The 57,671-nt window shown below is 34.1% G+C and carries 63 protein-coding genes and 1 tRNA gene (2 of these 64 cut by a window edge); 27 read left to right on the forward strand and 37 right to left on the reverse strand.

All coding sequences use genetic code 11. The annotated features are described in order from the left end of the window. From PRO_RS04285 to hisA, 4 genes are all read right to left on the reverse strand, one after another. Positions 1-1,010: the 5' portion of a hypothetical protein gene (locus PRO_RS04285; RefSeq protein ID WP_011125021.1), read on the reverse strand. 160 nt of this gene lie to the left of the window's left edge; only the first 1,010 of its 1,170 coding nucleotides appear in the window; it begins with the start codon at positions 1,008-1,010; the stop codon falls past the left edge of the window. Positions 1,011-1,112: 102 nt separating this feature from the next. Then, the gene (locus tag PRO_RS04290) at positions 1,113-1,670 is read right to left on the reverse strand and encodes a thylakoid membrane photosystem I accumulation factor (RefSeq protein ID WP_011125022.1); all 558 of its coding nucleotides are present in this window, start codon (positions 1,668-1,670) and stop codon (positions 1,113-1,115) included. A gap of 59 nt (positions 1,671-1,729) precedes the next feature. Continuing rightward, positions 1,730-3,346, reverse strand: a complete 1,617-nt coding sequence (locus PRO_RS04295) for a DUF3685 domain-containing protein (RefSeq protein WP_052039729.1) — start codon at positions 3,344-3,346, stop codon at positions 1,730-1,732. A gap of 109 nt (positions 3,347-3,455) precedes the next feature. Then, complete coding sequence (gene hisA / locus PRO_RS04300) at positions 3,456-4,223, reverse strand: 1-(5-phosphoribosyl)-5-[(5-phosphoribosylamino)methylideneamino]imidazole-4-carboxamide isomerase (RefSeq protein ID WP_036892343.1); 768 nt, start codon at positions 4,221-4,223, stop codon at positions 3,456-3,458. Positions 4,224-4,336: 113 nt separating this feature from the next. On the opposite strand from hisA, the gene PRO_RS04305 reads away from it, so the two are divergent. After that, positions 4,337-5,239 carry an NAD-dependent epimerase/dehydratase family protein gene (locus tag PRO_RS04305; RefSeq protein ID WP_011125025.1) on the forward strand — a complete coding sequence of 301 codons (903 nt, stop codon included), beginning with the start codon at positions 4,337-4,339 and terminating at the stop codon, positions 5,237-5,239. Here the strand turns inward: PRO_RS04305 and pgsA are convergent. Next, complete coding sequence (pgsA, locus tag PRO_RS04310; RefSeq protein ID WP_011125026.1) at positions 5,220-5,762, reverse strand: CDP-diacylglycerol--glycerol-3-phosphate 3-phosphatidyltransferase; 543 nt, start codon at positions 5,760-5,762, stop codon at positions 5,220-5,222. The genes PRO_RS04305 and pgsA overlap by 20 nt on opposite strands. Before the next feature lie 285 nt (positions 5,763-6,047). Here pgsA and PRO_RS04315 point away from each other — a divergent pair, with 285 nt between their 5' ends. Genes PRO_RS04315 through PRO_RS04320 form a run of 3 tightly spaced genes read left to right on the forward strand, consistent with a single transcriptional unit; the run spans position 6,048 to position 7,761 of the window. Further along, positions 6,048-6,632, forward strand: coding sequence for a PCC domain-containing protein (locus tag PRO_RS04315; protein ID WP_011125027.1), 585 nt, complete (start codon positions 6,048-6,050; stop codon positions 6,630-6,632). 3 nt (positions 6,633-6,635) lie between these two features. After that, positions 6,636-6,881 (forward strand): DUF6737 family protein, encoded by a 246-nt coding sequence (locus PRO_RS09645; RefSeq protein WP_011125028.1) that lies wholly within the window; start codon positions 6,636-6,638, stop codon positions 6,879-6,881. Then, the gene (locus PRO_RS04320) at positions 6,871-7,761 is read left to right on the forward strand and encodes a GNAT family N-acetyltransferase (protein ID WP_011125029.1); all 891 of its coding nucleotides are present in this window, start codon (positions 6,871-6,873) and stop codon (positions 7,759-7,761) included. The genes PRO_RS09645 and PRO_RS04320 overlap by 11 nt, the downstream gene beginning before the upstream one ends. 32 nt (positions 7,762-7,793) lie before the next feature. Here the strand turns inward: PRO_RS04320 and PRO_RS04325 are convergent, their stop codons facing one another. The 3 genes from PRO_RS04325 to PRO_RS04335 all read right to left on the reverse strand — a co-directional run bounded on the left by PRO_RS04325 (position 7,794) and on the right by PRO_RS04335 (position 9,416). After that, positions 7,794-7,982, reverse strand: coding sequence for a hypothetical protein (locus PRO_RS04325; RefSeq protein WP_011125030.1), 189 nt, complete (start codon positions 7,980-7,982; stop codon positions 7,794-7,796). A gap of 19 nt (positions 7,983-8,001) precedes the next feature. After that, positions 8,002-8,679, reverse strand: coding sequence for an SDR family oxidoreductase (locus PRO_RS04330; protein ID WP_011125031.1), 678 nt, complete (start codon positions 8,677-8,679; stop codon positions 8,002-8,004). An 83-nt stretch (positions 8,680-8,762) separates the two neighbouring features. After that, positions 8,763-9,416, reverse strand: a complete 654-nt coding sequence (locus PRO_RS04335) for an endonuclease III domain-containing protein (RefSeq protein WP_011125032.1) — start codon at positions 9,414-9,416, stop codon at positions 8,763-8,765. A 20-nt stretch (positions 9,417-9,436) separates the two neighbouring features. Here PRO_RS04335 and PRO_RS04340 point away from each other — a divergent pair, with 20 nt between their 5' ends. Further along, positions 9,437-10,501, forward strand: coding sequence for an ABC transporter ATP-binding protein (locus PRO_RS04340; RefSeq protein WP_011125033.1), 1,065 nt, complete (start codon positions 9,437-9,439; stop codon positions 10,499-10,501). A 318-nt stretch (positions 10,502-10,819) separates the two neighbouring features. Beyond that, positions 10,820-11,365 carry a ferritin gene (locus tag PRO_RS04345; protein ID WP_011125034.1) on the forward strand — a complete coding sequence of 182 codons (546 nt, stop codon included), beginning with the start codon at positions 10,820-10,822 and terminating at the stop codon, positions 11,363-11,365. 314 nt (positions 11,366-11,679) lie between these two features. Here the strand turns inward: PRO_RS04345 and PRO_RS04350 are convergent, their stop codons facing one another. Together PRO_RS04350 and PRO_RS04355 are read right to left on the reverse strand one after the other, a co-directional pair. Then, positions 11,680-12,273 carry a Crp/Fnr family transcriptional regulator gene (locus PRO_RS04350; protein WP_011125036.1) on the reverse strand — a complete coding sequence of 198 codons (594 nt, stop codon included), beginning with the start codon at positions 12,271-12,273 and terminating at the stop codon, positions 11,680-11,682. A 289-nt stretch (positions 12,274-12,562) separates the two neighbouring features. Further along, a complete protein-coding gene (locus PRO_RS04355) occupies positions 12,563-13,618 on the reverse strand; it encodes a chlorophyll a/b binding light-harvesting protein (protein ID WP_011125037.1) in 1,056 nt (351 codons plus the stop codon). A 218-nt stretch (positions 13,619-13,836) separates the two neighbouring features. On the opposite strand from PRO_RS04355, the gene PRO_RS04360 reads away from it, so the two are divergent. Next, entirely contained in the window at positions 13,837-14,568 is a 732-nt protein-coding gene (locus PRO_RS04360; protein WP_011125038.1) for an AhpC/TSA family protein, read from the forward strand. Between the two features lie 220 nt (positions 14,569-14,788). Here the strand turns inward: PRO_RS04360 and PRO_RS04365 are convergent, their stop codons facing one another. Both PRO_RS04365 and PRO_RS04370 read right to left on the reverse strand, forming a co-directional pair. Further along, positions 14,789-15,574: an ABC transporter ATP-binding protein gene (locus tag PRO_RS04365; RefSeq protein ID WP_164923228.1), complete on the reverse strand. Its 786-nt coding sequence runs from the start codon at positions 15,572-15,574 to the stop codon at positions 14,789-14,791. Between the two features lie 99 nt (positions 15,575-15,673). Further along, positions 15,674-17,011: a Rieske (2Fe-2S) protein gene (locus PRO_RS04370; protein ID WP_011125042.1), complete on the reverse strand. Its 1,338-nt coding sequence runs from the start codon at positions 17,009-17,011 to the stop codon at positions 15,674-15,676. 888 nt (positions 17,012-17,899) lie between these two features. Between PRO_RS04370 and PRO_RS04375 the strand changes: the two genes are divergently transcribed. After that, positions 17,900-18,961: a chlorophyll a/b binding light-harvesting protein gene (locus PRO_RS04375; RefSeq protein ID WP_011125044.1), complete on the forward strand. Its 1,062-nt coding sequence runs from the start codon at positions 17,900-17,902 to the stop codon at positions 18,959-18,961. A 469-nt stretch (positions 18,962-19,430) separates the two neighbouring features. Here the strand turns inward: PRO_RS04375 and PRO_RS04380 are convergent. From PRO_RS04380 to PRO_RS04400, 5 genes are all read right to left on the reverse strand, one after another. Next, a tRNA-Met gene (locus PRO_RS04380) sits at positions 19,431-19,507 on the reverse strand. 49 nt (positions 19,508-19,556) lie between these two features. Then, complete coding sequence (locus tag PRO_RS04385; RefSeq protein WP_011125045.1) at positions 19,557-20,534, reverse strand: asparaginase; 978 nt, start codon at positions 20,532-20,534, stop codon at positions 19,557-19,559. Next, on the reverse strand, positions 20,535-21,041 hold the full coding sequence (locus PRO_RS04390; RefSeq protein ID WP_011125046.1) for a CGLD27 family protein: 507 nt from the start codon (positions 21,039-21,041) through the stop codon (positions 20,535-20,537). It lies immediately after the preceding gene. 11 nt (positions 21,042-21,052) lie between these two features. After that, complete coding sequence (gene rsfS, locus PRO_RS04395) at positions 21,053-21,400, reverse strand: ribosome silencing factor (RefSeq protein WP_011125047.1); 348 nt, start codon at positions 21,398-21,400, stop codon at positions 21,053-21,055. Next, complete coding sequence (locus tag PRO_RS04400) at positions 21,393-22,028, reverse strand: DUF3318 domain-containing protein (protein ID WP_011125048.1); 636 nt, start codon at positions 22,026-22,028, stop codon at positions 21,393-21,395. The genes rsfS and PRO_RS04400 overlap by 8 nt, the downstream gene beginning before the upstream one ends. A gap of 122 nt (positions 22,029-22,150) precedes the next feature. Between PRO_RS04400 and carB the strand changes: the two genes are divergently transcribed. Next, on the forward strand, positions 22,151-25,477 hold the full coding sequence (gene carB / locus PRO_RS04405; RefSeq protein WP_011125049.1) for a carbamoyl-phosphate synthase large subunit: 3,327 nt from the start codon (positions 22,151-22,153) through the stop codon (positions 25,475-25,477). A 14-nt stretch (positions 25,478-25,491) separates the two neighbouring features. Here the strand turns inward: carB and PRO_RS04410 are convergent, their stop codons facing one another. Beyond that, a complete protein-coding gene (locus PRO_RS04410; protein WP_011125050.1) occupies positions 25,492-25,719 on the reverse strand; it encodes a DUF6447 family protein in 228 nt (75 codons plus the stop codon). 74 nt (positions 25,720-25,793) lie between these two features. Then, positions 25,794-27,536 carry an ABC transporter ATP-binding protein gene (locus PRO_RS04415; RefSeq protein WP_011125051.1) on the reverse strand — a complete coding sequence of 581 codons (1,743 nt, stop codon included), beginning with the start codon at positions 27,534-27,536 and terminating at the stop codon, positions 25,794-25,796. 18 nt (positions 27,537-27,554) lie between these two features. Between PRO_RS04415 and PRO_RS04420 the strand changes: the two genes are divergently transcribed. The 3 genes from PRO_RS04420 to folP are packed head-to-tail and all read left to right on the forward strand — an operon-like array spanning position 27,555 to position 29,343. Beyond that, positions 27,555-27,770: an RNA-binding S4 domain-containing protein gene (locus PRO_RS04420; protein WP_011125052.1), complete on the forward strand. Its 216-nt coding sequence runs from the start codon at positions 27,555-27,557 to the stop codon at positions 27,768-27,770. 15 nt (positions 27,771-27,785) lie between these two features. Further along, positions 27,786-28,517, forward strand: coding sequence for a triose-phosphate isomerase (gene tpiA / locus PRO_RS04425; RefSeq protein ID WP_011125053.1), 732 nt, complete (start codon positions 27,786-27,788; stop codon positions 28,515-28,517). Continuing rightward, positions 28,486-29,343, forward strand: coding sequence for a dihydropteroate synthase (gene folP, locus PRO_RS04430; protein ID WP_225866407.1), 858 nt, complete (start codon positions 28,486-28,488; stop codon positions 29,341-29,343). The genes tpiA and folP overlap by 32 nt, the downstream gene beginning before the upstream one ends. Positions 29,344-29,363: 20 nt before the next feature. On the opposite strand, the gene PRO_RS04435 is transcribed toward folP, so the two are convergent. Then, entirely contained in the window at positions 29,364-33,377 is a 4,014-nt protein-coding gene (locus PRO_RS04435) for a magnesium chelatase subunit H (RefSeq protein ID WP_011125055.1), read from the reverse strand. Positions 33,378-33,514: 137 nt separating this feature from the next. Between PRO_RS04435 and dapB the strand changes: the two genes are divergently transcribed. From dapB to PRO_RS04475, 8 genes are all read left to right on the forward strand, one after another. Next, positions 33,515-34,345, forward strand: coding sequence for a 4-hydroxy-tetrahydrodipicolinate reductase (gene dapB, locus PRO_RS04440; RefSeq protein ID WP_011125056.1), 831 nt, complete (start codon positions 33,515-33,517; stop codon positions 34,343-34,345). 16 nt (positions 34,346-34,361) lie between these two features. Then, positions 34,362-35,009: a hypothetical protein gene (locus PRO_RS04445; RefSeq protein ID WP_011125057.1), complete on the forward strand. Its 648-nt coding sequence runs from the start codon at positions 34,362-34,364 to the stop codon at positions 35,007-35,009. 61 nt (positions 35,010-35,070) lie between these two features. Continuing rightward, on the forward strand, positions 35,071-36,186 hold the full coding sequence (locus PRO_RS04450; RefSeq protein ID WP_011125058.1) for an FAD-dependent monooxygenase: 1,116 nt from the start codon (positions 35,071-35,073) through the stop codon (positions 36,184-36,186). 62 nt (positions 36,187-36,248) lie between these two features. Continuing rightward, positions 36,249-36,437, forward strand: a complete 189-nt coding sequence (locus tag PRO_RS04455) for a DUF2949 domain-containing protein (protein ID WP_225866408.1) — start codon at positions 36,249-36,251, stop codon at positions 36,435-36,437. A 164-nt stretch (positions 36,438-36,601) separates the two neighbouring features. Then, positions 36,602-37,207 carry a DUF3038 domain-containing protein gene (locus PRO_RS04460; protein WP_011125060.1) on the forward strand — a complete coding sequence of 202 codons (606 nt, stop codon included), beginning with the start codon at positions 36,602-36,604 and terminating at the stop codon, positions 37,205-37,207. Positions 37,208-37,209: 2 nt separating this feature from the next. Continuing rightward, on the forward strand, positions 37,210-37,803 hold the full coding sequence (locus tag PRO_RS04465; RefSeq protein ID WP_011125061.1) for a DUF4335 domain-containing protein: 594 nt from the start codon (positions 37,210-37,212) through the stop codon (positions 37,801-37,803). A 79-nt stretch (positions 37,804-37,882) separates the two neighbouring features. Continuing rightward, a complete protein-coding gene (locus PRO_RS04470) occupies positions 37,883-38,233 on the forward strand; it encodes a hypothetical protein (RefSeq protein WP_011125062.1) in 351 nt (116 codons plus the stop codon). 619 nt (positions 38,234-38,852) lie between these two features. Continuing rightward, positions 38,853-39,167, forward strand: a complete 315-nt coding sequence (locus tag PRO_RS04475) for a thioredoxin family protein (RefSeq protein WP_011125063.1) — start codon at positions 38,853-38,855, stop codon at positions 39,165-39,167. A 359-nt stretch (positions 39,168-39,526) separates the two neighbouring features. Here PRO_RS04475 and PRO_RS04480 read toward each other — a convergent pair whose 3' ends face one another. From PRO_RS04480 to PRO_RS04490, 3 genes are all read right to left on the reverse strand, one after another. Beyond that, positions 39,527-39,907 (reverse strand): hypothetical protein, encoded by a 381-nt coding sequence (locus PRO_RS04480; protein WP_011125064.1) that lies wholly within the window; start codon positions 39,905-39,907, stop codon positions 39,527-39,529. Positions 39,908-40,007: 100 nt separating this feature from the next. After that, positions 40,008-40,202, reverse strand: a complete 195-nt coding sequence (locus PRO_RS04485; RefSeq protein WP_011125065.1) for a hypothetical protein — start codon at positions 40,200-40,202, stop codon at positions 40,008-40,010. A gap of 269 nt (positions 40,203-40,471) precedes the next feature. Then, on the reverse strand, positions 40,472-40,855 hold the full coding sequence (locus PRO_RS04490) for a hypothetical protein (RefSeq protein ID WP_011125066.1): 384 nt from the start codon (positions 40,853-40,855) through the stop codon (positions 40,472-40,474). 187 nt (positions 40,856-41,042) lie between these two features. Here PRO_RS04490 and PRO_RS04495 point away from each other — a divergent pair, with 187 nt between their 5' ends. The 3 genes from PRO_RS04495 to PRO_RS09600 all read left to right on the forward strand — a co-directional run bounded on the left by PRO_RS04495 (position 41,043) and on the right by PRO_RS09600 (position 42,156). Continuing rightward, entirely contained in the window at positions 41,043-41,312 is a 270-nt protein-coding gene (locus PRO_RS04495; protein ID WP_011125067.1) for a hypothetical protein, read from the forward strand. Then, the gene (locus tag PRO_RS04500) at positions 41,302-41,673 is read left to right on the forward strand and encodes a hypothetical protein (RefSeq protein ID WP_164923229.1); all 372 of its coding nucleotides are present in this window, start codon (positions 41,302-41,304) and stop codon (positions 41,671-41,673) included. The genes PRO_RS04495 and PRO_RS04500 overlap by 11 nt, the downstream gene beginning before the upstream one ends. A gap of 357 nt (positions 41,674-42,030) precedes the next feature. Then, a complete protein-coding gene (locus tag PRO_RS09600; protein WP_268741281.1) occupies positions 42,031-42,156 on the forward strand; it encodes a hypothetical protein in 126 nt (41 codons plus the stop codon). Here PRO_RS09600 and PRO_RS04505 read toward each other — a convergent pair. Next, entirely contained in the window at positions 42,149-42,424 is a 276-nt protein-coding gene (locus PRO_RS04505; protein ID WP_011125069.1) for a DUF2103 domain-containing protein, read from the reverse strand. The two genes, PRO_RS09600 and PRO_RS04505, sit on opposite strands and share 8 nt — an antisense overlap. A gap of 96 nt (positions 42,425-42,520) precedes the next feature. On the opposite strand from PRO_RS04505, the gene petN reads away from it, so the two are divergent. Continuing rightward, on the forward strand, positions 42,521-42,622 hold the full coding sequence (petN, locus tag PRO_RS04510; protein ID WP_011125070.1) for a cytochrome b6-f complex subunit PetN: 102 nt from the start codon (positions 42,521-42,523) through the stop codon (positions 42,620-42,622). A gap of 152 nt (positions 42,623-42,774) precedes the next feature. On the opposite strand, the gene psb29 is transcribed toward petN, so the two are convergent. Then, on the reverse strand, positions 42,775-43,419 hold the full coding sequence (gene psb29 / locus PRO_RS04515; RefSeq protein WP_011125071.1) for a photosystem II biogenesis protein Psp29: 645 nt from the start codon (positions 43,417-43,419) through the stop codon (positions 42,775-42,777). A gap of 77 nt (positions 43,420-43,496) precedes the next feature. On the opposite strand from psb29, the gene clpP reads away from it, so the two are divergent. Continuing rightward, positions 43,497-44,087 carry an ATP-dependent Clp endopeptidase proteolytic subunit ClpP gene (gene clpP / locus PRO_RS04520; RefSeq protein WP_011125072.1) on the forward strand — a complete coding sequence of 197 codons (591 nt, stop codon included), beginning with the start codon at positions 43,497-43,499 and terminating at the stop codon, positions 44,085-44,087. Between the two features lie 11 nt (positions 44,088-44,098). Here the strand turns inward: clpP and ftsH are convergent, their stop codons facing one another. The 3 genes from ftsH to pyk form a co-directional block, all read right to left on the reverse strand. Continuing rightward, positions 44,099-46,015 carry an ATP-dependent zinc metalloprotease FtsH gene (gene ftsH, locus PRO_RS04525; protein WP_011125073.1) on the reverse strand — a complete coding sequence of 639 codons (1,917 nt, stop codon included), beginning with the start codon at positions 46,013-46,015 and terminating at the stop codon, positions 44,099-44,101. Between the two features lie 116 nt (positions 46,016-46,131). Next, complete coding sequence (locus tag PRO_RS04530) at positions 46,132-47,361, reverse strand: ABC transporter permease (protein ID WP_011125074.1); 1,230 nt, start codon at positions 47,359-47,361, stop codon at positions 46,132-46,134. A 5-nt stretch (positions 47,362-47,366) separates the two neighbouring features. Then, positions 47,367-49,151: a pyruvate kinase gene (gene pyk, locus PRO_RS04535; RefSeq protein WP_011125075.1), complete on the reverse strand. Its 1,785-nt coding sequence runs from the start codon at positions 49,149-49,151 to the stop codon at positions 47,367-47,369. A 77-nt stretch (positions 49,152-49,228) separates the two neighbouring features. On the opposite strand from pyk, the gene PRO_RS04540 reads away from it, so the two are divergent. Then, positions 49,229-49,558, forward strand: a complete 330-nt coding sequence (locus tag PRO_RS04540; RefSeq protein WP_011125076.1) for a nucleoside triphosphate pyrophosphohydrolase family protein — start codon at positions 49,229-49,231, stop codon at positions 49,556-49,558. A 19-nt stretch (positions 49,559-49,577) separates the two neighbouring features. Here PRO_RS04540 and PRO_RS04545 read toward each other — a convergent pair whose 3' ends face one another. From PRO_RS04545 to ilvA, 3 genes are all read right to left on the reverse strand, one after another. Then, positions 49,578-49,883: a YggT family protein gene (locus PRO_RS04545; protein ID WP_011125077.1), complete on the reverse strand. Its 306-nt coding sequence runs from the start codon at positions 49,881-49,883 to the stop codon at positions 49,578-49,580. A gap of 23 nt (positions 49,884-49,906) precedes the next feature. Then, positions 49,907-50,389 carry an SMC-Scp complex subunit ScpB gene (scpB, locus tag PRO_RS04550; RefSeq protein WP_011125078.1) on the reverse strand — a complete coding sequence of 161 codons (483 nt, stop codon included), beginning with the start codon at positions 50,387-50,389 and terminating at the stop codon, positions 49,907-49,909. A gap of 88 nt (positions 50,390-50,477) precedes the next feature. Next, complete coding sequence (gene ilvA / locus PRO_RS04555) at positions 50,478-52,019, reverse strand: threonine ammonia-lyase, biosynthetic (RefSeq protein ID WP_011125079.1); 1,542 nt, start codon at positions 52,017-52,019, stop codon at positions 50,478-50,480. A gap of 116 nt (positions 52,020-52,135) precedes the next feature. Here ilvA and dxs point away from each other — a divergent pair, with 116 nt between their 5' ends. Further along, positions 52,136-54,067, forward strand: coding sequence for a 1-deoxy-D-xylulose-5-phosphate synthase (gene dxs / locus PRO_RS04560; RefSeq protein WP_011125080.1), 1,932 nt, complete (start codon positions 52,136-52,138; stop codon positions 54,065-54,067). Between the two features lie 170 nt (positions 54,068-54,237). Here dxs and psaK read toward each other — a convergent pair whose 3' ends face one another. The 6 genes from psaK to htpG form a co-directional block, all read right to left on the reverse strand. Continuing rightward, a complete protein-coding gene (gene psaK / locus PRO_RS04565) occupies positions 54,238-54,495 on the reverse strand; it encodes a photosystem I reaction center subunit PsaK (protein WP_011125081.1) in 258 nt (85 codons plus the stop codon). Positions 54,496-54,571: 76 nt separating this feature from the next. Next, complete coding sequence (locus PRO_RS04570) at positions 54,572-54,886, reverse strand: DUF3593 domain-containing protein (RefSeq protein ID WP_011125082.1); 315 nt, start codon at positions 54,884-54,886, stop codon at positions 54,572-54,574. Then, positions 54,883-55,197: a DUF2499 domain-containing protein gene (locus PRO_RS04575; RefSeq protein ID WP_011125083.1), complete on the reverse strand. Its 315-nt coding sequence runs from the start codon at positions 55,195-55,197 to the stop codon at positions 54,883-54,885. Before PRO_RS04575 ends, PRO_RS04570 begins: the two co-directional genes overlap by 4 nt. Continuing rightward, positions 55,197-55,748 carry a peroxiredoxin gene (locus tag PRO_RS04580; protein ID WP_011125084.1) on the reverse strand — a complete coding sequence of 184 codons (552 nt, stop codon included), beginning with the start codon at positions 55,746-55,748 and terminating at the stop codon, positions 55,197-55,199. Before PRO_RS04580 ends, PRO_RS04575 begins: the two co-directional genes overlap by 1 nt. Positions 55,749-55,770: 22 nt before the next feature. Continuing rightward, positions 55,771-56,007 carry a 50S ribosomal protein L28 gene (gene rpmB, locus PRO_RS04585; RefSeq protein WP_011125085.1) on the reverse strand — a complete coding sequence of 79 codons (237 nt, stop codon included), beginning with the start codon at positions 56,005-56,007 and terminating at the stop codon, positions 55,771-55,773. A gap of 44 nt (positions 56,008-56,051) precedes the next feature. Next, positions 56,052-57,671: the 3' portion of a molecular chaperone HtpG gene (htpG, locus tag PRO_RS04590; RefSeq protein WP_011125086.1), read on the reverse strand. 282 nt of this gene lie beyond the right edge of the window; 1,620 of the gene's 1,902 nt are visible here — the last part of the coding sequence; its start codon lies beyond the right edge, outside the window; the stop codon is at positions 56,052-56,054.

The raw sequence follows: 57,671 nt of genomic DNA on the forward strand, positions 1-57,671 counted from the left end.
CCAAGGCTTCTAGAGACACTTTCACAATAATCTTTTGAGTGAAGTGGACCAAGCACTATCATTTGATCATAGGGAGGAGTAGTGCCTGTTATGTCATCTATTAACCTTGCTTGCTTTCCAGCTAATCGATAAAACACCCCTTTAACTTTTAAAATCTTAAATATAGATCCAATAAATAAAGCAAAAATAACTCTTAAAACTCCTACTTCATTAATAAGTGTTTGCATCCCACAAGCTGTTGCTAAACTGCTTGTGGGATGAAAGAAAATGCATAATAGCTTTGAAAAATAGGTTAGTTTTAGTGAACTAGGGTGATGGTATCTACCTTGCATTATTGCCAAAGGTGTCTCTCCTATAGTTACAATATCACCAGGTAATATTAGTTCAGAGGTGTAATTATAGATCAGTTTCATTGGGTCATCTAGGATACCTAGTTTGTGTGTCTTGATAGCTAAAGTTGTAATTTTACTAGAATCTTCAAGATCTAAATATTTCTTATTGGGAGAAGAATCCAATGGTAAAGTTAAAGGTATTACAAAACCATCAAGTCTTTTCTCTCTTCCAAATGGTCCATAGTTAATCCATACAATCTCTACCCATATACTATCTAATTGTTTTAGTAAGTTTGAATCCTTTTTGTGCTCAATATTTAGCCTAATGTTAATATTTGTATGTGATTTAGATTTAACTATATAAGCCTGCCAGTAGTCATCTTCTCTAGGAGACATGTCAGGATGATTTGGTGTGATTTTTGTTTTTAACTTAAATTTACTTAATCTTCTATTTCCTAGTAACTTTGCTTCTACTTTAAATTCAGGAATCATTACTTCGATTCTCTTATCAGGATTACTGATTTTTATTGTGCCTATAATTTCTATTGATGATTTCTTTTTATTCGTAAACCATTTCTCTGGTTTAAGTATAAGCGGAGAAGATTTAGTTGTTATCTTATATGAATAAATGAATATAATGATTATTACTATTGAAATTAGTATTATTATATTTGTCATGTTTATATGATTATAGCTTATATATAATTAAAATAATATTCTAATTATATTAGATTTAAAGGAATCATTCATTTAAAGATTAATTATTTAATATTATCTTAACTAACGTGGATCTGTATATCCATCTTTAGAAGCATCACTATTGTATTCGTTAAAGCTCTTGATAGATATATTGAAATCTGGTGCTTCTAATCCAGAAGCCAAGCTTATTGCAGAATTGATCTTTTCGATTGGTATTTGTCCTTCTTCATCTAGCAAAATATTACCTTCTCCATCTAGAACTACTAATTGTGGTATTTTTCCATGCCAATAATAAGCAGGGTTGGTAATATCATCTGTCATTCCTCTTGATAATTCATCTGTTGTTAAAGGAATAATATCTATTGAAGATGTCCAAAGTAATTTTAGTCCAGATACAACTGGAGCAAATTGTTTACTGTTGGCGTCGTCATCAAGATAAAAAACAATAACACTAGTCCTTTTATTATTTAGCGAACTTTCTATTGTTGATTGAGGTGGTACTAATGATCCATTTCCGGCATATATTGGGAATATATTTCCGTCAAAACTATTGGTATCTCTTGCTGCAAATGCAGGAGATACTAGTAGAAAGACTAGAGATAGAATAAGAGTTAAAGCAAAAGAGGTGACTCTATACATTATGTTTAGATGGATAATTTAAATCTATGCTGTAGAGATCTAGAAGTTGAATAAGCGATTTATCTTGAAATAGTTCTACCCATACCTTGCGCAATACCTCTACCTACTAAACCAATAGCTCGACCTAATACATTTGTTAGCAATACAACCATCAAATCGCCTATATATTTCAATAATGATTGAAGTTGCGGCGCCAGAGCATCCCTTGTTTCTATCAAAAGAGTTACTTGCTTTTGCCACCAGCCTAATCTTCGTAAATCATTATCCCTCGGCTCATTTATAAGGACAGATTCAATATTTCCTTCATTAAACTTAAATAGTTGACGTTTACTTTCATATAGCTGAATGGGATGATCAATAAGATATTGCCACCTGCGTTGATAATTTAATTGATTACGAAGTTTTTCAAGTTCTCTTGTTGAAATAAGGGATGGCTTTAGGAGATACTCTCTAAGTTCAGGCCATTCTGAACATGCACTAATTAGTTCTGAACTAATTATTTCAGCTGTACGTATTAACCAATTCATGATCAACATCTCTAATTTTATTAAAGCTCTTGGATCATCTGGAGGGAGTAGGTTGCCTTCTAATAGTAAAGGCTTATTAAGTATTAAAGAGTCCAGCATTAGAGAGGGGAAAGGTAATTCTTCATCAACTTCATTTAAATCAATTATCTTTAAAAGTTCTTCTGAAATACTTACAGACTCACCATTTAGAAATAGTCTCGAGTAATTTCCAGTAAAGTCTCTTAATGATTGTTTCCTAAGTTCAGGTTCTAAGGAGAACCAAGAATCAATATAAGCTTGTTCTTTAGTACTCACATCTTGGAGTTTGATTAACAAATAATCAAGTTGTTGTAAAAGGGTTGAGAAAAGAAGTACTTGCTTTTCTTGTCTGAGCCCTTGTATAGCAAAGATATTCTTACTTTTATTAGTTATTTTATGCTCAATAGATTCTTTTATATGTTGATGAATTTCATTCCATATGGCCTTTGTATTCTTTTCTGGTATTGTTATACTAGTAGAATATGATTTTTTAATATTATATTTATGACTGTTATTTATTGTTAGCGATGAATTGATAGGAGACCAGAACCAAAGTAATAATGAACGAGCACTTTTAACCTCTCGTCTTCTTGCTCTTATTGCCAATAAAAGCAAGAAATTTTTATGAGAGGAATGTTCTAGCAAGTCTAATTTGCTAAGTTCCATGTTTGTGTTTTCAAGACTATTTATTAGTAGTTTTTTTCTAAGGTCAAAGACTGGTGCTTTTTTTATCTGGCTTCCATCAATGGATTCATTGAGTCTTATAACTCTACCTCCACCTAATAGAGTTGATATTGTTTCCTTTACTAATTCAATGTCTGGATCTTGAAGGATTCCATCGCATTCAAAATTAAGTATTTGCGATGATCTAATAGTTAGTTTTGTAGGTAATAGCAAAAGTATAGGAGCTTGATTCCATCTCTTTCTTAGACGTTTCAACTCAAGTATTGTTGTATTTGCATTTTGAACATTTTCTATTGACCAAATGATAAGTGATGGGTGTTTATTTAGGTCTTCCTTTTTAAGGCAAAATTTTAAATTTAAATCATCAGAACCTAATTGAAGTGATAGTGATTCCCCAAGTAAGTCCGGTGCTAAAAGCAGTACTTGTTTAGGAGCGCCTTCAATCAATTGATTTGCCAAATAGCCTTCAACCTAAAACTTAACTAACTTTCTCCTTCTCTTCCAGTCCTTTTTAGGCTTAATGACTTTTTCTAGATTTAATCATTTCGGGAGATTATCAAGCTTGATCCTTATTAGCATTCACTATATCTTGGAGATCTTGGTTTTTAACTACTTTTAAGGCTTCTGCTAAATCAAACGCCCCATCGTAAAGTGCTCTACCAATAATCAAACCATTAATACCATTTTGTTCTAACGGTAGTATAGAAAGTATATCTGAGATGGAGCCTATCCCTCCCGATGCAATGAGGGGGACAGTAGATATTAAAGCTAGTTCTCTAAGAAAATCTAAATTTGGACCCATCAATGTCCCATCAGTAGAAATATCTGTGCAAATAATTGCCGCGATATTTGTTTGAGAAAATCGTTTTACTAGTTCAGTAGCATCCATTTCGCAATTATTTGTCCATCCTCTAGTTGCAACTTTGCCTTCTTTTGCATCTATACCTACAACTATCTTATTGGGATGTTTTTCTGAAAGCTTTTCTATGATATTTGGATTTTCAATCGCAATTGTTCCTAGGATCACTCTATCGACTCCGAGTTCAATTAAATCCTCAGCTCTTTGGATAGTCCTTATTCCCCCTCCAATTTGAATCGGTATAGATAACTTTTCTTTTATTTTTCTTATTGCCGAGTCATTAAGTGGTTCTCCTGTTTTAGCACCATCTAAATCCACTAGATGTAGTCGCTTTGCTCCTAATGTTTGCCATAAAAGTGCTTGCTGGGAAGGATTGTCGTTAAATTCAGTAACTTCGTTGTAGTCACCTTGGACTAATCGAACGCAGCTGCCTTTTAGTAGATCAATGGCTGGAATAATTTCAATCACAAACAATTTTTCTTCTTTATATATCCTGCATTGCAAAGGTTTTGTTTGCCAAGCACTTAACGCGCTTCAATAGAAAAGTAATTCGCTTTAACATTTTGAAGATCCTTATTATGGGAGGCACTCGCTTTGTAGGTAAGGCCTTGTTGGGTAAATTACAAGAACAAGGGCATGACCTAACAATTTTTACTAGAGGAGTGAATTCCCTCCCTTCCAACGTTAGACATATTCAAGGTGATCGAAATGGAGATGAAATTGAGAAATTAAATGGTCTTAAATTCGATGTAATCATTGATAGTTCCGGGAGGACAAAAGATCAAACTAAAAAAGTTTTAGATATTACGGGTCCTCCTGCGAATAGATTTCTCTATGTCAGTTCTGCTGGAATCTATGCAGATAGCGAGACGTTACCATTAACGGAGGATTCTAAAGTTGACTTAGAGAGTAGGCATATTGGAAAGGCAGAAACAGAGAATTGGCTGAGGTTATCAAAGGTTCCCTTTACTAGTTTTCGACCAACATATATTTATGGAGCTGGAAATTACAACCCAATAGAGAAATGGTTCTTTGAACGTATTTTAAATGACCGACCCATACCAATACCTAATGAAGGTAATACAATTACTCAACTAGGTCATGTTAATGACCTTGCTGAAGCAATGTCATTATCTTTAGAAAAAGAAGTTTCTAATAATCGTATTTATAATTGCTCGGGCAAAAAAGCAATTACTTTCAGAGGATTAATTTACTCTTCTGCTTTAGCATGTGGTAAAGACCCTAATGATATTAAACTTTTCTCATTTGATCCTTCTAAAATTGATAAAAAAGCACGTAAGATATTCCCTTTAAGACTTAATCATTTTTTTACAGATATTAGTTTGATAGAAAACCATTTAAATTGGTCTCCAAGAATAGAGTTAAACGAAGGCTTACGTGAAAGCTTTCAGAATGATTATTTAATCAATAAAAATGAAAAGCCAGATTTCAGTTTAGACATTAACTTAATTGGTTATTAACATAGTTATAGGAAGAAAGGATTGCAATAAATAAAGACACCCAGAAAAATATTATGCCAATAACATGAAGGCTTGTTGATAGGTTATAATTAACAAAAGATATAGGAGTTAATAATATTACGCTTGAAAAAAGAAGAGATGTTTTAATCTTTCCTAAAATTGAAGCAGGACCACCCCTTCTATCATTGCTCCTCCAGGCTGTAACAACTAGCTCTCTACTAATTAACAACCAAACTGACCATAATGGAATTACATTGTTCTTGGCCAACCAAATAATTGGTGCCAAAAGCATTATCTTGTCTGCTAGCGGATCAAGTTGAGCCCCTAGCTTGGATCCTCCGCCTGCTTTTCTTGCTAACCATCCATCCATCCAGTCACTAAAAGCTCCTAACAAAAGTAATATCCATGCGACTAATATTTGATCTATAGAAAGTGCTATAAGTATTGGAACCCCTATAAACATTCTGGAAATTGTTATTAAATCAGCTAATTTTCTGTAAAGGCTAGGTTTTAATACACTCATTTATTTATTAGAACTTTTTGATTAAGCATTTAGTTAAATATCTCTATTAATTTGTAGCATTTCAGTTCTTATATTAGCTTTCTTTTACATTATAGTTAAAAAAAAGCGTAAATGGTAGTTTTTATGTAATTATTATAATAAAAATAAAATCAAATGACATCTTTCCTTCTGTTTGTTTTAGCAGCGTCCTTGGTAGCTATGCTTTACATTGTTCGTCGCCTTGAAGGGAATTAATTTTATGTAGTTAGGAATTCTTATCTTTTATACATAGTTTACCTTCTAAATATGAATAGACTAAAATTAAACCCTGGCGTTGATCTTAAACTTTCTATTGCAGAATTTGCTCGTAAAAATAATATAAATGGTTTTATAGTTGGTGTTGTTGGTGACCTTTCTAAGGCAGTAGTTCAATGCCCTAAAAATAAAACAAAGACTTCTTTTGATGGAACACTTGAAATAATAAGTTTAAATGGAACTATCTCACCAGAAAGTGTCCATTTGCATTTAGCTATTTCAGATGGAGACTGTCGTGTATGGGGAGGGCACTTGGAGCAAGGAGCAATCGTACTTAAGGGAGCAGATATTCTAATAAACTCTCAGGAGAGCAAACTTACAACTACCAATTTGACTTCATTTGTCCTTGAAGTAGCAACTCTACCTAATTGTCCATGGTCTAATAATATAAAAAAAATTCTTTCTACTAATAAAATACCTCACAAAATTATTAATATAAATAGTGACGCAAATTTCGAATCTATTAAAAAGAGAAGTGGTAGTTCTACCTTTCCACAAATATTTCTAGATGGTGTTTTCCGAGGAGGATATGATGATTTCTTGGAACTATATCAAAAAGGTGATCTCTATAAATAATAAATGAATTTACATTTATCAAGTTTTACTAAGAATCATTATTGGGATTCAAAACCTAAATGGTGTCAGCCATGGTCAATTATAATTACAGGAGTTTTATCTATAATAATTATATTTGTAACCTTTAAAAATTTCTGGCTTACTATTATTGCTTCTTTTTTAATTACTTTGTGGTGGATTTTATTTTTATTTATAGCACCTATGATTTATAACATCGAGCTTGTTCAGAGCGAAAAAGATGAAGAATAAAGACTTTAATATAAGAAAATTATTAGTAGATGACATAGATACTGTTACAAACTGGGCTAGAAATGAGGGTTTTGCTCCTGGTCTAGGTGATGTTGACATATATAGAAATACTGATAACCAAGGCCTATGGATTGGGTCCATAAATGACAAGCCTATAGGATGTATTGCTGGTATAAAATATAATCAACTTTATGGTTTCTTGGGTTTATTCATTATAGATAAGATATATAGAGGTAATGGATATGGGGTTCAATTATGGAGGCACGTTTTAAATAAGCTAGACACAATAGATTGTATTGGTATAGAAGCAGCACTTGATCGAATAAATGATTATGAGAAATGGGGGTTTAAATCATCTTCTATAACTACTCGATGGCAAATATCTTGCTTTAATCAAAGTCTTAATATAACTAACTATGATTTTTATTCTAAGAAATACATTCTCCTGGAAGGTTCTGAGATTCCTCAAGATATGATACAGGAATACGATAAAAATAAAGAATATACTCCTAGACCTCATTTTCTTTCTGATTGGCTTTCACACCAATCTGGAACAGTCCTAGCTCTAGTGAATAAAAAAGGTCTATGCGTAGGCTTTAGCAGAATTAGACCTTGTTTACTTAGAAATGGTTCAGGATATCGTATCGGACCTTTAATAGCAGATACACCCGATCTTGCGTCTTATCTTTTAAGCAATCTAACAAGTCACTATTCAGGTGTGATTCTAATAGATTCTCCTGGACGAAATACAGAATCAAACAAATTATTTAGGTCGCTCAATTTCGAGCCTATTTCGCATACTGTGAGGATGTATAGAGGCAATCAGCCTTCAATTTCAATGAGGGAAATATATGGCTTGGCTTGTCTTGAGTTGGGTTAGTATTTATATAAAGTAAATCACATATTAGTTTTTTAGTTATTACGTAAGCCTTTTTTTTCTTGGCTAAGTTCATTCTCTAATTGTTTAATTAACCTAGATACAAGCGATTGGAATTCCGGCTGACAGCCTTTAAATGCAGCTTTGTGGCGAATAGATTCATTTCTTGTTCTTAGGTCCGTAAGCATTAGCTGCAATGAATCGATCTTAGGATTTGTTTCCATCTTTATTTTTATGGTGTAATTAATTTCCTACGATATTAAAGCCTTTAATAGCTTCTTTCATAGAGATTCTTTTATTTTCTTCATTACTAGTTATTTCTATAATATTACCTATTGAAGAAGTTGTTTTCAGTGCTTCTATGCATGATTTTGCAACTAATCGTCTTGGTATGGAACCTTCTTCTTGTCTTTTACTACTTGTATATTTTATAGATTGTTTATTCAGATTATCTTCTGTTTCGTTAAGCCCACCAGGTCTAATGATAGTCCAATCTATTCCACTGTTTATTAACTTCTGTTCTCCTACTTTTTTCCAAAGTAATATAAGTCCAAATAGATTTAATGGATGAAATAGCTTACCTACGCATAGTGAACTGACTAAAATAATTCGCTTTACTCCCACTCGCTGACAACTTTCTACTTGCTGAGCAACACCGCAGGCATCAATTTTAGCTGGTCCAGTAAGGTCAATACTAGGCCTGGCACCTGTAGCTATAAAAAGAGTGTCTATTGCATTTAAAGCTTGATCTAGCTCTTCTTTATTGAAACCAGATAATCTATTGATTTGACATGATTCCAAAGTAGAGGGAATAGTGGAATTTTTTCTTGTTATTAAACTAACTGTGTAGTTACTTTTGAGAGCTTCTTCGGCTATTCTAAAACCGGTTTTGCCAGAGGCACCACTTACAGCAATCTTCACTTTTTATCAAATAGCTAAACATTATTAGACATATTAACTTTATTTTGTTTCTACTGTGATTAAATATTTTGTAAATGTCATTATTAGGCTTTTTTACATAATATACCTTTTTTACGACTTGGGAATAGTTCCTTACATAACTCACACTTTGTTCCATTACACCCTCTTGCACTACAGTATTCGCGCCCATAAAAAATTATCTGTAGATGTAACTTATTCCATTGATCTTTGGGGAATATTCTTTTGAGGTCTACCTCAGTTTGTTTCACACTTTTACCAGAGGTTAGTCCCCATCTTTGAGCTAACCTATGAATATGAGTATCAACAGGAAAAGAAGGTTCTCCAAATGCTTGCGCCATGACAACACTAGCTGTTTTATGGCCAACCCCTGGAAATGACTCGAGTATTTCAAAACCCTTTGGCACAATATTATTGAACTCTCTAGCGATACTTTTTGATAGGTTATATATATTTTTAGATTTTGTTTTAGCGAGTCCAAGCTGTTTTATACATTCATAAATACCTTTTTGTCCTAAATTGTATAAATCTTTAGCATTATCACCCCTCTTAAATAATTCTGGAGTTATTTCGTTGACTTTTTTATCTGTAGATTGTGCACTTAGCAGAACTGCTACAAGTAAGGTATAAGTATTAGTATGATATAAGGGAATAGGTGGATTAGGATATTTCTCATCTAGCCTTGTCATTATCAATTTTGCTCTTTGCAGTTGGTTCATGTTATTTGCTCCCTTAAACCGTGAATAATGTTCATCTAGAGGTTACTAACCTAAGCCATGGCTATGGAGATATTTCAGATAACGGACTAACTCTTAGTGGAATAAATTTATCTCTAGATCAAGGAGAACTACTAGGCCTATTAGGTCCCTCTGGTTGTGGTAAAACTACTTTATTAAGGATAATCGCTGGATTTGAGAAGCCTTGTGAGGGTTCAGTTGTCTATCAAAATAAAAATATATCTTCACCGTCATATGTTTTACCGCCTGAGAGGCGAGGGATTGGAATGGTTTTCCAGGATTATGCTCTTTTTCCGCATTTGAATGTATGGAAAAATATTTGTTTTGGATTAACAAAAAAACATGACATGAGTAGAGCTAATTGGCTTTTAGAGTTATTAGGTCTTCGTGAATTTAGAAAGCGATTTCCCCATGAACTTTCTGGCGGACAACGACAGAGACTTGGTTTAGCCAGAGCATTGGCTCCAAGCCCTTCTTTAGTGTTATTAGACGAACCATTTAGTAGCTTAGATGTTGAAGTCAGATATAGACTCCGCAATGAACTATCTCGTGTGCTTAATTCATGTTCAGCCTCGGGTATTTTAGTTACTCATGATCCCCAAGAAGCTCTTGGTATATGTGACCGTGTCGCTGTAATGAGAAAGGGATCTATTGAGCAATGTGCTTCGGCTATAGATCTTCTTACAAAACCAAAAACACCCTTTGTAGGTAACTTTGTTTCACAAAATAATTTAATTAACATTGTACATAAAAAAGATGATTTTTCAACACCCTTTGGCTCAGTCATTGTTAAACCTTATCTACTTAAGGCAGAACCTAATATTTTAATGGTAGACCAAGATTCAATTGAAATTAGTTACTCTGAAAATGGTAAAGGTTTAATTAAAAGTAGAGAATTTAATAACAATTCTTGGATATTTAGAGTCCAATATGGAGAAAAAATACTAAGAGTATCAATGCCTATAGATTCAGATTTGTGCATTGGCAATAATTGCGATATTAAATTTATCTCAGGCAAATATGGTTACCTTTTCCCTGGATGTATATCATGTGTTCTCAAGTCTTAAGTAATTTGATAAAGTTCAAACAACTATTTACAGCATTTACATTTTCCACCTTTCCAATTTGAACATTTTTGACGCTTACATTTTTTCTTCTTATTATGATATATACCGTATTTTTCTCTAAGGGATATAGGCATAGATATAGATTCAAAATACATTTAAAACAATTTCCCTATAGCAACTGATATTCATTATCATCTCATGATTAAGTAAAAAGTAGCTTGACCTTTAATTTTTATATTTATCTTGTATCATTTGTTGTAACAAGTTAATTGACATTTAGAGTTTATTACTTGTATCTGATGATTTCCCTTTTTCTTTATGGCTGATACAACTCTGAAGAGGCTGAATATGACTTCTAGTTCAGCGGGTCGTGCAATTGCACAACCCATGGATCCTGCGTTGGTTGAAATGCTTTATCACCATTTAACTATGGAGAGAAATGCTAGCGCACAATACTTTGCAATTTCAATATGGTTCTTAGAGAGAGATCTAAGAGGTTTCTCAGATTACTTTAAAAAAGAATCACTTTCTGAACATGAGCACTCATCAAAATTTGCTAACTATCTTGTAGCAAGGGGACAAACTGTTGTCCTTCATGATCTAGCAGCCCCAAAGCAAGAGTGGGAATCGATCGAAGAAGTTATATCAGATTCATTTCAGTTGGAGAGTGACGTAACTACTTCTGTTCAACAGATATATTCAACAGCTGAAAGGTCAAGTGATACAAGGACTAATGTTTTTCTAGATCCAATTATTGATAATCAGACTAAATCAGAAGATGATTTTGCTTATTTATTGTCTAGAGTTAAACTCGCTAATAACGAAGCTTCAGCAATTTTAATAATAGATGGAGAACTTTCTTAATTAAATAAATAGCTATCAATAGTTAAATTATTTCTTATAAATATAATCAAGGGGCCTTTGGCATAGTTCGTATAGAAATTGTTTAGAGATGCTTAGTTCTGCATTATTTATAAATTCATTTGAAATATGTTGTAATTCACTTTGCCTGTGCTTTAATTCTGTAATCTCTTTGTCTAAGCGAACTTTTAAAAGTTGATTTTTACAATTTTGAAGTGAGTTTGTAACCTGTTTATACCTTTCTCTTATGTAATCAATCTCTCTGCATAAACTACCAATTAAGGAGTCGGAAATAGTTAAGGAATTATACATTTTTATTATGCAGATAATGGTGATTCTTCTATAAATTCAGGAGCCAAACTTAAAGTACTTTCTCCAGAAGGCACCATTAATAAATCTGCTGATCTAAGTCTGCTGATTAATCTTGTGGAAGTTACTCGTGTTGAGCCAATTAATTCACCAATTCTTTCGTGTGTAAGCCTGAAAGGCAATTGACACCAGTCACCACAGCGCCTGCCAAGTCTATTAACAAGGAGAGCAAATAAGGCCTGAAGTCTTTGCTCAGCATTTCCTAAATGCCTAATTCTTAAAAGCTGTAATGTCCATTCATTGACAGCATCAAATCCATTTAATTCAGATGCTTCAGTATCACTTCTAAAGCAAAGTGTAGTTAGAGCTTCTACACAAATTCCTTCACTACATAATCTGTCAGTCCTTAGTTGATCGCCAGATTGTAGAAAGGCCAGAGTCATTCCTTCTGTTTCCTCGCAAGGACAATAAACTCTTGCTATACCGTCAAGAACCTCTAAACATGAACCACCTGTACGAGCAGATGGATCTATAAGAACTGTTTGGCCAACAGCAAGCCTTACCTTTGGCACGGGCCCGTCTGGAAGGAATCTGTAATTCATATATTTAATGGTTACTTCTGCTAATGAGAATAAATATCAAAATACACTAAAAGAGCGCGCTTTTGCAACCGATTCTCAATAGCAACATGCCTGTTGAGAGATTCGTTCTTTTGATAACCTGGATAGTGACGAATGATACGAACTTTGTCGTGAGTTGCTCATGAAAAAGGAATGTAAGATAAGAAAAGAATTTTGTTTAAAGCAATAAAAAAAGAGCCTCTTTAATAAAAAAGAGACTCTTTTGATTTTGAGGATTAAGTAAATCTATGCAAAAGCACGGATGATTTAATTAACCAGCTGTGATTTTGGCGCTTTCCATATTGTCAAACGCTTTACCAACTCGTTTGAAGTCGAAGCCCATTCCTCTTAGTGCATGCCATAGATGACCTTGCAAGAAGAAGAAACCTAGATAGAAGTGAACGTTTGAAAGCCATGCTCTGGCTGTATGCGCATCGGCTGGTAGATCTGCAGTATCAACAAAATAAGGCGCGAACTCAAACTTAAGACTCAGTACCTCACCATAAAGATCTGTTGGGTAAATTGTGGTATTTGTTGCACACCAGAAAGCTGCAACGAATGCACAGTAAGCTACTCCAGCTAAAGAGTACGAGAGCACTGATTCCGCTGATAAGAGTCCTTTGCCTTTGAATTCTGTGTATTGACCATATTGTTTTGTAGCAATATGGAATGCTCCTCCAATTATTAGGAAAAAAGCTAGAAATGCATGACCACCCATAACATCTTCCAAACTATTTATGGTTAAGAAGTCTGCTTGGTGATTCCAAATCATTCCAAGGTCTAGATTGTAATTAACTGTTCTAGTTATACCTTGAGCAGAATCGTAGATTCCATGAATTCTTGCCCATTCAACGAATTGAATGTTTCCTAGACCCAAGAAGATTAAATGATGTCCAAGAATAAAAGTAAGCCTGTCTGGGTCGTCCCATTCAAAGTCAAACTTTTTAGCTCTGGAACCTTCTGGATAATTTCCGAGATCTCCTTCATATCTCATGGAATGTAAAAGGCCACCAGCGCCAAGTACACCAGAAAAAATTAGGTGAAGAACTGCTATAACAGTACAACCATATGGTTCTGTAATAACACCATTTGAGACACCTCCAATGCCAAGACCAGCTAGATGTGGAAGGCAAATAAGGTTTTGATTACCCATCGGAATCGATGAGTCATAACGAGCGAGTTCAAAGAGAGTAAAAGCTCCTGCCCAGAACATCATCAAACCAGCATGTGCTGCATGAGCTGCGATGAATTTTCCTGAACGGTTCGTCGTCCCTGAGTTGCCCGCATACCAAGCGTAGGTAACGTTTGGGTTCCCGTAGGTCTGCACGAGAGTAATTTGTTAAAAGGCTCTATTAAAGTATTTGAGCTTCAAACGGCTGCGTATTAGCATTTCACATTGCTTATTACTATTGTAGTTTTTATACATCCAATTGTATTTATCTGCTGCTTTCCGTGTCTAATATTTGATAGATTTATGTTAATTGTATAATTTATAGCAATCTACTGATATCTATCTTTTGATAGTAAAATTGATTTTTTATCGAAGTGACAAATTTAAATGGCTCAGAGATAATTAGAATATTTGAGGACGAGCTTAAAAAAAAGATTATACGAAAAAAAAGTCTCTACGTAGTCTTAGGACTATTAGGTGACTTTGATAGCTTTGAGTACATTCAAGCTTTGAGACCTTACTTGTCTAACATAGATAAGTCTCGCATTAAATTAAATATTATTGGTATAGGAAATGAGGATTCTAGAAAATACTTTTGTAAATATACTAAACTTCCGGAAAAATATATAAGAACTGTTGATCAAAATAATTTACACAAAAAACTTTTGCTAAATGATGGCTTGTCATTACCTATAAACCCTTTGATAAATCTTATGCTTATGTGCATGGGGTTTAAATCTCCTGGAACAATACCTGAGGTCCTACGTGGATATTTAGGTAATAAGAATTCACGACAAATTTTTAATGATAATGAAGATATAGCTTTCTCTAATATTATAAGATTTAGGGCCGCATCATTTAACCTTATTGGTGAGAAAGGATCACTAAGACCATTCGAATTAGCATCCTTGCGTTTGATGAACTTAATTGAAGTAGCTTCTAATTGGAATATTTATATGAAAAATCAAACTTTTCTTACTCAAAGAGGAGGTACATTTTTAATTGATTCGGATGAAAAACTGTTATATTCATATAGGTGTCAAAGTTTATTAGGCTTCTCTGAAACGATGGAAGAGCCTGTAAAATTCTTAAAAGCTTGGCTTTAGTATTATGGGAGAAAAAATATGTCTGAGATGTGGCTCTCGAAAATTAATTGCAGATAGATCGTTAGGAGGAAGAATAGTATGTTCTGCTTGTGGTGCTACGGCTTTTAAATCACAAAACTTCAGCATTAACTTGTTATCGAAAAAAGGAAGTAATAGAATATTATGGAGTTGCTTAGCAATATTAGTTTTAATTATTATAATAACCTAATTTAAATACTTTTTAGGCTGGCGATGTTCTCCAGTACCCCCCTATATTCCTTACAGCTATATTGAAATCATATAAATTACTTATATTTTCAGATGTTATAACTTTTTCAGGTGTTCCATCTAAAATTATCTCTCCTTCTTTTAAGAATATCACCCTATTCGTTTCTTTTATTATATTTTCAATATTATTAGTTGTATACAATAATGTGATCCCATTTTTGCTTAAATTGCTTAAGTTATTAAGTAATTCATAGTTCGATCTTAAATCAAGCATATTGGTTGGCTCATCTAAGGCTAAAACTAATGGGTTGTTAATTATAGACCTCGCAATTAGTACTCTTCGTTTTTGCCCATCTGAAAGTTGTGAATAATACTTACTAACTTTAATTAAGTTTAAGCTATTCATTAATTCTTCCAAATTCTGTTTTTCTTTTGTTCCTATTAAATTTCTATTTATCACACCGAATGTCCCCTGATAGCCTGAAAGAATAATATCCTTTGTTAGCATATTACCTTTAATTCTGGTATCTATTTCACTAAAAAGAAATCCAATCTTAGTACGAAGCTCCCAAATATTTATGTGGTTTTTACCAAAGATTTTAATAAAAGATTCCTTATCTACTATAGGATATTTAATTCTAGCAATTGTTTTTATAAGAGTTGATTTACCTGAACCATTAGTACCAATAAGAACAGTATTTTCTCCTAGTCTAAGTTTTAGGTTTATGTTATTCAGAACTCTTTTATGCTCGTACCATATATTTAAATTCTTAAACTCTGCCCAAGTACCATCAATCAAAATCTTTGACTCCACATTATGTATAATTCATAGCTTGAGAATATAAAAATCAATAAATATAGCCAATTCAACCAGGCAGGTCTTCTAATGTTGCTCATCTTATATTAAGACTACTAGGAAGCCTATTGGTATCAGTATTCTAATCAAGATATTGATGAATAAGCTTCTAGAGTTTTCTTTAACGCGAGTATTATTCGCTGGGGGGTAAAGCATAGCAATATCTTGATGAACAGTATTAGTATCAGTATTAGTTGGGAATAATTCCCATGGGTTATCTTTTATATTTGAACTTTTAAACCAATCCCAATAATATTGAACCATTTTATCTTCACCAAGTAACTTTATATTATCTTTTTCAACAAATCCCATTTGGTTATTATAGGTTTGAGTCCTTAATATCATATAGTCCTCTGCAAAAACCTTGTAAAATACTCTATGCTGTAATTTTTTAAATAATAATAGTTCTGTGATAAATTTATTTTTCATAAATTTTCTATAATGTCTAACTATTACTCTTGCTTGATTATTTGAAAGTGGTATATGATCAAGAATCTGAATATATCTAGAATCACTTGGGTCTCCTTTATAAATTACTACCCTTCCAGGTGGTAAAAATTTAATTCTAATAAATTCTTTATTACCTTTATCCTTGTATTTATATTTACTCTCAATTTGATTCTTTTCTCTTGTGATTTCCTGATTGAAACTTGTTATTACCTTACGATTAACATCATTGTCAGGAATTGTCTCACCGTGAACCCAAAATAAATGAAGTATGTCTATGTGGTTTTCGACAATCCTTGCCCAGTCACATTTAAAATCTACTATTACCTCTTCATACGCATAGTCCGATATATCAAATCCATATGATTCAACAAATCTTGTTTCTAACTGGTCCGTAACTTCAAAATCCTTTAGGCTTGTCTTCGCATTTCCTGTGTAGTAGATATATATATAGTCACCTATCTCTTTGCATATGTATTGGTATAAATGTATTTTAGAAGCATAATTATTATAATTATCATCAACTATATGGTTGCAGGTTATTCTATTTAAGTTTGTACATTCCCCATTAGAACTGAATCTTGCTCCATGATATGGACATACCAACTCTCCGTCTATGACCTCACCACCTATAAATGATGCTCCCCTATGCGGGCATAGGTCTTTAACGCAACGCAAATTGGATTCTTTATCTCTATAAATTACAAGCGGCTCATTGAACATAGTAAGACAATATGGAGTGTCTTCTTTAAGCTCTCTTTTACTGCAGACCGCATACCATCCTAATAATCCATTCTTAAGTTGATTTGATGGTTCCTTAGCTTTAGCATGACTTTCCTTTTTCCTACTGTTTTCGTTATGACTATTACTAGTTATAGAGGTGTCCTTGCCAATCTTTAAATCATTCAATTGTGCAAGAACTTCATCTTTCATAGCTTATTTCCTTTTTAAGCAAGGAATTTTGCTCTAGCGTATGTCTGATATTACAGTACTCGATTCATAAGCCACCAAATAAAAGTTAAATTTATGAGGATCTGTTGCGTGAATACACACTTTATTAGTGCTAAAACAAATATTCATTTCAAAGTGTATTTGTTTTTCACTTTTTAAGATCAATTTGGCAAAAAGGAATTACTCGCCTCAATAATTCGTCGTTTCCGTGTTTTCTAAGTAAACGGTGGCTTCCTCTAGGTCATTACAGAATTTGCAACTTCCGAGATAGCATCCTAGGTAACGTAGGAACGAACTCTTTCCACCTGTTAACTCGTACTTGTGGATTGTTCCTCCTTGAGGTGTTGTGTATACAAGCTCTGGTAAAGAAGCCATTTGGATTTCATGTTTCCTAGAAATTGCATTTATTTGCTAGCTTTAGCAATAGGTATTTCTTCTTATCGATCTTAGATTATATTTAATTTATAGCTTTAATTAATCTTTTCTATTTTAATGATTAATTCCTTTAATTTCTGAAATTAATTTAATTCGGGAAATATTTTGAGGTAATTTTCAAAACTTCTGAGCATGAGTAATCAAAATCAAATGTTATTACATTGATATCAAATATCAAATTGTTTGGCTTCGCCCAGTTTTGCTTTAAACGGGAATCCATTCATTTTTCTCTTAATATTTTCCTTATATTTCATCAAAACGCCAGTTCTAAGAAGACGAAACCAGATTTTATAGATATTGACTTCATTAGATTGAGTCACCTTTTTTACAGCAGATAGTAGCGATCGATAACAGTTTCAATAAGCCATGTAAATTTTCTAGCTTTATTTTGCAACTTTTGTATATCTTAGATCCGTATTTTATTACATATCACTCGTGCAGACCTACGGAGACCCCAACGTTTCCTATGCATGGTATGCGGCTAATGCTGGAGCTGTTACAAACAAATCCGGCAGGTTCATTTCTTCGCATATTGCGCATACGGGCCTCATTTGCTTCGGAGCTGGTGCAAACACCCTTTTTGAATTAGCTCGTTACAACCCTGATTTGCCCATGGGCTCTCAAGGGCTTGTTGTACTCCCTCACCTAGCTGGACTTGGTTTAGGTGGTATTTCTAACGGCGTATTTACTGATACTTATCAGTTACTTGTTGTAGCCATCCTTCACTTGATCCTTTCAGGTGTATATGGCGGTGGCGGCATGCTTCACGCCTTTAGATACGAGGAGAAACTCGAAAGCTATCCTGCTACTTCAAGAGCCAATAAGTTTAAGTTTGATTGGAACGATCCAGACAGACTTACATTTATTCTTGGACATCATTTACTTTTCCTTGCTGCTGGAAACATTCAATTTGTTGAATGGGCCAGAGTTCATGGAATTTATGATCCAGTCGCAGGAGCTGTTCGCCAAGTTGAGTATAACCTTGATCTTGGAATGATTTGGAACCATCAGTTTGACTTCCTTTCTATTAGTAGCTTGGAAGACATTATGGGTGGCCATGCTTTCTTAGCATTCTTTATGGCTGCTGGTGGAGTTTTCCATATCCTCACCAAGAATTACGGCGAATACAATTCATTTAAAGGAGCAGACCTTCTTTCAGCTGAATTTGTACTATCAACATCATTAGCAGGAGCAGCTTATACAGCGTTCGTTGCTGCTTTATGGTGTGCAAGTAATACCACAATCTACCCAGTAGATCTTTATGGTGATGTTCTTCAATTCAAGTTGGGAATAGCTCCTTACTGGATTGACACAGATTCATCCCTAGCTGCAGATGCCCACACTGGGCGTGCATGGTTGACCAATGTTCACTTCTTCATTGGATTCTTCTATCTTCAGGGACATTTCTTCCATGGTTTAAGAGCCCTTGGATTTGATTTCAAGAGTATTGGCAAATTGTTTGACAATCTTGAAACTTCAGAAACTACATTGAACTGATCAATTAATCCTTTTAGATTTAATTCTTAGTTCTTTAGTTCTAATCTACAAAGCCCTGCTTCGGCAGGGCTTTTTATTTGAATTGTTATTAAAAAAGTATAGATTGGCCGTTCTTTGGTATTTTTGGCTCCGTCTCCACTAAAAGATATCTAGGAGGATTTTAAATATTAAGAAGACTCATTTTAATAACCTCAGTAATTATTTATGGCTAAAAAAGCTTAAATGCCTGCCTACATTTGTGTGTTTTACAAAGTCAGAAGTCTGTCCTGCTTTTGGACATGCGCCCTAGGGGGTTAATAATAGTTCTATAGTTTCTTGAAGTGGATATTTACTTGAATGGGTTCTTTTGAGGATGTCTCTAAAAAAATAATTAGGTTATATCTGAGATTTGACCATTTCTAATACTTCTCTTGATTTTGCTAAACATAGTTAAAAGGCATTAAAAAGGCTGTTAGCACTTGGATTTAATTGGTGGCGGGGGGGAGATTTGAACTCCCGACCTTCGGGTTATGAGCCCGACGAGCTACCAGACTGCTCTACCCCGCGATGATTTACCAAGCATACATCCGAATGCGCCAGGGACTTATTGGATTATTTACTTTTCCTGAAATCTTAGTTCCCCTTCAACTTCTAATTTCACCCCAGGATTAATCTTTAAAACGATATCTTCTAGCTCTTCAAGGCTTACAGGGGTGATCCAATCAAGCTGTTTTAGCAAATGAAGGGCAACCGCTTGCTTTGCTCTTCTAGAGCCATCTTCAACTTTTATGGCAATGCCCATCCCTTCTCCAATTTTGCTGAGGCATTGAATTCCTTCTGAACCGCCTTTGCTAATTAGTTGGCCGTGTGATCTTTTAATTACTTCTGTATCAAATCTCCCTTCTCCTGCAATAAGTTCTGGTTCTCTTATCATTGCCCTACTTATTTGCTCCAATTCGTTATGACTTGAACCACTTAATTGTGCATAAAGAAATGCAATTTGAAAAAGTCCTAGCCTTAATGTAGGTGCCCCACAATCATCTCTTGCGGTTACTAGTTCTTTCGTTGATATACCTAGCATTTCAGATACTCTCCTATTGATTTCTATTTGAAGTGGATGGTTAACTTGCAAATAACTATTTATTGGCCAGTTCATTTTCTTACATGTTGCTAGAAATGCAGCATGTTTCCCTGAGCAATTATGTTCTAGGCTGCTTTTTTTGCTCTTGGGAACTGGACATTGCAGTTGTTCAGCATTTAATTCAGAATTCCAAAGGAGTTTAAATGACTCCCTTGCATGTTTTTTTGTACCAGAATGTGAGCCACATGCAATTGCTAAAACTTTTTCGTCGTACATAACTTTTTCATACGCACCACTACTTATAAAAGGTATGGCTTGAAATGGTTTTAATGCTGATCGTATGAATGTTTGATAATTTGAGTCGCCAGCCTTCATTAATACTCTGCCTTTCCTATCACAAATAACAGCATGAACATTATGAATAGATTCAACATATGAACCACGCTTAAGATAAACTTTTAATGTTGGAGTTCTTTTATTATTAGAAGTATCCAATGCTTGTATTATGTCCATTTAATTAATTCTTATATAAAAAAAATAAGATGTTAGCAAAAATATAAACAATATTAATAGATATTTAGTTGTAGTTTTTATTTTTGAAATTATTGGTAAAACTTCTTGTGAAGCTATAAGTTTATCTCTTAGTAGCCATGATGAAGGCTTTTCCCAGTCTTTGCCATCATGCCAATCGCTTTCTTCATAAGTAATAGTTTTGGATAATAATCTTTTGTATACATAATCCCAACCCCATAATTGTCTAAGAAGAATTAATATAGGTATGATTATACTTGAAAGAAATGATAAAGATATGAGATTAAATATATTTAACCTCAAAGTATAACTACCAGTACTTATTATTATGAAAAATGGGAATGAAATAATCCATGTTAGGAATAATTTTTTAATAAAGTTGTTAATACTTTTAGTAGGCCATGAAAAAAATAATGAATTTGTTAGTTGAGTAAATTCATCTGAAGGTCTTTGCTCTATTGGAACAGGAGAGTTTAAATAGCTTTCCATGATTAATATATCTAGTTTGAGTATTTATATAGAGTTCCATTGCTCCAAAATGACTCTAATTCATAAAATTTTCTTTCATTAGGTTGGAAAACATTGATGATAATATCTCCGTAATCTAAAAGAGCCCATTTACCTTCATTTACTCCTTCCTTCCTAAGTGGAATAATATTGGCTTTTTTGTTTAGCCTATCTTCTATTGAATTTATAATTGACCTTACTTGAACATCAGAAAGACCTTCTGTAATTAGGATCCAATCTGCAATACTTGATACTTTATCTATTTGAATTATTTGTATATCTATTGCTTTAAGATCATCTGCAGCTTTTGCAGCTAGTTCTATGACTTTTTGACTATCCATATACATTTTCACTTGTTATTGATTGTTTTGAACCTTGTTGCTCAGCCATTTCTGCTCTTGCTCTTTCGGCACTTTTTCTAAGTGCTTCTAAGCGATTTTCATAAAAGCTTCTTCTTTTCTTTTTTCTAGTATTTTCTATAAGCTCTTTTAAGGCGCCACCAAGGCTTTTATATGCATTTGGTACGCTGTAACCAAATCTACATGCTAGGTCAATAGCCCTTTCATCTGCTGATATTGCATCTTGAAGTCTTTTTTCGGAATTATTTTTCAAATACAGCCTGTACCCAGCAAAGCCAGATAGACCTAATGCTAAAAGAAGTAATAGTCCATCTTGTACCCATAGTTCTCCGATAGCTCCTCCAAGTCCTATTGCAAGAGCTGCCATCTCCCATCCATCTCTAGGGATGGTATCGTTTTGAATTCTGCCTACTTCATGCCAGAAAAGTAGGTTCCTATGGTCAAGAGCCAAGTTGTCCCATTGTTCAATATCTATCTGAATTTCAACTTCGTCACTTCCAATTTCCTCAAGATCTATAAGCGGAGGGTCTATTGCAGCAGCAGTTTCAATGAAAACCCAGCTTTGGTTTTCTGGAGGTAATAGCCCTTTTAGGCGCTGAAGCTCACTCATAGTTTCTGCTTTTCAATTTAAACAACTTAGCTAGTATTTGAATGTTAGTAGCTACTTGGTTAGCTGACTCTTATCAGCATCTATAGAAGCGAACTGAAACTCAGAACAAATTATTAAAACCAATGCCACGACGTAACGATATACGTCGCATATTAATTCTAGGCTCTGGACCTATTGTCATAGGCCAAGCTTGTGAATTTGATTATTCAGGGACACAGGCCTGCAAGGCACTTAAAAAAGAAGGGTTTGAAGTTGTTTTAATCAACTCTAATCCTGCTTCTATAATGACTGATCCTGAAATGGCAGACAGGACTTACATTGAACCTTTAACTACAGAAGTTATTACGAAAATAATTGAATTGGAGAAACCAGATGCTCTGTTGCCAACAATGGGAGGTCAAACAGCCCTTAATGCAGCAGTTGATCTTGCAGAAAAAGGCATACTCCGTAAATTCAAGATTGAACTTATTGGTGCTGATTTAGAGTCAATTAATAAAGCTGAGGATAGACAACTATTCAAAAATTCGATGGAGAAGATAGGTGTGAATGTATGTCCTTCTGGCATAGCTTGTAATATTGAAGAGGCAATAAATGTTGGTTCAAATATAGAAAGTTTCCCAAGAATTATTAGACCTGCCTTTACCCTAGGTGGAAGTGGTGGTGGGATTGCTTATAATCAAGAAGAATTTATATCGATATGTAAGTCTGGCTTAGAGGCAAGTCCAGCCTCTCAAATACTAATAGAAAAATCCCTCTTAGGTTGGAAAGAATTTGAGTTAGAAGTAATGCGGGATAATGTAGATAATGTTGTGATTATTTGCAGCATAGAAAACATAGATCCAATGGGAATACATACAGGAGATTCGATTACAATTGCGCCTGCTCAAACCTTAACTGACCGTGAGTATCAGAGATTAAGAGATCAATCTATAAAGATTATTAGAGAAATAGGAGTAGAAACAGGAGGTAGTAATGTTCAATTTGCGGTTAATCCAGTTGATGGAGAGGTTGTTGTTATAGAGATGAATCCAAGAGTTAGTAGGTCTTCAGCGCTAGCAAGTAAAGCTACTGGGTTTCCCATAGCAAAGATTGCAGCACTTTTGGCAATTGGTTATAGACTTGATGAAATTTTGAATGATATTACTGGTAAAACCCCTTGTTGTTTTGAGCCAACTATTGATTACATTGTTACCAAAATACCCAGGTTTGCCTTTGAAAAGTTTAGTGGAAGTCCTCCTATCTTAACTACTTCTATGAAATCAGTTGGAGAAGTTATGGCAATAGGTAGGAGTTTCGAGGAGTCTTTTCAAAAAGCACTAAGATCTTTAGAAATAGGTTTATCAGGATGGTCTTATGATTGTGAAAATATAAACATTAGCCTTAAAGATATAGATAGGTTATTGCGAGTACCATCGCCAGATAGATTAATGGCGATAAAGATGGCTATGTATCATGGTAAGAGTGATCAATATATTAACTCCCTTTCTAATATTGATATATGGTTTTTATCAAAGCTTCGAAATATAATGGAAGCAGAAAATAACAAACTACTAGGTAAAACCATTCTAGATTTAGATTATGACTCTATGTTTGAATTAAAGAAATTAGGATTCTCTGATTCACAAATAGGATTTTTAGTTGGTGAAGATGAATTACGAGTACGTTCTTTCAGGAAGGATCTAAATATAAAACCAGTTTATAAAACAGTAGATACATGTTCATCAGAGTTTGAATCAAATACACCTTACCATTATTCTACTTATGAAAGAACTTTTAAAGAAATTATTAAAGATGGTAGTTTAATAAATAAGTCTTCTGCTAATGAAGTTATTCAAAATCAATACAGGAAAATTCTAATACTTGGAGGAGGACCTAATCGTATAGGTCAAGGAATAGAATTTGACTACTGTTGTTGTCATTCTTCTTTCCAGCTTCAGAAAGAAGGTTTTCAGACAATTATGTTGAATAGTAACCCTGAAACGGTTTCTACTGATTATGATACAAGTGACAGCCTTTATTTTGAGCCACTTACTTTTGAAGATGTTTTAAATGTAATTGAACTTGAGAATCCTGAAGGTATAATTGTACAATTTGGAGGTCAGACTCCCTTGAAACTAGCAATGCCAATTCTTAATTGGTTAGATACTAAAGAAGGTAAAATGTCTGGTTCTAAAATATTTGGTACATCACCTAAATCAATAGATCAGGCTGAGGATAGAGAACAATTTGAACATATTTTAAGAGAATTAAGAGTTCGTCAACCTTCGAATGGAATAGCAAGATCTATTTCTGAAGCAGAAAAAATAGCCAATAGAATTTCATACCCTTTAGTGGTTCGACCTTCATACGTTTTAGGTGGACGAGCCATGGAAATTGTTTATGACTCTCAGGAATTGAAGACTTACATGAATAAAGCTGTAAAAGTAGAGCCTGACCACCCTGTTTTGATTGATGAGTATTTGGAAAATGCTATAGAAGTTGATGTTGATGCCTTATCAGATTCATTTGGTAATGTTGTTATAGCAGGGCTTATGGAGCATATAGAACCAGCGGGCATACATTCGGGAGATTCAGCATGTTGCCTTCCATCCATTTCACTTTCTGACTCTTCAATTAAAACAATTAAGGAATGGACTAATTCTTTAGCGAAGTCACTGAATGTAATAGGTCTTATTAATCTTCAATTTGCAGTACAAAGAGATGACAATGGCGAAGAGAAAGTATTCATAATCGAAGCTAATCCGAGAGCCTCCCGAACTATTCCTTTTGTTTCAAAAGCTATTGGATGGCCTTTGGCTCGTTTGGCTACCAGTCTTCTGATAGGGAAAACTCTTCATCAAATTGGGATATTGAATGAGCCAGTACCTCCCCTACAAACTATAAAAGAGGCTGTAATGCCCTTTCGTAGATTTCCTGGATCAGATAGCGTTCTAGGTCCAGAAATGCGCTCAACTGGGGAAGTGATGTCATCGGCTAAAAATTTTGGTATGGCCTACGCAAAATCAGAACTTGCAGCTGGAGAAGCTTTGCCTACAAAAGGAATAGTTTTTCTTTCAACTCACAATCGAGACAAGCCAGCATTAATTCCAATTGCACGTCGCCTTGTGGATTTAGGGTTTGGTTTGATTGCAACTTCTGGAACTGCAGAAGTTATCTCAAATGCGGGAATTGATGTCAGCTCAGTTCTTAAAGTTCACGAAGGCAGACCTAACATTGAGGACGTTATTCGTTCAGGCCAAATTCAATTAATTATAAATACTCCTATAGGAAGACAAGCAATATATGATGATAAATATCTTAGAAGAGCAGCTTTAGATTATTCAGTACCAACTCTTACTACTTTAGCTGGAGCAAGAGCAGCAGTAGAAGGAATTTGCGCCTTACAAAATGAGCCTATATCTGTTACCGCACTACAAGATATTCATTCATTGGTTACTTTTCATGGATAGACTCTATATTTATTTTAGGGGATTGGATCTATATCTTTAAGCTTTTCATTAAGTTGTTTTGCTAATGATTGTCTGCCGATTGCAAGTACTTTTAAAGTATCTTCATAAAGACGTAATTGATTATCAGATATTTGTAAACCTTTGACGATTTCTTTTAATTCATTAGGCAAATTATTTATATTGTATCTTTTCCCATCGAAAGTAAGAATAGGTTCTGGCTGTTCATTTGAGTAATTAGACATAAAATAAAATCTTGATATCTAATTTTAACTTTGATATTACTTTTCGCAATCCTTTTTGGAATAAATGATATTATTTATTCCTTTATATTCCTAATAAATTGCTTTTCGCATAACTCTCTATATTTTCCATTTTTGTTCATTAGTTCATCATGGCTGCCTATTTCTTTAACTCTACCTTGTTCCAATAGAATAATATTATCTGCTTCTTGAGTTGTAGATAAGCGGTGAGCTATTATTAATACTGTTCTATTTTTCATGGCTTGGTTTAGGGCCATTTGAACAGATCTTTCAGCATCCGCATCTAGTGCACTTGTAGCTTCGTCCAATAATAATATTGATGGGTTATCAAGTAATGCTCTAGCTATGGATATTCTTTGTAGCTGACCACCAGACAAGTTGGTGCCACTTTCTTCTATATAGGTATCGTATTGTTCAGGCATATTCATTATGAAATCATGCGCATTTGCTATTTTTGCTGCATTTATTACCTGATCCTTTGTTGATTCTCTACCAAAACGTATGCTTTCTAATATAGTTCCTGACAATATATTGACCTTTTGAGGGACAATAGCCATTAAACTTCTAACATCACGAGAATTTGTTAAGGCTATATTATTCCCATCTATGAATATTGCTCCTCTCTGAGGAACTAGAAATTTGAGAAGAAGAGAAAATATTGTACTTTTACCAGCACCTGATGGTCCTACAAGTGCTACTTTATTGCCGGGCTCAATCTTTAAATTTAAATTGCTAATTACTGTATTTCCATCTTTATAAGAAAAGGACAAGTTATCTATGATGATCTCACCTTTGTTTGTTGTAGTTTTAATGGGAGTAAGGTCTGACGATTTTTCTCTTGGTGCCCTTTCTATATCTTTCAATCTTCTTAGTGATGCTTTACCTTGTTGAAGTTCATTGAAATTTGTAGTTAAATGACTTATTGGATCGATTAACATTAATAATGCAGCAAAGAAACTACTAAAACCTTGACCATCTATTGCTCCTGCTTGAATTCTAAGAGCGCCAATCGCTAAAACAACTAGAATGCCAAATGCTTCAATAAAACCTATTACTGGATGTTGAAGAGCCAGTTGCTTTAATGCTTTGTATTTAGCATTTCGATGCAAATCAACTTCTTCGTTAAACCTTTTTTGTATCCAATGTTCTGCTCCATAAGCTCTAATTAGTGGTATTATTTGAATAGTTTCTGCTAATAAACTTGCAAGATTACTAATTCTTTCTTGGCTCCTTTCCTCTGTCTGCAATACCTTCTCTCCAAACTTACCAACTAAAAATGATATCATTGGAGCTAGAAATAATGTTGCTAATGCAAGATTAATATCTAAATACACCATATAACCTATTACAGCTATCAACTGAAAAATGCAAGGAACAGTATCTTGAACTGTCTTGTAAATGACTTCTCCAACTCGATCTGCATCTTCAGTTAGCCGATATGTAATATCTCCTGAAGATAGTTTTTGAAGTGATTCAATCTCTATTCCTTGTAATTTACTAAACAGATCTTCTCTAATATCTTGACTAATCTTAAGTGCTGGTTTAGCTAGGACAGTATCTTGAATATATTGAGATAACTTTTGGACTAAAAATACAATTAAAGCTTCCCCAATTATTTTTAATACGACATCAAGATTACCTTCACCTATTGCTGGAATTAATCGACCAGCAAGCCATGCGAGTATTGGCCAGCAGACTACATATATAAGCATAAATATTGCACCAGTTGCTAATTCTTTCAAATAGGGAACTAAATTAGGGATTAGTTTCCTGAAGCTAGATTTAGAGCTTGGAATCATTTGCTTAGAAGTATTTTTATGAAATTGGATCAATTCTTAAAATGGCTTGGTTTGGTTGAGTCTGGAGGTCAAGCTAAGCACCTGATAATTTCAGGACTAGTAAGTGTAAATGGCATCACCGAGACAAAACGAGGCAGGAAGCTTGTTGTGGGAGACATTGTCTGCTTAGCAAAGAAAGAGTACATCTTTTCAAAGAATGAACCATCAGGCCGTAAGTTAGAGAATAGCGATTAGTTAATGAGGTAACGAGTGAGGAAAACTGTTATTGCTGGTAACTGGAAGATGCATATGACATGCTCTTCTGCAAAGGAATATATCGACAAATTTATTCCCTTTTCTAAGGAGTTCCCATCAGATCGTCATGTTGTTATTGCTCCCCCTTTTACTGCTATCTCAACTTTAGCTTCACTTTTGCAGGGTACAAATATTCAACTTTCCAGTCAGAATGTTCATTGGGAGGATACAGGTGCTTTTACGGCAGAAATTTCTCCATCTATGCTTTTAGAACATGATGTACGTTATGCAATTGTTGGGCATAGCGAACCACGAAAATATTTCAGTGAGAGTGACGAACAAATAAATCTTAGAGCTAGATCAGCTCAATCAAATGGCTTAATACCAATTGTTTGCGTAGGTGAAAGTATTGAACAAAGAGAGAGGGGAGAAGCAGAAAGAGTTATCAGAAGACAAGTAGAGCAAGGATTAGAACAAACAGATTTAACGAAACTCGTAATTGCCTATGAACCTATTTGGGCTATTGGAACAGGTAAAACTTGTGAATCAAATGAAGCTAATCGTATATGTGGCTTGATTCGTGAATGGGCAGGATTCTCTGATTTAATTATCCAATACGGAGGCTCTGTAAAACCGGCCAACATTGATGAAATCATGTCAATGAGTGATATCGATGGTGTTTTGGTTGGAGGAGCTTCTCTTGACCCTGAAAATTTTGCTCGAATTGCAAATTACCAATCAATTTAATAGACCTTGGCCTAAAGGTTGGAGAGGCAATACCAAAATTATGGGAGTAATTAACGTTACTCCCGATTCATTTAGTGATGGAGGTGAATACCTTGAGCCATTAGAAGCATATAAAAAAGCTTCTGAATGTATAGCTGCTGGTGTTGATGTAATAGATGTTGGAGGACAAAGTACTAGGCCAGGAGCAAAGACTATTTCACCAGAGAAAGAGCTTCAAAGAATAATGCCGATGTTAAAATTATTACGTAAAAACTTTCCAAATATATTGATTTCTGTTGATACATTTTATTCAAAAGTTGCTAAAGAAGTTATAGAAATTGGTGTAGATTGGATAAATGACATTAGCGGAGGTCGTTTAGATCCAAAAATACGAAATGTTGTTGCAAGTTCTAATTGTCCTTATGTAATTACACATAGTAGGGGTAATAGTTTTGATATGAATAATTATGCTTTTTATAATGATGTTGTTGAAGAAGTTTATATGGAACTTATGCAAAATGTAGAAGAAGCACTTGCCGCAGGCATTTCTAATAAATTAATTTTAATTGATCCTGGACTTGGCTTTGCCAAGAACAACATCCATAATTTAACTTTGTTATCGAACCTTGAGAAATTTACAGATAGCCAATACCCCGTTCTTGTAGGCCCTTCCAGGAAAAGGTTTATAGGACATGTCATTAATGAGCCAGATGCAAGGAAAAGAATCTTTGGTACAGCAGCAGTAACTTGCAGATGTGTTCAAGCTAAGGTAGATATTATTAGAGTTCACGATATTAAAGAAATCAATCAAACAATAAAAATGGCTACAAGTTTATGGCCATTTTAATCCCTTATTATAAATAGACATTAATCTGTATCAACACCTTCAATTTTGTCTTCTACTTCTTGGTAGAGCTCTTTTAATCTATCAATATTTTCTTCTGAAGTATCCCAATATCCTCTACCATTAACTTCTAAGAGTGTTCCAACAATTCTACGAAAACTATGTGGATTTAGCTCCATTAGTCTTTTCCTCATCTCTGGATCATTTATAAAGGTTTCATTAGATTCTTCATATACAAAATTATCAACCTGTCCACTAGTTGCGCTCCAACCTAATGTGTAATTTAATCTATTAGAAACTTCTCTAACACCTTCATAACCTGAATTGAGCATTCCTTCATACCACTTTGGATTTAGTAACTTTGTTCTTGAGTCAAGTCTAATTGTTTCGCTTAGTGATCTGACTTGAGCATTTGCTGTAGTCGTATCAGCAATATAACTATTAGGTTTTTTCCCATCATCTCTTAATTTTGAAATTAAGTTTGTGGGGTCTGAATCAAAGTAATGACTTACATCAGTAAGAGATATTTCCGATGAATCAAGATTTTGGAAAGTTACATCTGCTGTTTTCATAACAGATTCAAATACCTCTCTATTCTGATTCATTTCACCTGGATTATCAGCATCAAATGCATATGTTTTCCTTGATAAATACATCTCTTGCAGCTCATTTTCTTCTTCCCATGTGGAATTCTCTACAGCTAAATTAACGTTTGAGCTATAACTTCCACTTGAATTAGAAAAAACTCTACAAGAGGCTTCTCTTAGTGAGATTCCTTCTGATTCAGATTGCTGTAGTGAATGTTTTCTTACAAAATTATCTTCTATAGGTTCATTTGCTTCAGCTGCCATCTTTACAGCTTGATCTATTAAGGCCATTTGATTAATAAATAAATCTCTAAATACACCTGAACAATTAACTACGACATCGATTCGTGGTCTTCCAAGCTCTTCAAGGGGGATCAATTCTAATTTATTTACTCTACCAACAGAGTCTGGTTTGGGCTTTACTCCAACAAACCACAATATTTGAGCAAGCGATTCCCCATAGGTTTTAATGTTGTCTGTACCCCAAAGGACACAAGCAATAGTTTCTGGCCAAGTTCCTTGTTCTTCCTTTTGTTTCTCTATTAATTTATCAACTACTCCTTTGGCTGAAGCTACAGCAGCAACTGTTGGGATTGATTGTGGATCAAGGGCATGTATGTTTTTTCCACTTGGTAGTACGTTTGGATTTCTAATTGGGTCGCCACCAGGTCCGGGCAAAACATAGTCTCCATCTAAAGCCCTAAGTAAGCTATCCATTTCTTTATCTGCGCATATCTGATTAAGACAGAATCGTAGATATTCAAAAAGTGTATCTAACTCTTTTATATTTATATTCTTATAACCATTTTTAATGCATTTGCTAAACCATGGAGAAGGCAGATTAAATCCTAATCTTTTTATAAATTCAATTATTCTAGTAAATAAACTCTTCTTAAGATTAACTCTCCCATTGGTTCCAGTAAGGGAAAGGACAAGAGCTCTAACTGCTTCTCTTGATGTATCTGTTATTTGTTTATTTAGTTCGACATACTTTAGTTCACCTTTATTATTACCTTTATATATTTCTTCTATATCTTTGCCAATAGCTTCAGCAAGTAATCCTGGAAGGGATCTTATCTTTTCTTGCTCTCTTTCAAGTGCTGCAATGCTTACTAAACTTGCTATTGCTTCTTCTGCAGTAGGGGGCATTCCTATTGTATGAAGTCCGCATGGTAGTAAACGGCTTTCTATTTCCATAAGTTGTCCATATATTGCACCTACTATTGAATCCCTTTCTTCTAGATCAAGAGCAGAAGCTTCAGTTTCTGGTAATTTGACGTCTTTATCAAGATTGCATTTTTTAGATGTCTCTATAATTGCATTTACTATTTGAATACCTCTTCCACTTTCTCTAAGTTGTTGATAGGAACCCACTAATTCACTTAATTCTTTTAAACCTTTATATAGACCTGCGTTTTCTGCAGGAGGTGTTAAATAGCTAATGGTTGAAGCATATCCTCGTCGTTTAGCAATTGTCGCTTCAGAAGGATTGTTTGCAGCGTAATAATAAAGATTAGGCAATCCACCTATTAGTGAGTCTGGATAGCATGTTTCACTCATCCCCATTTGCTTGCCGGGCATGAATTCTAGTGATCCATGAGTTCCAAAATGAAGCACTGCATCAGCTTCCCATACTTTTTCTAGATAGGTATAATATGCGGCAAATCCATGATGAGGACTGGCGCTTTTTGAGTAGAGCAATCTCATTGGATCACCTTCATAACCAAATGTTGGCTGAACTCCTACAAATACATTCCCGAAATGACATCCATATATAAGTAGGTTTTGTCCATCACTATTTAGATTGCCAGGAGGTTTCCCCCAGTTTTCTTCTAATCTTTCTGAATAAGGAGTTAGTTTTTCATATTCATTTACGCTCATTCGATGAGCAATAGTTAGTTCTGGAGAACCTTCTAGAGCTTCAGGGTCATTTATTAATCTTCCCATCAAACCTTTTGCATCTTTTGGTAAATCCTTAATTTCATATCCTTTTAATTGCATTTCTTGCAGGACTCTATGAATTGAGCCAAATACATTGAGGTAGGCAGCAGTTCCAACATTTCCTTTATCAGGAGGAAAACTAAAAACTGTTATTGCTAGTTTCTTAGACTTTCTGGGTTTGATTCTTAAAGAGGACCATTTGATAGCTCGCTCTGCTATAGCATCTACTCTGTCTTGGAGAGTATGAGCCTTACCAGTTGCATCATCCCTTCCTGATAAAACAATTGGCTCGATAGCTCCATCTAATTCTGGTATGGCAATTTGAAGTGCCACTTGAACTGGATGTAAACCAAGATCGCTACCTTCCCATTCTTGTGTTGTTTGAAATACAAGGGGTAAAGCAACCATGTATGGCCGGTTTAATTTCTTAAGTGATTCAATTGCTTTTGGATGATCTTGTCTTGCGGGACCACCAACTAATGCAAACCCTGTCAGGGAAACCACTCCATCAACTAAAGGTGTTGAATTTTCTTCTGGATCATAGAAAAATTCTTCAACAGGCTTAGAAAAATCAAGTCCACCGCAGAAGATTGGAATAACTGTTGCTCCTCTATATTCGAGTTCTTGTATTACAGCAACATAATGTGCATCATCTCCAGTAACTATATGACTCCTTTGAAGTACAAGTCCTACAACAGGACCTTTCAGAGATTTATCGCTTAGATCCTTCCTGCTTTTTGTCCAATTACGGTATTCTTTAATATCTTCGAACATTTTAGGCGCCAATGGATGCCAAATTCCTAAATCAGGAAAAACCTCTGGTTCTTTAACTTCAATTTCTAATTCAGATTTATCAGAATTTTTGTCAATGACATATTTATCAGCAAGTAATAAAAAAAAGTTTCTCAAATTTTCTGGAGTACCGCCGATCCAATACTGAAAACTGAGAATGAAATTCCTCGCATCCTGAGCTTTTTCTACTGGAAGATATTTAAGAATTGAAGGAAGTGTATTTAGAAGCTTTAACATCGAATCTTGAAAACCTGCCCCACCTGCCTCTTTTCTTTTTTTCATAAAATCGCCAATAAGGCTTTTACTTTGGCCAAGTTGTGCCATTGAAAAAGAACCAAGCTTGTTAAGCCTCATTACTTCTGGCATTGATGGGAAAACTACAGCAGCTTTTAACTTGTCTCTATGAGGTTCAACAGCAGCGACAACTTTTTGCGCTAAATCTTCTATGAAAATAAGTGAGCCTATAAAAACATCTGCTTTTTCAATATCTGCTTGGAAATCAGAATAATTTGTTGAGTCTCTAAGTTCTTCAATTAGATATCCATTTAAATCAATGCCAACATATCCATTTTGTTGGTTAAGGGTTTTAGCTGCTTCGGTTAAGGCGTTTTGGTACTGAGGTTCTAGGACTAGATAGACTATTTTCATTATGAATTTATGACTTTGGCCCTCTACAGGCAATACTCTGCGATTTGCTGAGCGAACCTGAGTAAACATCTCTTTATCAGATAGGTATTTTCACCAAGCCTACTTTTATATGTGTCTTAACTGTGGCTTTTAACTAATGGCTGTTACATCTGATTTTATGAGTTCATATCATTAAGAAAATTATTTTGTTTATCAATTCGTCTCCAATGGAAAAAATACCTGTCCTTGTTGCTGGAGCTCTAGGGAAAATGGGTTCTGAAGTTATCAAAGCTATTTACAAGTCAAATGATTGTGAACTTGTCGCAGCTATAGACAATGCTAATGAAATGGAAGGAGTTGATATAGGAACAGCTCTTGGAATGGATCAGATGGATGTTGCTGTAACTGCAGATCTAGAGGGTTCTTTATGTGTGGCCAGCCAGTCAGTGCGGAATTCATCTGGTAATGCTGTTCTCATTGACTTTACACATCCAAATGTTGTTTATGAACATTCGAGAGCGTCTATAGCCTATGGCGTTCACCCTGTAATTGGAACAACTGGACTTAGCATTGTTCAGTTGGAAGAACTTAGAGAATTTGCGAACAAAGCCTCTATTGGAGCTGCAATAATCCCAAATTTTTCAGTGGGTATGGTTCTACTGCAGCAAGCAGCAGCAGCAGCAGCATCTTTCTATGATTATGCAGAATTAACAGAATCTCATCACAATCAAAAAGCAGATGCACCAAGTGGTACTTGTATTAAAACAGCAGAAATAATAGAAGAAATCGGCAAGTCTTTTAACAAAACCACTATCAAAGAACAAGAATCAATAAAAGGATCAAGAGGAGGACTAAGAGAAAGTGGACTTCGTCTTCATTCAGTTCGCCTTCCTGGAATTGTTGCTCAGCAACAAGTTTTATTTGGTTCACCTGGCGAAACTTATTTATTAAGTCATAACACCATCGATAGATCTGCATACATGCCTGGAGTTTTGCATACAATTAGAAAAGTCAGACATCTAAAATCACTTGTTTACGGCTTAGAAAAAATCTTATGATTATTAGTTATAAAGCATGTTAATACCACTGCGACCAAAAGAACTCGAGCGTCTTATACCTTCAGTTGCTACAAGTAATCAGTTTCAAGCTGCTTTGGGTAACCCTAGGAAGATACTGCAAAGGATAATAATCTCATCTATAGGAGGAGTGGTTACTTTTTTAATTAGCCAAAGTCTAGATAGAACTCAGTTTTATTCATTATGGCTTATTTTAGCTGTTGTGTTTCTATTATATATTTTGTGGGGACCAATTTTAGAAGCGAGTAGAATCAATTCAAAACTTAGATCTTATCCATTTGCAGCTTTATTTGATGGGGAAGTAATAGACATTTTTACTCAGGAAAGAGTAGAAAATAGTCATGAACAAGCTAATAAATTAGGAGAATTAGAATTAATTGAGAACAGAAGGAGATGGCTTATATTAGAAATTGGAGATGAAGATGGATACTTAACTAAAATTGACTTTCCTCTAGATAATAAACATCAGTCTATTCAAAATGGATCTCAGATTAGATGTATAGTTTTTAGCAATAATAGAGAATTTACTTCAATTAATAATATTAGTGATGCATGGCTTCCTAGAAATAGATTGTGGGTAGGAGAGTATCCATTTCTTTTAAAACCAGCATTTGAGGAATTATGCTTTTTAAGATTAAGGAATTAGTTATAATAATGTTATGCGTGGCATACTCCTTCGTAATAAATAAAATATTCTATAAATAAATATGAGCAATTTACATATCAAAGTTATAGGAGCCGGTCCTTCAGGATCTTTATTAGCACTTTCATTAGTGGGTAATTCTAATGCAGTAAGTATTTACGAAGCTAAATCTAAAGAACAAATTTTACTTAGAGATAGAACATATGCTATTAATCACTCATCAAGACGCCTGCTACAGAGGATAGGAATTTGGGATGATTTAAATGAGTTTATGATACCCTTTGATAGTCTTTCATTAGAAGACTACTCTGTTAATCAAAGGTTAGTACTATATAACAAAGATCTTGTAAATTTAAATAGTAGTTACAAGGAAGTAGGTTGGACTTTAGACCACAAGTTGCTAATGGAATATTTATTTTATAAAATAAGTAAATCTTCAAATATTAATATCAAATTCTCATCGAAAGACAATGATGCTAATGCTTTATATGACTATACCTTTGCAGCAGATGGTACAAATTCAAGATATAGAGATCTATGGAAATTTAAGAGCTATCGATTTAAATATAATCAAGAGTGTATTACTTTCAAGGCATTGCTAAGAACACCCTTTACTCATCGTGCCTATGAGATATTTCGCAAAGATGGTCCTATGGCTATTCTCCCGATGGCTAATGACCTTTATCAGATAGTGTTAAGCATGCCTCCATTAAAATCGGATTATTTACTTAATTTAACGACCTCACATTTCCTCGATACAGTTGCCACATATTTACCAATAGGTATGGAAATAGATACTCTTATCAATAAACCACAAAAGTTTAGTCTATCTTTAAATGTTCCAATTAAGCTTCAAGATTATAATAGGTTCCTTATAGGTGAATCTTTGCATTCATTACATCCAGTAGGAGGACAAGGTCTTAATTTATCTATAAGAGATATAGATGATATTATGAACTTATTAACTAGTAGTAATTTATTACAATATAAAATTTGTAGGTATATAGATATTTATACAACTTCCTTTTTAACACATATGCTTATAGTGATCTTTTCAAGCAATAATATAATACTTAAGGTTTTCAAATTAAGTTTATTTACTATTTTAAGAAAATCTATATTATTTAGGAAGATAGTACTTAGTTTGATGACAGATGGCATTCCACATATATTTAAATAATCTTTTATTACTTAAATAGTATGATACATACCAGTCATAAAGAACCGATCCCTTCTAGGGCCATGCATTTATTTCTTAAGCATGAATTCGAGTTATCAGACAATGCTATCGATTTAGGCATTAAACAGAGTCAATTAGAATCTGCACCACTTCCAGTAATATTGCTTAGTTTCGGACTTATTACCCTTGAACAATTTCAGACACTCTTAGACTGGATAGAAAAAAACCATAAGTATGAGCCTTATAATTGAATTGTTTATTCCTATTGGAGTAATACCCTTTATATTTAGTTTAAATGAGTTATTTAAGGGATATCTCAATTGAACTTCACAGAAAAGAGCCCTCACTATGTATGTGCTCTTGAACAAACTAACCACTATACTTAGCTTAATCCATTATTTCTGCTATTAATTAGTTGTTAGCTAAAACAACTAGCACTTCAGATTTGTCTACTTACAATTCCAAGACTTATTTTCGACAGAATTTACTGGGTTTACAAACCGCTAAAAGTCGAAGAGCAATAGAGAAGGTTGATTTATTGTTATTAGCGATAGAAGCTATTGATATCAATGCATCACAGACCTTAGCTTTTGCTTCTAGAAATCTTCAATTAGATAAAACCTTTCCAAATTATGTTGAGATTTGGAAATCACGATGTCATAATCCCATGAGAAAATCAACTAGGAATGCACCAATTACTAAGGAATCTTTTGATGCTTTAGTAGTTTTACTTTCAAATATGGCAGAAAAATTTCACCCACAGATTAGAGAACTTTTATCAATCAATAGCAATCAATTTGATTATAACAACAGATGGTCAAGCTTTAGTTCACGGTTAGATCAATTGATCAATGAAAGAATGAATGTTCGTAGAGGAGCAGTAAAAAAATACTTGTCATATTCTGCCGATTCTAATAGCTTTCACAAGAAACTACTTTTCACTTTGGCACTCTCTTCTGGAAAGGGTGGTCTAGAGAGATTATCGTCAAGTATTTTCGAGCCTTTATCCCAAAGATTGTAAACATGAAATTAAATCTAATATTTACATCAGGAATTGCAAGAATAGAAATAGATGGTTTGCCTGATCATTCACTTGGCCATGATAATAATACATTGGGGATATTGCTTTCATGGAAATTAAATTTGATTGGTATAGCCTCTTTAGATGGTAAAAAAGAACATCTGAAAAATCTTATAAATGTCGTTCTTACCTATTCTAGTTACTGCATTTCTGGAATATTTAAGACTGTGAGTGATGAATCAAAAACTATAACTATTTCAAGGTATCAAAAGCAAAATAAGCTAACGCTTATAAGTACAAAGAGAGATATTGAACCCTTAACTATTTTCTTAGATGATGCGGAATTGGTCGATTTAACTAAATGCCTAGATCAGGTTATACACGAGAAGAAAATAGCTATTGATTGGGTGTATTCAATTAATAAGCCTAGAATAAATAGTGAGTGGAGAAGTAAAAAAAATATTCTCAACAGGTTAGTTCATCCATTTATTGGCTCGTTCCTAATTATGATCTCATCTGTAATCTTTTTGAGTCTTTCAGGGATAATTCAAGAGGAACCTCTTATAGAGCACAAAAGTAATATTTCTATTAATTGACAGGATCTTTTTTGACAGGAAGCTTGACGAAACAGTTCTCGGAGTTCAAAATTAAAAAAAAAGTTAAATAAATATAGAAATGAATTTGTCTAGACCTTCAAAAAGCAGACGAAAGGGCCAGGTCTTTATCTTTAGAGGAAAATCAAATAAATCTCAGAAACGTACTCTCGCAGAAGCATTGATAATGCTAATAATAGGTGTGAATATGATGGTCTTTTTGAATACCTTGCCTCAAGGCTTTATTGCTAGCCGTATCTCCTCTCAAATATGGAATCAGCTTTTCTCCTCATCAATTGAGTTGCTGAATGCCTTAGGAAGTATTGGGACAGCAATTATAGTAATAATATTAATGTTGTTTAGTCTGATTTTAATTGTTGGAGGCACTTGGAGAATTGCTATTATAACTAACAGGAGAAAACTCACTAAGTAGTAGTATATACATAATTGATATATGTCTATTGAAAAGGTCTCTATAGTTATATCCCTATGAATATATATTAAAAATAAAAAGAAATTACAAACATTAAAAAAATAATAGGCTATATAATTAAAATTTTAAAATAAATCCATTTTCATAATATAGGAATGAACAAACAACCGTATTCAATTACATTTGCTTGGCTGAATATTACTATCGCTTTTATATATACAATAAAACTATTTTCCGATAACTCAAGCACTTGGACTATAACTGGAATTTCGACTACATTCTATACACTTCCTTTGTTATATAGTAATAACTATCTATCAAGTAGAGTCAATAGTCTGAGACTAAACTTTGCACTCAAGTTATCCTTAATAGTATTTTTACTTATTGCTTTCTGTTATTCTGTTTATTCTGGATTCATATTATTGTTGATGCATCTGCCTATAGCTGATTATAGTTCTATATTCTTTCCAGCTATTATATTCTTTCTTTTATTATCAGGAGCTATAATTGGAGTCTTGCAACAATGGCTCTCATATTTAAGATAATTAAAGTTTATTTTGATAACTTTGCTTCTTTCGATTAATTGAATATCATGCTTTTTATATCACAATGAATTTTTATGGAGAATGTTTTTGTAATTAAGTTCAGTTCTGAGGATTGTGGAACATGTCACAGAATGAGCCATTATGATAAAAAAGTAAGTAACGAATGTGGCGTTGAATTTATAGACGTTCCAATGCAGGACACTAATATTTACAGAATTTATCGCAAGATTCTTTTAACTAAATATCCCAACAAGGAAGGGATGGGATGGCCTACTTATCTAATAGTACGTAATCCATCTGAGGACTTTAGTATTCTAGGCGAAATTAAAGGTGGTATGTCAAAAGGAGATTTCCGCTCTCAACTTACCAGTATTATAACTATTAGCTAATAGCGTATTAATTTACTTTTTTTTGGGGTACAACCTATCTATACTTTCTTTTTGTAATCTCTTACTATTTTGAGAATCTATAAAATCCTTTCTCCTTCTTAGGATAATTCCTGGTAAGTACCAAATAGTAGCAAATACTATTATCATAAATATTGGATTTCCAATCGTCATACTTGATATTTGGCTCAACATTCTTACTACATCATTTAAATTCTATATTACATATATATATTTCATTTTATTTAAATGTTACCAAATTAATCATTTAATGCTTTTGATAGAAAATTAATATTGTGTTTATAAATGGCTTAATAATGCTTGCAATATTGATAACAGCTTATACAGATTTTTTGTAAAACTCATTTTTTAGTAGCTTTTTTGTTGGTTTTGACTTTTTTACTCAATATATATGTTGTCTTTTCTCCAATAATATCAGGAACTATTATACTGCAACCCTTGTCAGTTTTAATATTACATTTATTATTTGCTTTTGTTGTTTTCCAACTACATGGGACTTCTGTAATTGAAGAACTTACAATCTGCCATCCTTTATCAAGATATGTTTGAATATTATTCTGATTACAAGAAATAGTTACTTCAATTGTTTCTGTTATTGATATTTCTACAGTACCTAGTTGCTTGACATTTTCTGATGTACCTTTTCTGGAAATAATATTACATCCTGATCCTATAATAGATATTAATAATATTAATATTGAAAGAGTTTTTTTTCTATACATGTAAGTTTAGGAAAATATTTACACTAATCTTAATTCATATTTGGTAGAAATTTTATAAATTCTATTATATGTTTATATAAAGATAATAAATAGTTCAGTATTATTTCTTGTTCTTTTTTGACTTAGGGTCAATAACTAATAGCATCTCTTCCATTTGATTCATTAGCTCTTTGATATTGTCAGCTTCAGGTAGCTTCAGTTCATCTGTAACTGCTAAGTGTATAGTTCGTAGCTCAGAACGTAACTTTTTGAGTTGCGCTTTTACTTCTTCCTTCTTTTCTTTAGCTGTAGCCATTTATAGATTAAATAGATGTCTCATTTTATCATAAATTGTTTTATAAATTCTTGACACAGCATTAGGATGTTTTAATTTTAAGATCTAACATGAGAAAATATAGGGATTACCATAATGGTTTTTAATTTATTAGACAAAGCTTATAAAAAAATCTGGGTTCCTTTCTTTGGAAGAGGGCTTTATTTATTCGTTAGTTTCATAGAAGGCAAAACTCCTGATAAAAAACCCACTTATAAAATCGATGAATCTGAAAGAGCAAGCAAGAAGAATTAATTCCTAAGGATATTATTTCCCCCATTACAAATAATAAGTGCATTATTCGCTGGCTTTAGTTGGGAGTTTATAGGCTGGATTTCATTCATTGTAATTCTCGTAGATATATCCTTAACACATAAATTACTATTTTTTGCATTTCGGACTAATGGATTTAAATAGATCATTGATGTCAGAATAATTAATCCTATCGAATACTTGATCTTATGGTTGTCAAAATGTTCAGTACTAGAAGCTTGGAAATTAAGTATCTTACGGAGAAATCTTTCGGGCAGGCCTATTTGTACAAAGAGTAATTCTACCCACCAAGGTAGAGAAGAACCTTTTTTCTTTATTTTGCTTGCTTCTCTATTAACTTTGTTTTCTTCTGATGTCGTCATTTCTAGATTGCTTGCCTAGCTAGACAGTTCATTAATGGTTGCTTCCTTAATATATCTTAAAATATTGCTTTTTTACAGATGGCAAAGAATAATTTAATTTTACAACACAATAACTAATTTATTTTTTAATCCGAATTTAAAATTATCCAAAATATACTATAATTTAATACAATTATATTATAAAAGGATGGTAAAAAAAAGAAGAAAGTTATCTAAAGAGTATGAAACAATTGTCTCTAAAGCACAAAAAGAGATTGAGCTAATTCTTGCGAAGATCAATGATATTGATGATGACGATATTAGAGTAGAGTATGCAGTTGCTTTTGCACCATCAAAAAATTTACTAGATAAAATTAATTTACAATATAAGGAGGTTGGATATACAGCTGATTCAGAGGAAATCCTATCGAATTACTACACAAGGCTTGAAAAATTTAAAAATGAATATGAAATATAGTCTAAATCTAACTAACTTATTGATATGGCCTTATCTTTTAAGTACAAATGCATTAGCCAGCCTTAATAGTACATATAGATTCAATTATACTAACTTTGCACAAGTCGCTAATAATTCACAAACGTTCCAAAGTAATAAATCAATGTATGGTCCACTATCACTGGATTTTAATCACTTTTATTTTGAATCTGATACATATATAGTGCCAGCTTCAAATAAGTCTAACAAGAAGATATATATAGCAATTGATTGTAGCAAGTCTCTTCTTAATGTTACAGACTCTAATTTAAATTGGAGGGAATGGAGTCAAGCTATGGTTAATTTTGAGAAAGAACTTATTCGTGATTGGTGTAATAGATAATACTATTTTTATATAAATACTTTCCTTTTCTAATATTGGGAATAAGGAATTACTTTTATAGGGATAGGACTAGTACTTTCAATTTCGTTGGTTGGAGTATCTATATGTTTTTTAAAGTCCCTAATACATTTGTGGTAATTTGAGGTTCTTCTACAGATGTTCCTTAAGTCAGAACTGCTTATTGAGTATGACATAGGAACGGAATTTATTAACAGTAAAATTATAAGTAATAGTGTATTACGCTTATTCATCATTAATTTTTTTATAAAATAACTTCAATCATTCGATTTAGGTTTTTATGTTTGTATATGAAGACATAATTGAAATCCTGGCTACTGTGATTACCATAAAAATAAAATGCAGAATAATAGAAGTGAGCTAGATGATGCTATGACTCTTATTAAGGAAGAGTTATTAATTGATATGTCACAATCAATAATACCTTCTAAGGAAGAGCCAATAGATACTTCAGACACTATGTAAGCAATTTATTAATCTTATCTTCTAATTCAGTATTATCATAGTTTGTCAATATATATACTTCTTGAGCTGATTTACCCTTTCGAGCAATTAATTTGAACCCTCCTTTTATTTTCCTTGTAATTTTAATTTTCAATTTACCAGAATTGCCCCTAACTCTCGCTATAACACCTGGTGTTATGGTCTTTATTTCTTCATCTTTAGCCACTGACTTTAATATGCTTATCAGGCCATCAATATAAGTGCTATGAGTATGGACTAATCTACCCATGCTTTTTCATTTATCATTATCTTTTCCCCTTTGTAGTCATTACTTTAATATTTCATCTAAATATGATGTATAATTTAGTTATATACCTTATATGAAATGCTTTTTACGTTTGCTTGGGCTTCGTTAGCTGCTATTTTTACTTTTTCAATAGCCATGGTTGTTTGGGGGAGAAACGGTGATGGAACAATTGATCTTTGATATACGATTGTTATTTTCTAGCTTAACGATATCTTCGTACATCACCATTTTATTAATTATATTGCTTTTATTCATTACTATTTCAGTAGGATATATTTCTATTATAGATTTTAAGGATAAGCGACGGCAGAACTAATTAAAGAAATAATGATTTAATTCAGTTTTGCTTTCCTTTTTGTTTCTTCTACAGTTAGCTTAATAAGTTCCATCATTTCCTTAATTTTTTCCATAGAGTTTTTATATTGATTTATATCTTTTTCAACTCTATCTTTTGAAAATCCAAGTGCTTCAACACATTCAGATATTATTTCTTTATCATCTCCTTCTTTCTTGTCTTCATTTATATTGCTGATTAATTCATAGATTCCAATAGCATGTAGCCTTGAGTAGTACTTATCTTTTCCGGATTGATTTGATAATGCTATTCCACCAACTGACTTTTTAATTTCAGCTGTTAATATATTTATTATTTCTTTTATACCTTTTTCATTAATCAATTTCTTAATATTATTTGAATATTCCTTTATTGCTTTTATATCAATATTACATGAATTACATAGTGATTCAAGAATCTTACTTATGTGACTGTCAGGCTCATAACCTACAGTAAATCTTTCAAATGAGATGATTAGTCCATATGAAAAAATCGTATCGATTTTAAAATTTGATTGATTGCTTAACAAATTTAGCTCTACTAAATATTCATCTAGTACTTTCCTGTATACAGGCGGAATAACATAGGGAAATTCTTTGTGGAATAATCCTTTGCTATCAGAAATGGTAGTTTGTTCACCCAACTTTTTGATAAAATTCGAATAAGACCTTAGCTAATGCAATATAGCAGTTAGTATCGTGGAAACCGATCAATTTTATAATGATCCCTATTGTTGTTGAGGAAACTGGACGCGGCGAAAGAGCCTTTGATATTTACTCAAGACTTTTACGTGAAAGGATAGTTTTTCTTGGCGAGCAGGTCACTAATGATTCGGCAAATCGTATTGTTGCCCAATTGCTCTTTCTTGAAGCAGAAGATCCAGAAAAGGATATTTTTCTGTATATAAACTCTCCTGGTGGTTCTGTTTATGATGGTTTTGGTATTTTTGATACCATTCAACATATCAAGCCTGATGTGCATACTGTATGTGTCGGATTAGCTGCAAGTATGGGTGCTTTCCTCCTATGTGCTGGAGCAAAAGGCAAGCGCAGTAGCCTCCAGCATTCAAGGATTATGATTCATCAGCCACTTGGTGGAGCAAGAGGACAGGCAACTGATATACGCATCCAGGCAGACGAAATCCTTTTCCTCAAACAAAAACTAAATACTGAATTATCAAATAGAACAGGCCAGCCTCTCTCTAAAATTGCAGAAGATACTGATAGAGATTTTTATATGTCTCCTTCTGAAGCGATAAGCTATGGAATAATAGACAATGTACTAAATAAGAAGCCTGTTAGTGTTCTTTAAGCTTATACATGCTATTTGTTTAATATATTTTCAGTTCTAACTTTCTCAGGTATTTCTGTATATTGAGAAAGTACATTAACTAATTCCTCACCATTAATAGTTTCTTTTTCTATTAGTAATTCAACTAATTTGTCTATAGATTGTCTGTTAGATTTTACTAATTCGAATGTAGCTTGATAACATTCTTTTACTATCTTCCTTACTTGCTCATCAATTTGTTGAGAAATTGAGTCTGATATATCTGATCTTGTCATTAGATCCCTTCCAATAAATACTTCTTGAGAATCATTTTCTAGTGATATTGGGCCAAGCCTACTCATTCCAAACCTTGTAACCATTTGCCTAGCCATTGATGCAACTTGCTGTATGTCCCCTCCGGCTCCAGTGGTAACTTCTCCTCTACCAAATACAACGTCCTCAGCTGCTCTACCTCCTAGAGCTCCCATAATTCTTGCTTTTAACTGAGCTCTACTTACTAACATTTGATCTTCATCTGGTGAGAACCAGGTCAAACCTTTGGCTTGCCCTCTTGGAATAAGAGTTACCTTTTGAACTGGGTCATGATCTTTTAAAAGTGTTCCCACAATTGCATGCCCTATTTCATGATATGCAATTAATCTTTTGCTTCTTCCATCTGTTAAAGGCTGTCCTTCCATTCCGGCAATAATTCTATCAACAGCATCATCTATCTCTGATATTCCAATAGCTTCTTTTCTTCTTCTTGCTGTAAGTATTGCAGCTTCATTTAGCAAGTTAGCTAAATCAGCCCCAGTAAAACCTGGAGTCCTTCTTGCGATACTTTCTAAAGAAAGTACTTCTTCTAGTTTTTTATTTTTAGAATGTACTGTCAATATCGATAACCTGCCTTTTATATCTGGTGCATCTACTGATACTTGTCGGTCAAACCTTCCTGGTCTTAGTAAGGCTGAATCTAAAACGTCTGGCCTATTCGTTGCTGCAATGATTATGATTCCGCTATTACCTTCAAATCCATCCATTTCTGTTAGAAGTTGATTTAAAGTCTGTTCCCTTTCATCATTACCACCTCCAATACCTGCGCCTCGTTGTCTTCCTACAGCATCAATTTCGTCAATAAAAATTAAACAAGGACTATTTTCTTTTGCTCTTTTAAATAAATCTCTAACTCTACTTGCACCAACTCCAACAAACATTTCAACAAATTCTGATCCAGATAAGGAAAAGAAAGGCACGCCAGCTTCCCCAGCTATTGCTTTTGCTAAAAGAGTTTTACCTGTCCCGGGAGGGCCAACTAAAAGTACACCTCTTGGAATCTTTGCTCCTACTGAAGTAAATCTTTCTGGTTGTTTTAAAAAAGTAACTACTTCTTCTAGATCTTCTTTAGCTTCTTCTACTCCTGCAACATCATCAAATTGAACTCCAGTTTCGGCTTCCATTGCAAATCTTGCCTTTGTCTTACCGAATTGCATTGCTTGGCCAGGTCCGCCAGGCATAGAGTTTGATCTTCTTGCAAGAAATATCAGTCCCCCAATTAAAATTACTGGAAATATTAGGTTTCCTATCAAACCAATTCCAGGAGGAGCAGTTTTAGCAGGATGAACATCAAAACTAATTCCTTCTTCTTTTAATTTGCTGATTAGATTAGGTGTCAATCCAGGTAGGTCAACTCTTATTTTTTGAACCCTGTTATCTAAGTCAGGATCTACTGCTTCGACTATCGCATTTCTTCCACCTTCAAAAATATCAACAGCAGTAACTCTTCCAGCATCTACATAGTCTATAAATCTTCCATAGCTCATCCTTGACACTGCAGTATTTCTAGAACCTATTGCCGCATCAGGTGTTTTTGTGGCATTAGTACTGTTGCTGGTAAATATCTGCCATGTAACAAGCAGAAGAATAACCATAGGGATTAACCATAAAGCAAATGATCTAAACCTTGGATTCATGTACTGAATGAAATTTAATTTATTCTAAGAGAATATATGGCTGATCCGTTGGATTTTAGAGAATTATTTTTTTAGTGAGTTTCTAGAAATGAAATTGTGGGTTTTCTCAAAATTATTCAAAGACTTCGTAAGGCAACTATAGGATCTAGCTTTGAAGCCCGCTTTGCTGGAAGTACGCCAAATATTAATCCAATTGATCCAGATAAACTAACAGTAAACATTATTACCTTAAGTTCAATATTAGCTGGAAGAGATGTTAATAAAGCTATCCCATTAACTGAGCCTAGGCCTATAAAAGCACCTAAGATTCCTCCAATTACAGCAAGAACAAGAGCCTCAGTAAGGAATTGAAGCATAATGTCAGCTTCTCTTGCACCTATTGCTTTTCTAAGACCTATCTCTTCTGTCCTTTCACTAACTGAAACTAACATTATATTCATAATTCCAATACCTCCTACGAATAATGAGATCCCTCCTATTGCTGCCAGCATTAATGTTAAACCTCCTGTAATCGCTGAGACTATAGATAGAGCATCTTTTTGCGACCTAACAGCAAAATCATCATCCTTGATTATGTTGTGTCTCTGCCTCAATAGATTAGTAATTTGAAATTTAGCAGCATTTATAGCTCTTGCATCTTTTGCTTGAATACTTATGAAACTCAAACTAACTCCATATGTAGGGTCTTTACCTGTAATTCTATTAACCATAGTTGTTAATGGAATATATATATTTTTATCTTGGTTGCTTCCAAATACTGCACCCTTTGGTTCCATTACACCTATTACTTGAAAAGATTGATCTTTTATTCTTAAGTTTTTACCTAGAGAATTTATATTATTAAATAGATCTTGATTTAATTCATGTCCTATTATAGCAACATTCTTTGCACCGTTATTATCTTTTTCACTTATAAATCTACCTTTTGCTATATCAAAACTTCTTACTTGCAAGAAATCAGGTGTGACACCTAGAACTGTAGAACTAAAACTTTTAGATTCATATTGGATTACTTCGCTAGAAGATATTTGGGGGGCAACCTTTTCTATTGTAGGAACTTGTTGCTCTATAGCGATAGCATCCCTTAACGTAAGATTTCTAGGAAATGCTACTCCTCTTCTTCTTGTATTATTGTTGCCAGGAACGACAAACAAAACGTTGGCACCTAGATTACTTAATTGATTAGAAGCAAGTTTCTGAGCTCCTTTGCCTACACCCAATAATGTAATTACTGAAGCATTGCCAATGATAATGCCTAACATTGTCAATGAACTTCTTAATTTATTAGCCTTTAATGTCTTTAAAGACATTAAAAATATTTCATTTAGTGGAACTTTTCTGCCCATTATAATTAATTATATGTTTTCAGGTCCTGAGCAAGACCCTTTATTATATTTCCATCTTTAAGATCTAGTGTGACAATCTCGCCATTTTTAAATTTAGTACATGCTCCTTCTACATTATATATAGCAGGAATTATATTATTATCTTCAATTTGATTATTTGTATTGATTAATGAATATTCGCCTTCAAATATCATTGCTGATATATGAGTTTTAGTGTCCAAATTATATTGTACATTTTCTGCAAGTACTAGTATTTCGCCTGATTTTAAATCTGACAGATCGGTTGCTTTATTTATAACTCTAAGTTTGCCACTTATTGTTCCTTCTTTAACGATTGGTTTTGTTTTTCCGCTCGCTACTATCTTGCTGACAATTCCTACTTTAATTAAATCTGTTGAACCACTTATGCCTGTTAGGGTTCCTGCTGTTTCTACTACTTGATCTCCGGGCTTTAATAATTTCATGTCCATTGCCTGCTCCATTGCTATTCCAAAGGTTTTGCTTGTGCTTTTTTGAGCATCTATCAACAAGGGAGATACACCCCATACCAATTGAAGTCTTCTTGCGACGCTAATTTCACTTGTTATGGCAAGAATTGGGGTAGCAGGACGAAACTTACTCACATTATGAGCAGTTGCACCACTTTTAGTTAGGGGAAGTATTGCTGCTGCGTTTAATTGTCTTGCAATAGTACTTACTGCGGCACTAATTGCATTAGGAATTGTACTTGGAAGGTGGCTTTCTAAAGCTCTTTGTGGGTAATCCCTCTCGATTCTTCTTGCTATTTTTGCCATGGTTTCGACAGCTTCTATTGGATAATCTCCCACTGCTGTTTCGTTAGAAAGCATTACTGCATCTGTACCATCAAGTATTGCATTAGCTACATCGCTAACTTCTGCCCTAGTTGGTCTAGGACTCGAGGCCATCGAATCCAACATCTGGGTAGCTGTAATAATTGGTATCCCAAGGCTATTGGCCTTTTTAATTAATTCTTTCTGCAGCAAAGGTACTTCTTCTGCATCCATTTCAACACCCAAATCGCCTCTTGCAACCATCACCCCATCACAAAGGCTGAGTATTGAATCTATTTGGTCTATTGCTTCAAATTTCTCTATTTTTGCAACTATTGGAGTGGTATAACCATGCCGTCTGATTAATTCCTTGATTTCTTGAATATCCGCTGGATTCCTAACAAAACTTAGAGCTACCCAGTCAACTCCTTGTTTTAGACCAAATGAAAGGTCTATTTTATCTTTTTCAGTTAAAGCATTAATTGATAGTTGTACGTCAGGGAAATTAACCCCTTTGTTGTTTGAAAGAATTCCACCAACTGTGACTTTGCAAATAAGTGATTTGTTTTTCTTGTCTACATTCTCTACAATCATTTCGACTCTTCCATCATCTAATAATATTCTTTTTCCTTTTTCCACCTCATTGACAAGGTTTTCATAGGTGACATTAGCTATTTCCTGATTGCAGTCTTTGTTTTCTGAAGTTAGGGCAAATACATCTCCTGTTTTTAGGTTGACTGGACCCTCTTTAAATCTTCCTAATCTGATTTTAGGACCTTGTAAATCCTGAAGAATGCCTATGTTTACTCCTAAATCTGATGCAACAGATCTGATGGTTTTTATCCGTTTTGCATGTTCTTCATGATCTCCATGCGAGAAATTCAGTCTAAAGGTTGTAGCACCTGCTTTAATAAGCTCTGTGATTTTCTCTGGACTTTCTGTTGCAGGGCCTATTGTCGCAACGATCTTTGTCCTACGTTTTAGATCTATCGTTGTCATTTGAGAGCCTTTACATCCTCAGAAAAATAACATCTTGCGTTCATTTTGATTACCTCTGAGGCTTACTACTTATTATCATGGACCTTAATCAGTACCAAGACAAATCAAGAGACACAGCGCGTTATCCTAACGTCGGAAACAATGTTATTTATCCAACGCTAGGCCTAGCTGGAGAATCAGGAGAAGTGGCCGACAAGGTCAAAAAGGTACTACGAGATAAAGAAGGCTTGTTTGATGAAGATGAAAAGCAACAAATCAAGATGGAATTAGGAGACGTACTTTGGTACGTAGCGCAATTGTCAACAGAATTGGGATTTGAACTTAATGATGTTGCTAGCTCTAATTTAGAAAAACTATCTAGTAGGTCTATTCGAGGTAAACTATCTGGTAGTGGGGACAATAGATAGTTGTATTGCAAACATTTATTTATGTAAAGCTATTAATCAGGCTACTATTTAGGAATGCGAATCTTAAATTACTTAATACTGATTCGGCAAGATTCAAAACTATAAATGCTAGTATTGGTGATATGTCTAGTCCCCCAATTGCTGGAATTATTCCTCTGAATAGATTTAAATAGGGATCTGTTATTGCACTGATATTACTAAGAATTGGATTGCTCCAATCTAGATTTGGAAACCATGTAAGTAATACTCTTAGAATTAATATGTACGAGTAAATAAATAGTGTCTGACTGAGGACAGCAAAAATATTTGAAATTACGGTTGACATCTCTTTAAGGATAAAATTCTATTTTAAGCAGCTTTTTTATCATCTGTGTCATTTATATCAGGAATTACAGTGAATGTTCTATGGAATTTCTCTGAAAGAGTTAGCCAGAAAGATCTACCTTCACGTTGTCTTTTCCTTTCCACAAAGTTCATTTCGACTAACTCTTTTATATGTTCATAAGCTCCAGAGCCTCTAAGGTCTACTAATTCTGACTGCAGAATTCTTTTTTTAAGGGCTATTGTTGCAAGAGTTCTAAGGGTTGCTCCTGAAATATCGACTGGTAAGAGATTTTGTACAAGTTCACCAAGCCCTTTTCTTAATTGAAGGCTATATTTAGCTTCATTTTCCTTAATTTCCAAGGCTGTGTCTCTTTGAGAATATCCTGCCATTAGAGCTAATAAAGCTTCTTCTATAATTGCTTTCTCCTCTTTCAATACTTCTGAAATTTCAGCAACGCTTATAGGTTTACCTTTTAAATAAAGGACAGCTTCAATTCTTGCTGGCAAAGAAAGATCATGAATATCAGCTTCATTATTTTGGGATGTAATTTTTGCGATAACAGATCAATTAATAATTGTCCTAAAAATAACCTGATTATTCGTGTTGTGCACCCAAAAATAGTTTATATGCTGCATTTTCTGTCTCCTCCCAGTATTTGTAACCAAGTTCATTAAGGAAATTCCTCCATGCAACTAAATCTTTGTCATGTACTAAGACTCCTATGACAATTCTTCCTATATCTGCACCATGGTTTCTGTAGTTAAAAATGCTTATACTCCATTCCGGATTCATCGCTTCGAGAAAATTCATTAAAGCCCCTGGGCGCTCAGGGAACTCAAACCTATATAAAAGCTCTTTATAAGATTTTTTTTGATTTCTTATAACATTAGGGAACCTTCCTCCAATCATATGCCTTAAATGTATTTTTGATAATTCATCATCACTAAGGTCTATTATTTTAAATCCATGTGATTTTATTTTATTAAAGAGAGAAATACGATCTTCTTTGTTTGCTACTTCTACAGCCATAAAAATATTAGCTGTTTTGGTTTGTGATATACGATAACTAAACTCTGTTAGATTTCTATTATCAATTACCTTACATAACATCTTTAAGCTACCAGCTTTTTCTTCTATTTCTATGGCCATCATTGCCTCTTTGCTTTCACCTAATAGAGCTCTTTCAGCTACAAACCTTAGCCTTTCAAAATTCATATTTGCTCCACATGTAATTGCAACAAGATGTTTATCTTTTAGATCATTTTTCTGAATATGAGCTTTTAATCCAGCAATTGCTAGGGCACCTGCAGGCTCGAGTATTCCTCTAGTATCCTCAAAAAAATCTTTAATAGCAGCACAAATTTGATCAGTATTGACTGTGATCATCTCATCAACATATTTTTTAGCCAGCTTGAAAGTTTCTTCACCAACTTGCTTAACTGCTACACCATCAGCAAATAGACCTACATTAGAAAGTTCAATTCTCTTATTTGCTTTTAAAGAAGATGTCATTGCTGATGCATCTTCTGGCTCTACGCCAATTATCTTTACTTCAGGCCACAAGTTTTTAATATAAGCTCCGACTCCTGCTATTAATCCACCCCCGCCAACTGCAACATAGATTGCATAAGGTGGTTGATCTATTTGTCTTAGAATCTCAACACCAATTGTGCCTTGACCTGCAATAACAAGTGGATCGTCAAAAGGATGAATGAAAACCAGTTCTTCTTCCTTGCTGAGCCTGATGGCTTCTAAATATGCTTCATCGTATGTATCTCCATGAAGTATTACTTTTGCTTTTAATGATTTAACTGCTTGTATTTTTACTGGGGGAGTTGTTATAGGCATCACTATCACAGCTCGGCATTTTAAGTGTTGTGCACTTAAGGCCACTCCTTGTGCGTGATTCCCAGCGCTAGATGCAACTACACCTTTTTCCAGTTCTTTCTGTGTCAAATTCGACATACGGTTATATGCCCCTCTTAATTTGAAGGAAAAAACTGGCTGTAGGTCCTCTCTTTTTAGCCAAATATCATTTTGAACTCTTTTACTCAGATTAAATGCCTTCTCTAAGGGGGTTTCTCTTGCTACGTCGTAAACACGAGCAGTAAGAATTTTATGTAAATAGTCCACCATATGTTCATTCTGTCAGATTTTGAGGTTGTTTTTCCTACTATCCATTTTGGATTAGGTAATAATCTTTTCTAAATGGAGTAAGACACCGTAGATTGTTAGAAATAACTCTTACGGTTATGCGTCTGAGCGATGTTAGCCATCCTAATCAGTTACATGGTTTGACTACAGCTCAACTTGAGGATGTTGCCTGTCAGATTCGAGAAAGGCATCTTCAAGTTGTTTCAACAAGTGGAGGGCATCTTGGACCTGGGTTGGGTGTAGTTGAATTAACACTTGCTTTATATCAAACCTTAGATCTCGATCACGACAAGGTTGTTTGGGATGTAGGACATCAGGCTTATCCTCACAAACTATTGACAGGACGTTATGGCGATTTTGATTCATTAAGACAGCAAAATGGAGTTGCAGGATATTTAAAACGTTCAGAAAGTTCTTTTGATCATTTTGGAGCTGGTCATGCAAGTACTTCTATATCAGCAGCCTTGGGTATGGCTCTAGCTAGAGATAGACAAGGAAAGGATTATAAATGTGTAGCGGTGATAGGTGATGGTGCTCTTACTGGTGGGATGGCTTTAGAAGCAATTAATCACGCAGGCCATCTTCCAAGTACTCCTTTTTTAGTTGTATTAAATGATAATGACATGTCTATTTCGCCTCCTGTTGGGGCCCTTTCAACTCATTTAAATCGAATGAGGCATAGTGCCCCAATTCAATTTATTTCAGATAGCGTTCAGGAAGGAGTCAGAAATATACCTTTTATTGGGAAGGAAATCCCTCAGGAAATAAAATCTCTTACTGGGAGTGTTAAACGTTTAGCAGTTCCCAAAGTTGGAGCAGTTTTTGAGGAATTAGGCTTCACTTATATGGGCCCAGTTGATGGACATGATATAGCTCAAATGACTCGTACTTTTCAAGCAGCTCACAGGATAGGTGGACCAGTATTAGTTCATGTTGCTACCACCAAAGGAAAAGGTTATCCATATGCGGAAGCCGATCAAGTTGGATATCATGCTCAATCGGCATTTGATTTAACAACAGGCAAATCAATTCCTTCAAAAACACCTAAGCCTCCTAGTTATAGCAAAGTGTTTGGGCAAACCCTAGTCAAAATTTGTGAACAAAATAGCAAGGTAGTGGGTATAACAGCAGCCATGGCCACAGGTACAGGACTTGATTTACTTCAAAAGGCTATTCCAGATCAATACATAGATGTAGGGATAGCAGAGCAGCATGCTGTTACTCTTGCTGCAGGTATGGCTTGTGATGGTTTAAGACCAGTATGTGCGATATACAGTACTTTTTTGCAGAGGGCTTTCGACCAACTTATTCATGATGTTGGCATTCAAAATTTGCCAGTAACTTTTGTAATGGATAGAGCGGGAATTGTGGGAGCTGATGGACCTACTCATCAAGGGCAGTATGACATCAGTTATTTAAGATCAATCCCCAATTTCACTGTTATGGCTCCAAAAGATGAGGCAGAGCTCCAGAGAATGTTAGTGACTTGTTTAAGTCACGATGGCCCTACTGCACTTCGTATCCCCCGAGGCCCAGGTGAAGGTGTAACTTTAATGGAAGAAGGTTGGGATCCACTGAAGATCGGTCGAGGAGAAATCCTTTCAGAAGGAAGTGATTTGCTAATAATTGCATATGGTTCCATGGTTGCACCAGCTCAGAAGACGGCATTATGTTTGAAAGAATCTGGTATTTCCGCAACTGTTATAAATGCAAGATTCTTAAGACCCCTTGACCAAGGATTAATACACCCATTAGCCAGAAGAATTGGTAAGGTCGTGACAATGGAGGAAGGTACACTTTTAGGTGGATTTGGTTCTGCAATTGTTGAATCGTTTGCTGACCAAGACATAGCTGTATCGACATATCGTATCGGTATCCCAGATAAATTAGTTCATCATGCTAGTCCGCAACAAAGCAAAGAAGAATTAGGTTTAACTCCTACTGCTATGGCAGATAATATTAAAAAACGTTTTGGTTGGGATAACTCAGATTCTTTATTTGTAAAAAACTCAAATACCAGTACTATTTGATTAAAAGTAATATAAGGTTATTCTTTTCAAGTAAATTTTACGTATCCCATTATTATTAAACATTAGGAATCTGTAAGCTATTTTAGTGATTTAAAATATGCCTAATGAGCTATTTATAAAATTTGTCTTAGGTTAATAGTTTTCTAGCTTAGTCAGTAAAATGGAAAATTTTACAGAACGCCTCTTGCAGCCAATCCAAGAATAGAGCCTATCCCAAGTATGTGTCCTAGACAATTGGCAGCAACTACAGATGCATGGCTCATCCCTCCAAAGAACTTAGAGTTAGGTATTTCGAATCCTTCGTTAGGCTGGGCAATGTTAGCTCTAGCTATTGCGTAGGCCAGAACATTGCATAAGATCATGATTGCCGCACATTTTGGGGACCAATGAAATTCTGGTGCTGCGGTAGCCAATAGCGTTGTAATCATTAACACATAAAAAGCAACATTATTATTCTCCTTGATAAAGCACATTTGACCACATAGATTCATGACCTCGTAAAAGTTATTTACTTGTTTTGGTCATCAATCCAAAGAAACCAAGCACTACTAGTCCATCGCTAAGGGCAAGAAAGGACTCCGCTAAACCATGCAAATGGTCCACATCTGTTAATTCGGAGTCATATTTCAATTTGGCAATTATTGAAAAAATTATTGTCATAGCAACAAAAAGAAGAGTTAAACGGAAGCCTAATAAGGCTGTTTGGGGTATGTAAGAAGTTTTTTGAGCCCAGTAAAGAAAAACAAGGTATGGAAACAAGGACAGGATAAAAATCGGACCAGGATCAAGACTATTTAAAAGCAAGAAAAAGTTATTCATGTGATATTCGTTGATTGCTTCTCGCTTATAAATATTCTCCAAGCTGCAAATGCTAGTGCTGAGTTACCTAAAAATGTTAGTAAAGCTTGAATATAAACTAGTCCATACAAGCCACTGTCGTTGTCAAAAATATGCCAAGTAATAGCTGCCATGGCACTTGCAAGATTGGGAAGCATGGCAAATGCTAACCAGATTAGCTTTCTCGTACTATTATTTTGTGTTGATAATTTAGCAATTATTATTATTGCCAATATCCATTCAAACAGAGTAAGTATGTGAATGAACCAAGTAGCAGTAGAGAGTGAATGCATTACGTTTGATCTATTCTGTTTAATACACTAAGTACTTCCTTAGCATGTTTTATTGGAATTACTGCCAACCATCGATATTTAATTATTCCATTTGGATCAATTAAGAATGTATTTCTACTTGAAAAACCTTCTTGCCATGAGCCAAAGGACTTACTTATCTGACTATCCTTATCTGATAATAATGTAAAATCTAATTTCTGGTCACTACAGAATAATTTATGACTGGCTTTTGAGTCTTTACTAATACCTACAATATTAGCTTTATGAGACAAGAACTCTTTATTTAATCTTTGAAATCCTTTTGCTTCAATTGTACATCCAGATGTGGCATCCTCAGGGTAAAAATACAATATCAGCCATGATCCTTTGAAGTCATTTGAAGACCATTTAGTCTTATCAGGCCTTTCAGGGTTATAACCTTCTAATTCAAATCCAGGCGCTTGTTCATTAATATTAGGAACACTATTTGAAAATACAATTGAAGGATATGATGTGATAGTTATTGCAAATATTAATATAAATATTATATTTTTAATATAGTTTATAACCATATATAAGATTAACTGGTTTATTTCAAAGCTTCTTTAAATCAATGCCTTGAGATTTGGCGTAGGAATCTAGTCCTTTTTTCTGGATTGTTTTTAAAGTACTAGTGGAAACTCTAATATTGAGCCATTTTTTACCCTCTTCCCACCACAAACGTCTTTTTTGAAGATTTGCCTGTTGCAGCTTTTTAGTACGAATATGTGAATGGCTAACTGCCATACCATTGTTAGCTCTGGTGCCAGATAGCTCACATACCCTAGACATTGCTCTATCCAATAATTTTTTTTATTCTATCAAAGCAAAGGTGTTTAAACGATCTTTCCTAATAAGGTCCCAACAAGTTCTGCACTTCTTTTTTGGAAACTTATGTTTTTTGTAGGATCAAGGCCACCAATGCCCAAGCATGCCATTTCATAAAGATGTAAGGCTATCTGCTTTATCAATTCCTCATTCTGAGATTTACCTTCTGTACCAACAATAATTGAACTAGCTTTTAGCTTTGAAAGACCTTCAACCATTGGATGGTTTTTGTTTATTAAAAGAATATGATTGTCAGGCAATCCAGGCAGTTTTTGATCCATAAGAGCCCCCATGTCATTTATTCGCCTCATTTGTTCAGGTAATAAAATCATTGCTGGAACATCACTATTTGATTTCAATGATTTAACTTGAACGGTTATGTTCTTATTGTCTAGAGATTGTTCAATTAATTCCTTTAAAATATCTGACTTGCTTTCACCATCTATATCTTTTAATTCAGGGCTCTTATCGCTTGTATCTTCGTCTATTTCTGCATCAACTCTTTGAAATGAAATATTTTCAAGTTTTGACTCTATCCAAGGAATAAATTGAGAGTCAATGACTGTATCTGCAATAATAATTTCTTTGCCCAAGTCTTTCCATAGGGCAAGAGCATTTGCTTGTGAAATTTCATCAGTACAATAGATAATCTTCTTATTTTCTTCAGTTTGTATTCTATTTACATATTCTTGAATAATAGTGTAGACAGTATTATCAGAATTAGTAATAGTCTCTTCATCTTTAAGTCGTTCTTGTTTAATTGATTGAAAAATAATTAGATCTTCTACTTGTTCAGCAAATTTCTCATCCTCCATAGCTCCTATCTTAATAAAAGGTGAGATAGAATCCCATATTTGGCAATAAAAATTGCTATCATCGTTTCTAATAACCTTTAATTTGTCAGCAATTTTCTTAGATATAAAATTACTAATTGATCTTACTTTTTTATTAGACTGTAGAGCACTCCTACTCACATTGAGTGGTATGTCTGTAGAGTCTATTACACCTCTTAGAGGTAAAAGAAATCTTGGGACTACATCTTTTACAGAGTCACTTACAAAAACATGATTGCTATATAACTTTATCTCACCTGATTCCCAGTCTGCTCTACCACTTATTTTAGGAAAGAACAATATACCTTGTAAATTATATGGATAATCTGTATTTAAATGAATCCAAAAAAGAGGATCTCCCTGAAATGGGTAAAGATATTTATATAATTCAATATAATCTTTCTCTTGCATATCTTGTGGTGAAGTTCTCCATGGTGGGTTCCTTCGATTTATTGATTCACCTGAGAACTGAACATCTACAGGCATAAAATCACAATATTTCTTGATTAGTGTTTTGATCCTTGCAGGTTCTATGTACTCTATTTCCTCCTGCATTAAATATAAAATAATGTCAGTGCCTGCTTCTTCTCTTTCTATCTCTGTAAGACTAAAATTAGGGGACCCATCACAACTCCATTTAACTGCAGTGCTTCCTTCCTTAGCAGATTTAGTTATTATTTCTACTTTATTAGCTACCATAAAACTTGAGTAAAAACCTAATCCGAAATGCCCAATGATGCCCTCTTGCTCTTTTTCATATTTTTGTAGAAACTCTTGGGCACTTGAAAAAGCCAC

This window comes from Prochlorococcus marinus subsp. marinus str. CCMP1375 (assembly GCF_000007925.1).
Lineage (GTDB): Bacteria > Cyanobacteriota > Cyanobacteriia > PCC-6307 > Cyanobiaceae > Prochlorococcus_E > Prochlorococcus_E marinus.

What these genes read in the sequence shown, in the direction of transcription:
- PRO_RS04305 (WP_011125025.1), top strand. Translation starts at nt 4,337, where the DNA reads ATGGGAGGCACTCGCTTTGTAGGTAAGGCCTTGTTGGGTAAATTACAA.
- PRO_RS04480 (WP_011125064.1), bottom strand. Translation starts at nt 39,907, where the DNA reads ATGTATAGAAAAAAAACTCTTTCAATATTAATATTATTAATATCTATT.
- PRO_RS09645 (WP_011125028.1), top strand. Translation starts at nt 6,636, where the DNA reads ATGAATTTACATTTATCAAGTTTTACTAAGAATCATTATTGGGATTCA.
- PRO_RS04415 (WP_011125051.1), bottom strand. Translation starts at nt 27,536, where the DNA reads ATGATTCCAAGCTCTAAATCTAGCTTCAGGAAACTAATCCCTAATTTA.
- PRO_RS04570 (WP_011125082.1), bottom strand. Translation starts at nt 54,886, where the DNA reads ATGAATAACTTTTTCTTGCTTTTAAATAGTCTTGATCCTGGTCCGATT.
- PRO_RS04485 (WP_011125065.1), bottom strand. Translation starts at nt 40,202, where the DNA reads ATGGCTACAGCTAAAGAAAAGAAGGAAGAAGTAAAAGCGCAACTCAAA.
- PRO_RS04400 (WP_011125048.1), bottom strand. Translation starts at nt 22,028, where the DNA reads ATGAGTGAGCTTCAGCGCCTAAAAGGGCTATTACCTCCAGAAAACCAA.
- dxs (WP_011125080.1), top strand. Translation starts at nt 52,136, where the DNA reads ATGCGTCTGAGCGATGTTAGCCATCCTAATCAGTTACATGGTTTGACT.
- PRO_RS04420 (WP_011125052.1), top strand. Translation starts at nt 27,555, where the DNA reads ATGAAATTGGATCAATTCTTAAAATGGCTTGGTTTGGTTGAGTCTGGA.
- PRO_RS04410 (WP_011125050.1), bottom strand. Translation starts at nt 25,719, where the DNA reads ATGTCTAATTACTCAAATGAACAGCCAGAACCTATTCTTACTTTCGAT.
- PRO_RS04390 (WP_011125046.1), bottom strand. Translation starts at nt 21,041, where the DNA reads ATGGAAAGCTATTTAAACTCTCCTGTTCCAATAGAGCAAAGACCTTCA.
- PRO_RS04580 (WP_011125084.1), bottom strand. Translation starts at nt 55,748, where the DNA reads ATGGTTATAAACTATATTAAAAATATAATATTTATATTAATATTTGCA.
- PRO_RS04445 (WP_011125057.1), top strand. Translation starts at nt 34,362, where the DNA reads ATGTTAATACCACTGCGACCAAAAGAACTCGAGCGTCTTATACCTTCA.
- PRO_RS04505 (WP_011125069.1), bottom strand. Translation starts at nt 42,424, where the DNA reads ATGGGTAGATTAGTCCATACTCATAGCACTTATATTGATGGCCTGATA.
- PRO_RS04435 (WP_011125055.1), bottom strand. Translation starts at nt 33,377, where the DNA reads ATGTTTACTCAGGTTCGCTCAGCAAATCGCAGAGTATTGCCTGTAGAG.
- PRO_RS04335 (WP_011125032.1), bottom strand. Translation starts at nt 9,416, where the DNA reads ATGAACCAACTGCAAAGAGCAAAATTGATAATGACAAGGCTAGATGAG.
- ftsH (WP_011125073.1), bottom strand. Translation starts at nt 46,015, where the DNA reads ATGAATCCAAGGTTTAGATCATTTGCTTTATGGTTAATCCCTATGGTT.
- PRO_RS04500 (WP_164923229.1), top strand. Translation starts at nt 41,302, where the DNA reads ATGAAATATAGTCTAAATCTAACTAACTTATTGATATGGCCTTATCTT.
- PRO_RS04350 (WP_011125036.1), bottom strand. Translation starts at nt 12,273, where the DNA reads ATGAATTACAGATTCCTTCCAGACGGGCCCGTGCCAAAGGTAAGGCTT.
- psaK (WP_011125081.1), bottom strand. Translation starts at nt 54,495, where the DNA reads ATGATTACAACGCTATTGGCTACCGCAGCACCAGAATTTCATTGGTCC.
- PRO_RS04320 (WP_011125029.1), top strand. Translation starts at nt 6,871, where the DNA reads ATGAAGAATAAAGACTTTAATATAAGAAAATTATTAGTAGATGACATA.
- PRO_RS04545 (WP_011125077.1), bottom strand. Translation starts at nt 49,883, where the DNA reads ATGTCAACCGTAATTTCAAATATTTTTGCTGTCCTCAGTCAGACACTA.
- PRO_RS04540 (WP_011125076.1), top strand. Translation starts at nt 49,229, where the DNA reads ATGGACCTTAATCAGTACCAAGACAAATCAAGAGACACAGCGCGTTAT.
- PRO_RS04475 (WP_011125063.1), top strand. Translation starts at nt 38,853, where the DNA reads ATGGAGAATGTTTTTGTAATTAAGTTCAGTTCTGAGGATTGTGGAACA.
- pyk (WP_011125075.1), bottom strand. Translation starts at nt 49,151, where the DNA reads ATGACAACGATAGATCTAAAACGTAGGACAAAGATCGTTGCGACAATA.
- PRO_RS04325 (WP_011125030.1), bottom strand. Translation starts at nt 7,982, where the DNA reads ATGGAAACAAATCCTAAGATCGATTCATTGCAGCTAATGCTTACGGAC.
- PRO_RS04370 (WP_011125042.1), bottom strand. Translation starts at nt 17,011, where the DNA reads ATGAAAGATGAAGTTCTTGCACAATTGAATGATTTAAAGATTGGCAAG.
- rpmB (WP_011125085.1), bottom strand. Translation starts at nt 56,007, where the DNA reads ATGTCTAGGGTATGTGAGCTATCTGGCACCAGAGCTAACAATGGTATG.
- PRO_RS04455 (WP_225866408.1), top strand. Translation starts at nt 36,249, where the DNA reads ATGCATTTATTTCTTAAGCATGAATTCGAGTTATCAGACAATGCTATC.
- PRO_RS04490 (WP_011125066.1), bottom strand. Translation starts at nt 40,855, where the DNA reads ATGACGACATCAGAAGAAAACAAAGTTAATAGAGAAGCAAGCAAAATA.
- PRO_RS04465 (WP_011125061.1), top strand. Translation starts at nt 37,210, where the DNA reads ATGAAATTAAATCTAATATTTACATCAGGAATTGCAAGAATAGAAATA.
- PRO_RS04450 (WP_011125058.1), top strand. Translation starts at nt 35,071, where the DNA reads ATGAGCAATTTACATATCAAAGTTATAGGAGCCGGTCCTTCAGGATCT.
- clpP (WP_011125072.1), top strand. Translation starts at nt 43,497, where the DNA reads ATGATCCCTATTGTTGTTGAGGAAACTGGACGCGGCGAAAGAGCCTTT.
- petN (WP_011125070.1), top strand. Translation starts at nt 42,521, where the DNA reads ATGCTTTTTACGTTTGCTTGGGCTTCGTTAGCTGCTATTTTTACTTTT.
- PRO_RS04470 (WP_011125062.1), top strand. Translation starts at nt 37,883, where the DNA reads ATGAATTTGTCTAGACCTTCAAAAAGCAGACGAAAGGGCCAGGTCTTT.
- rsfS (WP_011125047.1), bottom strand. Translation starts at nt 21,400, where the DNA reads ATGGATAGTCAAAAAGTCATAGAACTAGCTGCAAAAGCTGCAGATGAT.
- pgsA (WP_011125026.1), bottom strand. Translation starts at nt 5,762, where the DNA reads ATGAGTGTATTAAAACCTAGCCTTTACAGAAAATTAGCTGATTTAATA.
- PRO_RS04290 (WP_011125022.1), bottom strand. Translation starts at nt 1,670, where the DNA reads ATGTATAGAGTCACCTCTTTTGCTTTAACTCTTATTCTATCTCTAGTC.
- PRO_RS04385 (WP_011125045.1), bottom strand. Translation starts at nt 20,534, where the DNA reads ATGGACATAATACAAGCATTGGATACTTCTAATAATAAAAGAACTCCA.
- PRO_RS04495 (WP_011125067.1), top strand. Translation starts at nt 41,043, where the DNA reads ATGGTAAAAAAAAGAAGAAAGTTATCTAAAGAGTATGAAACAATTGTC.
- PRO_RS04345 (WP_011125034.1), top strand. Translation starts at nt 10,820, where the DNA reads ATGGCTGATACAACTCTGAAGAGGCTGAATATGACTTCTAGTTCAGCG.
- carB (WP_011125049.1), top strand. Translation starts at nt 22,151, where the DNA reads ATGCCACGACGTAACGATATACGTCGCATATTAATTCTAGGCTCTGGA.
- PRO_RS04315 (WP_011125027.1), top strand. Translation starts at nt 6,048, where the DNA reads ATGAATAGACTAAAATTAAACCCTGGCGTTGATCTTAAACTTTCTATT.
- dapB (WP_011125056.1), top strand. Translation starts at nt 33,515, where the DNA reads ATGGAAAAAATACCTGTCCTTGTTGCTGGAGCTCTAGGGAAAATGGGT.
- ilvA (WP_011125079.1), bottom strand. Translation starts at nt 52,019, where the DNA reads ATGGTGGACTATTTACATAAAATTCTTACTGCTCGTGTTTACGACGTA.
- PRO_RS04575 (WP_011125083.1), bottom strand. Translation starts at nt 55,197, where the DNA reads ATGCATTCACTCTCTACTGCTACTTGGTTCATTCACATACTTACTCTG.
- PRO_RS09600 (WP_268741281.1), top strand. Translation starts at nt 42,031, where the DNA reads ATGCAGAATAATAGAAGTGAGCTAGATGATGCTATGACTCTTATTAAG.
- PRO_RS04530 (WP_011125074.1), bottom strand. Translation starts at nt 47,361, where the DNA reads ATGGGCAGAAAAGTTCCACTAAATGAAATATTTTTAATGTCTTTAAAG.